The organism is Microbispora sp. CA-102843, from assembly GCF_050936215.1.
Classification (GTDB): Bacteria; Actinomycetota; Actinomycetes; order Streptosporangiales; family Streptosporangiaceae; genus Microbispora.
In genome coordinates, this window is the sequence record NZ_JBNJNF010000001.1 from 9,208,664 (window position 1) to 9,264,879 (window position 56,216).

General features: G+C 71.2%; 51 protein-coding genes and 1 pseudogene (2 of these 52 running past the window's edge). 23 read left to right on the forward strand and 29 right to left on the reverse strand.

All coding sequences use genetic code 11. The features are described 5' to 3' along the window. Nucleotides 1–633, reverse strand: the beginning of a protein-coding gene (locus ACQEVJ_RS42930; protein ID WP_433110928.1) for a hypothetical protein. Its footprint begins 801 nt before the window's first position; the window shows 633 of its 1,434 coding nt (coding positions 1–633); its start codon is at nt 631–633; the stop codon falls past the left edge of the window. After that, nucleotides 633–1,136, reverse strand: coding sequence for a hypothetical protein (locus ACQEVJ_RS42935; protein ID WP_433110930.1), 504 nt, complete (start codon nt 1,134–1,136; stop codon nt 633–635). Before ACQEVJ_RS42935 ends, ACQEVJ_RS42930 begins: the two co-directional genes overlap by 1 nt. 227 nt (nt 1,137–1,363) lie before the next feature. Between ACQEVJ_RS42935 and ACQEVJ_RS42940 the strand changes: the two genes are divergently transcribed. After that, nucleotides 1,364–2,464: a HesA/MoeB/ThiF family protein gene (locus ACQEVJ_RS42940; RefSeq protein WP_433110932.1), complete on the forward strand. Its 1,101-nt coding sequence runs from the start codon at nt 1,364–1,366 to the stop codon at nt 2,462–2,464. Nucleotides 2,465–2,489: 25 nt separating this feature from the next. Here ACQEVJ_RS42940 and ACQEVJ_RS42945 read toward each other — a convergent pair whose 3' ends face one another. From ACQEVJ_RS42945 to ACQEVJ_RS42985, 9 genes are all read right to left on the reverse strand, one after another. Further along, nucleotides 2,490–2,948, reverse strand: coding sequence for a nuclear transport factor 2 family protein (locus tag ACQEVJ_RS42945; RefSeq protein WP_433110934.1), 459 nt, complete (start codon nt 2,946–2,948; stop codon nt 2,490–2,492). Nucleotides 2,949–3,075: 127 nt separating this feature from the next. Continuing rightward, nucleotides 3,076–4,395 (reverse strand): sensor histidine kinase, encoded by a 1,320-nt coding sequence (locus ACQEVJ_RS42950; RefSeq protein WP_433110936.1) that lies wholly within the window; start codon nt 4,393–4,395, stop codon nt 3,076–3,078. After that, the gene (locus ACQEVJ_RS42955; protein WP_433110938.1) at nt 4,392–5,081 is read right to left on the reverse strand and encodes a response regulator transcription factor; all 690 of its coding nucleotides are present in this window, start codon (nt 5,079–5,081) and stop codon (nt 4,392–4,394) included. Before ACQEVJ_RS42955 ends, ACQEVJ_RS42950 begins: the two co-directional genes overlap by 4 nt. Nucleotides 5,082–5,173: 92 nt before the next feature. Beyond that, nucleotides 5,174–6,532 carry a cation:proton antiporter domain-containing protein gene (locus tag ACQEVJ_RS42960; protein ID WP_433110940.1) on the reverse strand — a complete coding sequence of 453 codons (1,359 nt, stop codon included), beginning with the start codon at nt 6,530–6,532 and terminating at the stop codon, nt 5,174–5,176. A gap of 46 nt (nt 6,533–6,578) precedes the next feature. Continuing rightward, the gene (locus ACQEVJ_RS42965; protein ID WP_433110942.1) at nt 6,579–7,922 is read right to left on the reverse strand and encodes a cytochrome P450; all 1,344 of its coding nucleotides are present in this window, start codon (nt 7,920–7,922) and stop codon (nt 6,579–6,581) included. Beyond that, nucleotides 7,916–8,968, reverse strand: coding sequence for an alpha-hydroxy acid oxidase (locus ACQEVJ_RS42970; protein WP_433110944.1), 1,053 nt, complete (start codon nt 8,966–8,968; stop codon nt 7,916–7,918). The genes ACQEVJ_RS42965 and ACQEVJ_RS42970 overlap by 7 nt, the downstream gene beginning before the upstream one ends. Continuing rightward, a complete protein-coding gene (locus ACQEVJ_RS42975) occupies nt 8,965–10,533 on the reverse strand; it encodes an NAD(P)-binding domain-containing protein (protein ID WP_433110946.1) in 1,569 nt (522 codons plus the stop codon). The genes ACQEVJ_RS42970 and ACQEVJ_RS42975 overlap by 4 nt, the downstream gene beginning before the upstream one ends. A gap of 65 nt (nt 10,534–10,598) precedes the next feature. Continuing rightward, nucleotides 10,599–12,137, reverse strand: coding sequence for a class I adenylate-forming enzyme family protein (locus ACQEVJ_RS42980; RefSeq protein ID WP_433110948.1), 1,539 nt, complete (start codon nt 12,135–12,137; stop codon nt 10,599–10,601). Nucleotides 12,138–12,298: 161 nt separating this feature from the next. Next, nucleotides 12,299–13,159, reverse strand: a complete 861-nt coding sequence (locus ACQEVJ_RS42985) for a GNAT family N-acetyltransferase (protein WP_433110950.1) — start codon at nt 13,157–13,159, stop codon at nt 12,299–12,301. A gap of 145 nt (nt 13,160–13,304) precedes the next feature. Between ACQEVJ_RS42985 and ACQEVJ_RS42990 the strand changes: the two are divergent. Beyond that, a pseudogene (locus ACQEVJ_RS42990) lies at nt 13,305–13,454 on the forward strand (GNAT family N-acetyltransferase); the annotation flags it as partial. Between the two features lie 66 nt (nt 13,455–13,520). Here the strand turns inward: ACQEVJ_RS42990 and ACQEVJ_RS42995 are convergent. Further along, a complete protein-coding gene (locus tag ACQEVJ_RS42995; protein ID WP_433113266.1) occupies nt 13,521–13,931 on the reverse strand; it encodes a DUF2000 family protein in 411 nt (136 codons plus the stop codon). Nucleotides 13,932–14,003: 72 nt separating this feature from the next. Between ACQEVJ_RS42995 and ACQEVJ_RS43000 the strand changes: the two genes are divergently transcribed. After that, nucleotides 14,004–14,831: an AraC family transcriptional regulator gene (locus ACQEVJ_RS43000; protein ID WP_433113269.1), complete on the forward strand. Its 828-nt coding sequence runs from the start codon at nt 14,004–14,006 to the stop codon at nt 14,829–14,831. Nucleotide 14,832: 1 nt separating this feature from the next. Here ACQEVJ_RS43000 and ACQEVJ_RS43005 read toward each other — a convergent pair whose 3' ends face one another. The 3 genes from ACQEVJ_RS43005 to ACQEVJ_RS43015 all read right to left on the reverse strand — a co-directional run bounded on the left by ACQEVJ_RS43005 (nt 14,833) and on the right by ACQEVJ_RS43015 (nt 17,559). After that, a complete protein-coding gene (locus ACQEVJ_RS43005) occupies nt 14,833–15,999 on the reverse strand; it encodes an MFS transporter (RefSeq protein WP_433110952.1) in 1,167 nt (388 codons plus the stop codon). Between the two features lie 21 nt (nt 16,000–16,020). Next, nucleotides 16,021–16,482: a PPOX class F420-dependent oxidoreductase gene (locus ACQEVJ_RS43010; protein WP_433110954.1), complete on the reverse strand. Its 462-nt coding sequence runs from the start codon at nt 16,480–16,482 to the stop codon at nt 16,021–16,023. 63 nt (nt 16,483–16,545) lie between these two features. Next, nucleotides 16,546–17,559, reverse strand: coding sequence for a GntR family transcriptional regulator (locus tag ACQEVJ_RS43015; protein WP_433110956.1), 1,014 nt, complete (start codon nt 17,557–17,559; stop codon nt 16,546–16,548). A gap of 135 nt (nt 17,560–17,694) precedes the next feature. On the opposite strand from ACQEVJ_RS43015, the gene ACQEVJ_RS43020 reads away from it, so the two are divergent. From ACQEVJ_RS43020 to ACQEVJ_RS43030, 3 genes are all read left to right on the forward strand, one after another. Continuing rightward, nucleotides 17,695–18,798, forward strand: coding sequence for an FAD-dependent monooxygenase (locus ACQEVJ_RS43020; RefSeq protein WP_433110958.1), 1,104 nt, complete (start codon nt 17,695–17,697; stop codon nt 18,796–18,798). 164 nt (nt 18,799–18,962) lie between these two features. Beyond that, complete coding sequence (locus tag ACQEVJ_RS43025) at nt 18,963–19,154, forward strand: DUF5999 family protein (RefSeq protein ID WP_433110960.1); 192 nt, start codon at nt 18,963–18,965, stop codon at nt 19,152–19,154. Beyond that, the gene (locus ACQEVJ_RS43030; protein WP_433110962.1) at nt 19,151–19,696 is read left to right on the forward strand and encodes an ATP-binding protein; all 546 of its coding nucleotides are present in this window, start codon (nt 19,151–19,153) and stop codon (nt 19,694–19,696) included. The genes ACQEVJ_RS43025 and ACQEVJ_RS43030 overlap by 4 nt, the downstream gene beginning before the upstream one ends. Here ACQEVJ_RS43030 and ACQEVJ_RS43035 read toward each other — a convergent pair. The 3 genes from ACQEVJ_RS43035 to ACQEVJ_RS43045 all read right to left on the reverse strand — a co-directional run bounded on the left by ACQEVJ_RS43035 (nt 19,662) and on the right by ACQEVJ_RS43045 (nt 22,940). Then, entirely contained in the window at nt 19,662–22,061 is a 2,400-nt protein-coding gene (locus ACQEVJ_RS43035) for an ATP-binding protein (protein ID WP_433110964.1), read from the reverse strand. The two genes, ACQEVJ_RS43030 and ACQEVJ_RS43035, sit on opposite strands and share 35 nt — an antisense overlap. A gap of 107 nt (nt 22,062–22,168) precedes the next feature. Further along, nucleotides 22,169–22,393, reverse strand: a complete 225-nt coding sequence (locus ACQEVJ_RS43040; protein WP_433110966.1) for a hypothetical protein — start codon at nt 22,391–22,393, stop codon at nt 22,169–22,171. 73 nt (nt 22,394–22,466) lie between these two features. Further along, entirely contained in the window at nt 22,467–22,940 is a 474-nt protein-coding gene (locus ACQEVJ_RS43045) for an NUDIX domain-containing protein (protein ID WP_433110968.1), read from the reverse strand. Between the two features lie 160 nt (nt 22,941–23,100). Between ACQEVJ_RS43045 and ACQEVJ_RS43050 the strand changes: the two genes are divergently transcribed. Together ACQEVJ_RS43050 and ACQEVJ_RS43055 are read left to right on the forward strand one after the other, a co-directional pair. Beyond that, nucleotides 23,101–25,344, forward strand: a complete 2,244-nt coding sequence (locus ACQEVJ_RS43050) for an MMPL family transporter (RefSeq protein ID WP_433110970.1) — start codon at nt 23,101–23,103, stop codon at nt 25,342–25,344. A gap of 102 nt (nt 25,345–25,446) precedes the next feature. Continuing rightward, nucleotides 25,447–26,676, forward strand: a complete 1,230-nt coding sequence (locus ACQEVJ_RS43055) for an MFS transporter (protein WP_433110972.1) — start codon at nt 25,447–25,449, stop codon at nt 26,674–26,676. 34 nt (nt 26,677–26,710) lie between these two features. Here ACQEVJ_RS43055 and ACQEVJ_RS43060 read toward each other — a convergent pair whose 3' ends face one another. The 4 genes from ACQEVJ_RS43060 to ACQEVJ_RS43075 form a co-directional block, all read right to left on the reverse strand. After that, nucleotides 26,711–27,295: an N-acetyltransferase family protein gene (locus ACQEVJ_RS43060; RefSeq protein WP_433110974.1), complete on the reverse strand. Its 585-nt coding sequence runs from the start codon at nt 27,293–27,295 to the stop codon at nt 26,711–26,713. Continuing rightward, complete coding sequence (locus tag ACQEVJ_RS43065) at nt 27,292–27,567, reverse strand: DUF1778 domain-containing protein (protein ID WP_433110976.1); 276 nt, start codon at nt 27,565–27,567, stop codon at nt 27,292–27,294. Before ACQEVJ_RS43065 ends, ACQEVJ_RS43060 begins: the two co-directional genes overlap by 4 nt. Before the next feature lie 74 nt (nt 27,568–27,641). Further along, nucleotides 27,642–28,304 (reverse strand): MBL fold metallo-hydrolase, encoded by a 663-nt coding sequence (locus tag ACQEVJ_RS43070; RefSeq protein ID WP_433110978.1) that lies wholly within the window; start codon nt 28,302–28,304, stop codon nt 27,642–27,644. Between the two features lie 109 nt (nt 28,305–28,413). Then, a complete protein-coding gene (locus ACQEVJ_RS43075; RefSeq protein ID WP_433110980.1) occupies nt 28,414–28,557 on the reverse strand; it encodes a hypothetical protein in 144 nt (47 codons plus the stop codon). A gap of 118 nt (nt 28,558–28,675) precedes the next feature. Between ACQEVJ_RS43075 and ACQEVJ_RS43080 the strand changes: the two genes are divergently transcribed. Continuing rightward, nucleotides 28,676–29,491, forward strand: a complete 816-nt coding sequence (locus ACQEVJ_RS43080) for a putative RNA methyltransferase (RefSeq protein WP_433110982.1) — start codon at nt 28,676–28,678, stop codon at nt 29,489–29,491. Between the two features lie 43 nt (nt 29,492–29,534). On the opposite strand, the gene ACQEVJ_RS43085 is transcribed toward ACQEVJ_RS43080, so the two are convergent. Then, nucleotides 29,535–29,720: an FtsX-like permease family protein gene (locus ACQEVJ_RS43085; RefSeq protein WP_433110984.1), complete on the reverse strand. Its 186-nt coding sequence runs from the start codon at nt 29,718–29,720 to the stop codon at nt 29,535–29,537. A 108-nt stretch (nt 29,721–29,828) separates the two neighbouring features. Between ACQEVJ_RS43085 and ACQEVJ_RS43090 the strand changes: the two genes are divergently transcribed. Together ACQEVJ_RS43090 and ACQEVJ_RS43095 are read left to right on the forward strand one after the other, a co-directional pair. Next, entirely contained in the window at nt 29,829–30,002 is a 174-nt protein-coding gene (locus ACQEVJ_RS43090; RefSeq protein WP_433113272.1) for a helix-turn-helix domain-containing protein, read from the forward strand. 109 nt (nt 30,003–30,111) lie between these two features. Continuing rightward, a complete protein-coding gene (locus ACQEVJ_RS43095) occupies nt 30,112–31,902 on the forward strand; it encodes a prolyl oligopeptidase family serine peptidase (RefSeq protein WP_433110986.1) in 1,791 nt (596 codons plus the stop codon). Nucleotides 31,903–31,904: 2 nt separating this feature from the next. Here ACQEVJ_RS43095 and ACQEVJ_RS43100 read toward each other — a convergent pair whose 3' ends face one another. Then, nucleotides 31,905–33,443 (reverse strand): PP2C family protein-serine/threonine phosphatase, encoded by a 1,539-nt coding sequence (locus ACQEVJ_RS43100; protein ID WP_433110988.1) that lies wholly within the window; start codon nt 33,441–33,443, stop codon nt 31,905–31,907. Between the two features lie 153 nt (nt 33,444–33,596). Here ACQEVJ_RS43100 and ACQEVJ_RS43105 point away from each other — a divergent pair, with 153 nt between their 5' ends. Next, nucleotides 33,597–37,808: a HAMP domain-containing protein gene (locus ACQEVJ_RS43105; RefSeq protein WP_433110990.1), complete on the forward strand. Its 4,212-nt coding sequence runs from the start codon at nt 33,597–33,599 to the stop codon at nt 37,806–37,808. A 3-nt stretch (nt 37,809–37,811) separates the two neighbouring features. After that, entirely contained in the window at nt 37,812–38,438 is a 627-nt protein-coding gene (locus ACQEVJ_RS43110; protein WP_433110992.1) for a response regulator, read from the forward strand. Nucleotides 38,439–38,666: 228 nt separating this feature from the next. Here the strand turns inward: ACQEVJ_RS43110 and ACQEVJ_RS43115 are convergent, their stop codons facing one another. Together ACQEVJ_RS43115 and ACQEVJ_RS43120 are read right to left on the reverse strand one after the other, a co-directional pair. Then, nucleotides 38,667–40,229 carry an NYN domain-containing protein gene (locus ACQEVJ_RS43115; protein WP_433110994.1) on the reverse strand — a complete coding sequence of 521 codons (1,563 nt, stop codon included), beginning with the start codon at nt 40,227–40,229 and terminating at the stop codon, nt 38,667–38,669. Nucleotides 40,230–40,454: 225 nt separating this feature from the next. Next, nucleotides 40,455–43,958, reverse strand: coding sequence for a sigma factor (locus tag ACQEVJ_RS43120; protein WP_433110996.1), 3,504 nt, complete (start codon nt 43,956–43,958; stop codon nt 40,455–40,457). A gap of 161 nt (nt 43,959–44,119) precedes the next feature. Here ACQEVJ_RS43120 and ACQEVJ_RS43125 point away from each other — a divergent pair, with 161 nt between their 5' ends. Beyond that, nucleotides 44,120–44,677 (forward strand): orotate phosphoribosyltransferase, encoded by a 558-nt coding sequence (locus ACQEVJ_RS43125; protein WP_433110998.1) that lies wholly within the window; start codon nt 44,120–44,122, stop codon nt 44,675–44,677. Here ACQEVJ_RS43125 and ACQEVJ_RS43130 read toward each other — a convergent pair. Further along, nucleotides 44,634–45,098 carry a hypothetical protein gene (locus ACQEVJ_RS43130; RefSeq protein WP_433111000.1) on the reverse strand — a complete coding sequence of 155 codons (465 nt, stop codon included), beginning with the start codon at nt 45,096–45,098 and terminating at the stop codon, nt 44,634–44,636. The genes ACQEVJ_RS43125 and ACQEVJ_RS43130 overlap by 44 nt on opposite strands. Before the next feature lie 134 nt (nt 45,099–45,232). Beyond that, a complete protein-coding gene (locus ACQEVJ_RS43135; protein WP_433111002.1) occupies nt 45,233–45,910 on the reverse strand; it encodes a DedA family protein in 678 nt (225 codons plus the stop codon). 176 nt (nt 45,911–46,086) lie between these two features. Here ACQEVJ_RS43135 and fbaA point away from each other — a divergent pair, with 176 nt between their 5' ends. Together fbaA and ACQEVJ_RS43145 are read left to right on the forward strand one after the other, a co-directional pair. Further along, entirely contained in the window at nt 46,087–47,109 is a 1,023-nt protein-coding gene (gene fbaA, locus ACQEVJ_RS43140) for a class II fructose-bisphosphate aldolase (RefSeq protein ID WP_433111004.1), read from the forward strand. Nucleotides 47,110–47,214: 105 nt separating this feature from the next. Then, nucleotides 47,215–47,634: a DUF3151 domain-containing protein gene (locus tag ACQEVJ_RS43145; RefSeq protein WP_433111006.1), complete on the forward strand. Its 420-nt coding sequence runs from the start codon at nt 47,215–47,217 to the stop codon at nt 47,632–47,634. 211 nt (nt 47,635–47,845) lie between these two features. On the opposite strand, the gene ACQEVJ_RS43150 is transcribed toward ACQEVJ_RS43145, so the two are convergent. Then, nucleotides 47,846–48,493 carry a TetR/AcrR family transcriptional regulator gene (locus tag ACQEVJ_RS43150; protein ID WP_433111008.1) on the reverse strand — a complete coding sequence of 216 codons (648 nt, stop codon included), beginning with the start codon at nt 48,491–48,493 and terminating at the stop codon, nt 47,846–47,848. A 142-nt stretch (nt 48,494–48,635) separates the two neighbouring features. On the opposite strand from ACQEVJ_RS43150, the gene ACQEVJ_RS43155 reads away from it, so the two are divergent. The 7 genes in view from ACQEVJ_RS43155 to ACQEVJ_RS43185 are tightly spaced (at most 38 nt apart) and all read left to right on the forward strand, a layout consistent with a single transcriptional unit that may run on beyond the window. Next, nucleotides 48,636–50,384 carry a class I adenylate-forming enzyme family protein gene (locus ACQEVJ_RS43155; protein WP_433111010.1) on the forward strand — a complete coding sequence of 583 codons (1,749 nt, stop codon included), beginning with the start codon at nt 48,636–48,638 and terminating at the stop codon, nt 50,382–50,384. Nucleotides 50,385–50,391: 7 nt separating this feature from the next. Further along, nucleotides 50,392–51,552 carry a M24 family metallopeptidase gene (locus ACQEVJ_RS43160; protein WP_433111012.1) on the forward strand — a complete coding sequence of 387 codons (1,161 nt, stop codon included), beginning with the start codon at nt 50,392–50,394 and terminating at the stop codon, nt 51,550–51,552. Between the two features lie 38 nt (nt 51,553–51,590). Beyond that, a complete protein-coding gene (locus ACQEVJ_RS43165) occupies nt 51,591–52,346 on the forward strand; it encodes an ABC transporter ATP-binding protein (protein ID WP_433113275.1) in 756 nt (251 codons plus the stop codon). Further along, entirely contained in the window at nt 52,343–53,059 is a 717-nt protein-coding gene (locus tag ACQEVJ_RS43170; RefSeq protein WP_433111014.1) for an ABC transporter ATP-binding protein, read from the forward strand. Before ACQEVJ_RS43165 ends, ACQEVJ_RS43170 begins: the two co-directional genes overlap by 4 nt. 1 nt (nt 53,060) lies before the next feature. Continuing rightward, complete coding sequence (locus ACQEVJ_RS43175) at nt 53,061–53,942, forward strand: branched-chain amino acid ABC transporter permease (RefSeq protein WP_433111016.1); 882 nt, start codon at nt 53,061–53,063, stop codon at nt 53,940–53,942. Then, nucleotides 53,939–54,955: a branched-chain amino acid ABC transporter permease gene (locus tag ACQEVJ_RS43180; RefSeq protein WP_433111018.1), complete on the forward strand. Its 1,017-nt coding sequence runs from the start codon at nt 53,939–53,941 to the stop codon at nt 54,953–54,955. The genes ACQEVJ_RS43175 and ACQEVJ_RS43180 overlap by 4 nt, the downstream gene beginning before the upstream one ends. 13 nt (nt 54,956–54,968) lie before the next feature. Continuing rightward, a protein-coding gene (locus ACQEVJ_RS43185; RefSeq protein WP_433111020.1) for an ABC transporter substrate-binding protein crosses the window boundary here: on the forward strand, nt 54,969–56,216 show its 5' portion. It continues 12 nt past the right edge of the window; only the first 1,248 of its 1,260 coding nucleotides appear in the window; its start codon is at nt 54,969–54,971; its stop codon lies off the right edge, out of view.

The window sequence follows — 56,216 nt, forward strand, 5'->3', positions numbered from 1 at the left end:
CAGATCGGCCCAGCGCCGCACCGGCAGGTGCTCCGCCGAACCGACCGGGCAGGAGGCGCGCAGCTCGGCGGCGAAGCCGTCGAGCAGCACCGCGAGCCTGCGCAGATCCGGTACGGCGAGCAGTGCCTCGATGACCTGGTCCGCCGCGGAGACGAGATCGTGGTCGACGCCGCGCCAGCCGGTGATGGCCAGCTCGCGCAGCCAGGAGCGGACGCCGCCGAGCACGTTCCCAGCCGGCTGAGCGCCGGCGCCGCCCGCCACCCCCACGCCACTGGGCGCCGCCGGCCATTCCGCGCGCTCCCGTCCCAGTGCCGTGTCGAGGCTTCCGAGCAGGGAGTCGTGCACGGCGCCGTACAACGCGACCCGGCCGCCCGCCAGGGCCGTCAGATGCTCCTGCGTGATCGAACCGGACACGACCGCGTCGGCGGCCTCCGCCAGCCGATCGCCGAGGGGGGTGGCCGCGAACGCCGCGGCCAGCGCGGTCACCGCGTCGGCGCGCTCGTCGGCGAGCCGGGCGAGGCCGTGCACCAGGGCGTCGTCGAAGCCGTCGAGCAGCGCGAGCGCCTCCTCGGCCCCCTCACCGGCGTTTCCCGAGTCGCCGCCGAGCAGGGCGGCGAGCTGTACGGCCAGCATCAGCCCACCGTCCCCGTGGCCGGGAACCAGTGCAGCTCCGGGATCGGCAGGGTCGTGTCGGGCACCTCCAGGTAGGCCAGGTGGCGCAGGAACCGGCTGAACACGACCGCGGCCGGGGCGGGCTCGTGGACGCCGCCCAGGCAGTCGGCCAGTTCCGCACCCTCGGGGACCTCGACCCGCAGGTAACGGGACACGCGGTCGGCGCCGTACTGCACGACGGCCTCGGCGACCAGGGCCCGCAGGTGCTTGCACGGCGAACCGTACAGGCCGCCGCAGGGGCGGTTGTTGTTGGTGCTGCAGTTGTAGTTGTGGGTGCCGGCGGCGACGGAGGAGACGTAGACCCGGCCGATGTCCGAGCCGCTCGACACCACGCCCTGCAGCCGGCCGTCCGCCAGCTCGACGAAGGGGACCTTCGCCAGCTTGCGCGGCTGGACCGGCGGCACCACGCGCAGCCTGCTGTGTCGCGCCCACACGATCGCGCCGTTGGGGGAACGGTCTGTCATGATCCGGAAAGTAGCCGAGCCGTACGACAAAACCGCCGCGTCGATCACGCCGTCCCGGCTACCGGTTCGAGCGCGGGAGGAGACCGTCACGGCACTGGCCGCCGCCGCATCCAGGGATGATGCTGCTTCGGCATTCGCCTTGACATAAGTGGACACTTCCAGAAAGATCCACCTGTCGATTATTGTCCCGCCCGCGATGCCAAGAGGTCGCCTTGCGGTTGCCCCGCGTGAAAGCCCAGCACCGCCCCCACAGGTACGGCAACGACCGGATCTGGATAGGCGGGTCCGTCCACGGCGTGGCGGAGATCAGCGATCCGGACGGCCACGCCTGGGCGGCCCTGAACGCCATGGACGGCACGAGGACCCCGCAGGAGGTCGTCGCCCGACTGCTCCGCGCGTTCCCTCGGCTGACCGAGACCGAGGCGGCCCGCGTCGTCGATCTCCTGCTCGGCTCGGGATACGTGGAGGACGCCGCCGGCCCGCGGCCCGAGGAGCTCAGCCTGCGGGAACTCGAACGCTACTCACGCAACGCGGCGTTCTTCCGCGGCGTCGACCTCGCACCGCGCGAGCACGGCTGGGAGGCGCAGGTCCGCCTCAAACGCTCGCGCGTGCTCGTCCTCGGGCTGGGCGGCACCGGCAGCCACACGGCCTGGGCGCTCGCCGCGTGCGGCGTCGGCGAGATCCACTGCGTGGACCGCGACCTGGTCGAGCTGTCCAACCTGACGCGGCAGGCCCTCTATCGGGAGGCCGACATCGGCAGTCCCAAGGTGGAGGTGGCCGCCGCCCGGCTCGCCGAGGTCAACTCCTCCGTCCGCGTCACCGGGGAGACCCGGGTGATCGAGTGCGAGGAGGACATGCGCGACCTCGTACGCGGGTTCGACGCGGTGGCGATGTGCGCCGACGAACCGGCCGGACGGGGCGGCATCCGCATCTGGGCCAACCGGGCCTGCCTGTCGGAGAAGATCCCGTGGGCGCTCGGCGGTTACAACGGCCCGCTGGTGAGCGTCGCGGCGTTCACTCCCGGCGGCCCCTGCTACGAGTGCCTGACCGCGAGCGTCGACGCCCCTCTCGCGCCCGGGATCCCCGTCGACCTCGGCGGGCCGGACGTCATCGCGCCCTCCGCCGGAGTGTCGGGCCACCTGACCGCCCAGGCGGTCATCGCGTTCCTGACCGGGATTCCCGCGACCTCGGGCAGCTACGTCACCGGGATCAACCTCGTCGCCCCGGACCAGCACGTCTACACGCGACATCCGGCGGCGCCCGACTGCCCCGCCTGCGCGCCGGACGCGCTCCACGCCGAGTCTCTCGGCAGGAGCATGGCCGGGTGACACGGCACCAGGCGGCCGCCGCCGGTCAGGCGAGCGGGAGGCCGGCCCCGCGTTCGGACTCGGGGCGCGGGCCGCGGATGCGCCGCTCGCTCTCCTCGATCGGCACGTCGTTGATGCTCGCCTCCCTGCGGCTCATCAGGCCGTCGGCGGTGAACTCCCACAGCTCGTTGCCGTAGCTGCGCCACCACCGGCCCTCGGCGTCGTGGCACTCGTACTGGAACCGTACGGCGATGCGGTCGCCGCCGAACGTCCACAGCTCCTTGCGCAGGGCGTAGTCCTGCTCGCGCTCCCACTTGCGGCGCAGGAAGGCCACGATCTCCTCCCGTCCGGTCAGGAACTCCGAGCGGTTACGCCACACCGAGTCCTCGGTGTACGCGAGCGCGACGCGTTCGGGGTCTCTGGTGTTCCAGGCGTCCTCGGCGGCCTGCACCTTCTGCCTCGCGGTCTCCTCGGTGAACGGCGGAAGCGGTGGACGTGTGCTCATCTGCTCTCCTTCCCGAACGAGAGAACGATCGCTCTCCATACGTCGCCGCCATGGGTATGGCCCGGATCATGCCCTCACCTCGCACCGGCAACCGCGGGCGCGAGCACGCTCCGCCGTCCCCGGAGGACTACAGGGACGCGTCGCCGGGGCCGGAGGCGGTCGCCTCCGGCGTTCTGTTCGTCTCGCTCCGGGCCTGCGGAGGCAGGAAGATCCGAGACAGGCGCGGAGCGGGGTCCGGCGTGGCCCGTGGGAGACGGATGGTGAAGGTGGCCCCGGCTCCCGGCCGCCCGTCCACGTCGATCGTGCCGCCGTGGGCGTCCATCACCTCGCTCACGAGAGCCAGGCCGATGCCGAGACCCGCGGTGTGGGGCGCGCCGACATGTCTGGCGAACAAGCGCTCGCCGTCACGCGGGTCCAGCCCCACGCCGTCGTCCCGCACGCTGAGCTGAACGGTCTCCGGACCCGAACACACGGTCACCCAGATGTGGCCGCCCGCGGAGGTGTGGCGGAGCGCGTTGTCGAGGAGCGCGGAGATCACCCGGCGCAGCGCGGACGGCGCCCCGCACACGACGTGATCGCCCGGACCCCGGCGCAGGTCGATGGTCACTCCGCGCTGCCCCGCGCGGGCCGCCTCGGCGTCGGCCGATTCCTCCGCCAGCGCGGCCAGGTCCGCGGGACCGGACGGCCGGCGGCGCTGCCTGAGCTGTGTCGACAGCAACAGGTCCTCGATCACCTCGCCCAGTTGCCCGATGCCGGTGACCAGCCGGTCGACGTCGCCCGCGACGAGAAGGGGGTCGGGATCCCGCCGCAGGCGCCGGGCGGCGAGCTGCGCGCGGACGTGCAGACGGGTCAGCGGACTGCGCAGTTCGTGGCTGACGTCGGCGGTGAACCGGCGCTGCCGGTCGAGGGCCTCGCCCAGCGGCGCGATCGCCCGGCGGGCGAGGACCTGACCGATCAGCAACGCCGCCAGCAGGGCCGCGACCTCGGCCGCGCACAGCGTGCGCAGCAGCCGCTGCCGCTCGGTGATGGGGTAGTACAGGTCCATCACCGCCTGCAGGGGCACGTCGCCGCGCCGCTGCGTACGGACCAGGTACGTATGACCACCGACCTCCGCGACGTCGACCCGGGTCCGGCCGTCGGCGGCGACCCGGTCGAGCGTCTCGCGCACCGGCAGGCTCTCCGGCGCCCCCGGGGAGCTCCGCACGGTGTTCGCCCGGAGTTCGAACAGCCATACGCAGGGCGGCGGGTGGTCCATCGGGGCCGACATCGCGGCCACGGCCAAATCGCGCCGGGCGGTGGCATCCTGCTCGTCCACCACGACGCAGTAGACCAGCGCGCCGAGGAGGGCGATCGCCAGCGAGAACACAGCCGCCACCTGCGCGGTGATCCGGCGGCGGGTCCGGATCAGCAGGCGCCGCTCCGGGTCGAAGGGCCGTGACGTCGTCACAGCTCACCCAGGCGATACCCCACGCCCCGCACGGTACGGACGACGCCCGGCCCCAGCTTGTTGCGCAGGTAGTAGACGTAGGTGTCCACGATCGACTCGGTCCTGGCGCCGTCGAAGATCCGCTGCCGGAGCGAGGTGCGCGTGTGCACCTGCCTGGGTCGGGCCGCCAGCGCGTGGAGCAGCCGGCACTCCTGGCCGGACAGCGTCACCTGCTCGCCGGACGGCAGCCGTACGGTGCTGGACGCGGAGTCGAGCCAGCCGGCGCCGAGCGGCAGCAGCGCGGCCTGGTCCAGGTTCCTGCGGTGCAGGGCGCGCACCCTGGCCAGTAGTTCGTCGATCTCGAACGGCTTGACCAGGTAGTCCTCGGCGCCCGCGTCGAGTCCGGTGACGCGATCGGCGAGGGCGCCGAAGGCGGTGAGCATCAGCACCGGCACGGTGACCGCCTGCCCGCGCAGCCGGCGCAGCAGATCGAGCCCGTCGACCACGGGCAGCCCGCGATCGATGATCATCGCGTCGTAAGCGCGGCTCAGCCCCAGGTGCAGGCCCCGCTGACCCTCCAGCGCCAGGTCGACCGTGTATCCCTGGTCGGTGAACACCTCGACCAGCATGTCTCCCAGCTCGCGGTCGTCCTCCACGAGCAGCAGGCGCAAGGAGCGCGGTTCGGATGTCCCCGATATCCGTGCCACCGGACAACCGTGGCACCGATATCAGGAAATATCCAGACTCCGGAATTACGCTCCGGGGACCCCGCCCCATATTCTGCGAATGCCCCGAACCCTCATGTGAAATTAGATGAAACCGGTTTCTCCCGCCCTCGACGCATCGAGGCCGCGCTTTCCGCATCCCCGGGCTCGTGGCGCTCGGGCAGCGCCAGTTTGTACAGCGGCAGGGCCGTCGCGGTGGTGAGAACGGCGACGAGGACGAGCATCGCGAAGAGCTCCTGCGTGATCATGCCCTGCGCCAGGCCGATGTTGATGAAGATGAGGATCATCAGTCCACGGGCGTTCATCATCGCGCCCATGGCCCAGGATTCTCGCCAGCCGAATCCCAGCGCCCGCGTCGCCAGCGAGCAGCCGAAGTACTTCCCGCAGAAGGCCAGGGTCAGGATCAGCGCGAACGCCAGGAGCGCGAAACCGCCGGCGATGCCGCCGAGATGGGTGTTCAGCCCCGAGAACGCGAAGAAGACGGGCAGCAGCAGGGTCGATACGAGATCCATCATCCGGCCGTGCAGAGCGGCGCGGAACGCCGGCTGGCGCGGCATGGACAACCCGGCGACGAAGCCGCCGAACACCGAGTAGACGCCGATCGCGTCGGTGATCCACCCGGCCGCGAGCGGCACCAGCACGATCACATACACGGCGCCGGTGCCGAGCCGCCCGGTCTCCGCGACGCGGCGGCCCAAGGGGCGCAGCAGCGGAGCCACCACCCCGAGCATCACCGCCGCGAACACCCCCGCCAGGGCGATGGTGCGCAGGGTGTCACCGGGACCGCCGCCCAGATGCACCGCCGACAGCGCCGCGAGCAGGCACCAGGCCACGGCGTCGTCGATGGAGGCGGCCAGCAGGGCGATCCGGCCGACGCGGGTGTTCTGCAACCCGCGTTCGTACAGGATCCGGGCGAGCATGGGGAACGCGGTCAGCGACAGCGCTCCCCCGAGGAACAGGGCGAACTCCACCCGGCCGACGTCCGGGCGGGAGAGGCGGTCCCACAGGACGAGACCGGCTGCGCCGCCGAGCACCAGCGGGGAGACGATTCCCGACGCCGCCAGCACGCTCGCCTTGCGCAGCTCGCCCGGCGCCCGGGCGTCGTGGTCCATCCCGGCCCCGACCAGGAACATGTACAGCGTCAGGCCGAGGGTGCTGAGCACGTACAGGACCGGCCTGACCTGGGCGGGGAACAGGGCCGCCTGGGCGTCGGGGAACACCGCGCCGAGCAGCGTCGGCCCGAGCAGGACGCCGGCGACCATCTCGCCGACGACGCGCGGCTGCATCACCAGGAGCGCCAGCCTGCCGCACAGCGCCGCGGTCAGCAGGATGACGGCCAGGGCCGGCAGCACCCTGAGGGCCAGCTGCAGGTTGGGATCGGCGGCGTGCGCCTCCGCTGAAAGAAGGACGGGGAGAAGGGCCGGAACGGCCATGGCATGTGCCTCCGCTCGTGGTCGGGACCTGACGTCGGCCGGTCGTCTACGTGCCCTCGGGACGGGCGTCGCCGGAGAAGTGGCGCTCGCACAGCCGCAGCCGGCGCGCGTCCCACACCATGTAGGTGCCGAGGACGAGCTGCACCAGACTGCGCCAGACGTCCTCCCAGCCGTCCCTGAGCCGCATGGACAGCAGCGTCAGGCGCCGTCCCGGCCCGCGCCGCGCGGCCGGCGGGGTGAGGAGGCACGGTCCCCGGTTGGGCAGCGACCGGGTATGCGCGGCGGTGGAGTCGAGCTCGTACGCACGCAGGGTCTCCCGCACCGCGACCCGCATGGCGAGCGGTGCGAGCCGCCACGCCGGACAGGGACGGTTCGCCGGCATGCCGAACGGGATGTGGTTGAGCTCCCTGACCGGGGCGTGCCCGGGGGCGAAGCGTTCGGGATCGAAGCGCTCGGGCTCGGGGAAACCCGCGCGGTGGAAGGCGGGGTAGTCGAAGCACAGCACCGAGCCGGCCGGGATGGCGACGCCCTCGCCGAGGGGGATGTCGCCGATGGTGACGCGGTGGGCGATGCCGAACAGCGGGTAGAGCCGCAGCGTCTCCGCGATCACCTGGTCGAGGAACCGGTCGTCTCCGGCACGCGCTCTGTCCTGCACGTCCGGGTGCTGGGCGAGAGCCATCAGCACGTGGGCCGTGGCCTCCGACATCTGCACGACGGCGGTGTTGAAGAAGGCGCCCTGGAGATACAGCGCCTGCTCCCGGGCCGTCAGGCCCGCCGGGAGCTCGTGGCCCACCCTGGGCAGCGACTCGACGAGATAGGCCGTCAGCCGGTCGCGCCGGTCCATGTGCCGCAGGCCACAGCACTTCAGCGCGGTCACGACGTCGTCGGCGTTGCCGACGACGAGGTCACGCGCGTACGGCGGGCACGGCTCGCCGAAGACCAGCTCGTAGGAGAACTCGGCCCAGGCCGGCATCATCAGGTCGCGCAGCCGGACCAGCCCGCGCCTGCCCTCCAGTGCCCGGTTGACGCACCGGCGGGTGAGCTCCTCCACCTGTGCCCGCGGCTGGGACAGGACGCGGCGGGTGGCCAGGGCGACAGCGTCGTACCGCTCCCCCGCCTCCAGGTGCTCCTGGTGCATCTCGGGCCCCGGCGACAGCCAATACCAGAACAGGTCGGACAGGACGGCGCCTTCGCTCCGGCCGGAGGCCGCCGGATGGGAGTAGACCTCCCTGAACCGGTCCACGCCGACCAGGTCACCGGGCACCGGGATGCTCTCCTCGCCGTTGATCCTCGTGAACACCCACCCGCGCAGCGCGACGACGCGCCCGGGGAGCCACCGGGGCAGGCTGATCACGACGATGGCCGCGGCCACCCACACCGCCGTCAGCATCGCCGCACCAGGCCCGGTTCGAGGTCGTGCAGCGAGGCGAGGCCACACAGGGTGAGCGTGTGCTCGACCTCGTCCCGCAGCAGCCCGAGCACGCTTGCCACGCCGCGCTCGCCGTCCGCCGCCAGGCCCCAGATCACCGGACGGCCGACCGCGACGGCGGACGCGCCCAGCGCCATCGCCTTGACCACGTCGGTGCCGCGCCGGATCCCTCCGTCCACCAGCACCGGTACGGCCCCGCCGACGGCGGCCACGATCTCCGGCAGCAGATCGACGGTGGCCGGGACGGTGTCGAGCTGCCGCCCACCGTGGTTGGAGACGTACAGCGCCGACACGCCGTGGTCCAGCGCGAGGCGCGCGTCGGCGGGATGCGTGACGCCCTTGAGCACGATCGGCAGCCGCGTCATCCGCCTCAGCAGATCGACGTGCTCCCAGGTGATCGCGGGCGACATGACGATCGGCCGCACAGTGTCGGGGTCGCCGTCGCGCAGGTTCTCGCAGCGCACGCCCTCGGGCAGGTCGTCGAAGCCGTTGCGCACATCCTGGTCCCGACGTCCCCGGGTGGGGGAGTCCACGGTGACGACCAGCGCCGCGCACCCTGCCGTCTCGGCACGCCGGACGATCGCCTCGGTGAAGGCCATGTCGGGCTGGACGTAGAGCTGGAACCACAGGGTGGCGCCCGGCGCCGCGGCCACGACGTCCTCCACGGCGACGGTGGCGGCCATGCTCACGATCATGATGGTCTCCGCGGCGGCCGCCGCACGGGCCGTGGCCTTCTCCCCCTCGGGGTCAGCGAGCCGGTGGAACGCGGTCGGCGCCACCAGCACCGGCGTCGCCACGCGGCTGCCCAGCAGGGTGACCCCGATCCGTGGGCTCCCCGTGCCGCGCAGGACCCGCGGCAGCAGCGCGAGCCGGGCGAACGCCGCCTCGTTGGCCTTCACCGTGATCTCGTCGCCGGCCCCGCCGGCGAAGTAGTCGTAGTGAGCGGGGTCCAGCCGGTCGCGGGCCGCCGCCTCGAACTCCCGGATGGTCGGCAGCACGGCCGTCACACCGAGACCGGAAGGCTCTGGCGCTGGAAGAAGTCCCGGAGCGGCCGGTGGTGCACCTCTTCCGAGGTCCAGTCGTTCTCCAGGTTCTCGGTGACGTGGTGGACGGCCTCCACCACACCTCCCCGGTAATGGCGTACGACCGGGTGGAGGTAGTGACCCTCGTGGGCGCGCTCCGCGTCACTCTGGCTGATCCGTCCCACCGAGAGGTCGAAGGGATCGATCTGGTCGTGGCGTGGGCCGTACTCCAGGGTGATCGCGAAGTGGCCCCCGTCACCGATCGGCGGACCCTGCAGGTCGACCGGCAGCTCCTCCAGATAGCGCGCGCCGCCACGCCCGTCCGGGACGATGACGTCGGCCAGCACCCCGAACTGCTGCCACAGCCCGGAGCTGCGGTTGACCCGTTCGAGCACGGCCGCCGCGAGCGCGTCCGGGTCGGCGGGGAGCGCGCATCCGGGCCACGGTACGCCGTGGTGCCTGGCCTCCAGCATGCGGTGCAGGGCGCGCACGCCGTACCGGAAGCCGTGGATGAACCCGTTGGTGCCGCGCTTGAAGTCGAGCGACTGGGTGATCGTCCCGGCGAAGTGGAGGCCGGGCACGTTGACCGACTCGTAGGCCGGGGTCAGCGCGGGGAACCTGTCCCCGATCGTCAGCTCGGGACGGCACTCGGGAGAGAAGACGGAGGCGTCGAACCGGAATCCGGTGCAGACGATCACCCGGTCGTACGGGATGTCCTTGGTGACCTCGTCGGCCCGGACGAAGGCCACCGTCACCAGGTAGGAACCGTCGGCCCGGCGCTCGATGCGCCTGACGTCGCCGTCCAGCACGGCGTTCTGCAACTTGAGCTGGTAGGTGTCGAGGAAGTTGTTGTTGACCGCGCGCAGGTGCCCGACGAAGTGGGTCCGCCAGGCCAGGCGCACCGAGTGCGGTCCGGCCACGTGGACCACCGCGGCCGTCTCGATGAGGTTGTCGGCGGTCTCGAAGGCCGAGTTGGCCTTGCCGATGACGAGCACCCGCATGTCCGTGTAGTCCGCGGGGTCGGTGGAGTGGGTGCTGTACTGTTCGGCGGTCTCGATGCCGGGGATGGGCGGGACGTTGGGCCGGGAGACCCCCGTCGCGACGATCACCCGCCGTGCCCGGTAGGTCCGGCCGTACTCGTCGGTCACCAGGAACGGGCCTTCGGCGTCCGGGCGGGCGACCTCGGCGACCCGCGCGTCGTACGTGACGTGCAGGCCCTGGACGGCCGCGAAGTCCTCCAGGTAGCGGACGAAGTCGTCGGCGGCGGGGAAGTAACGGTCGCTGTAGCGGGTGAACAGGAGACGGGGGTCGTCCGACAGCAGCGAGTTCCAGTCCATCCGGAGGTTGAGCTCCGGGTCGTCCCATCCGGTGTGCTTCTTGTTGATGGAGATGAGCTTGCGATGGCGGGGAAAGGTCCGGAAGAACGCGCCGGGCTCGGGCGTCGCCTCGAGAATCCGGTAGCTGCGCCCCGCCCGGTGCAGGAAGTGGCCCATCTGCAGGCCCGCCGGTCCGGCACCGATCACCAGGTAGTCCAGGATGTCGTCCGGCATTGACGCCTCCCTCACTGCGGTGGTTGAAGTTTCACCAGTGTTGGCGGGCGATTCTCAGAGATCGATCAGAGCGCCGAGGACAGATGCCGCTCCAGCAGGGCACGCTTGTCCGGTTTGCCGCTCGGCGCGACCGGTACGGAAGACACCGTCGTGATCGTCCGAGGGACGTTGTCCGCGCCGAGCTCGGCGCGGACCAGCTCCGCCAGGGCAGTGACGTCGGGGGTGCGGCCGGGGGCGGGGACGACGAACGCGTGGACGGCCTCCCCTGTCCGCTCGTCCGGCGCGCCGGTCACGTACGCCTCGGCCACGTCCGGATGCCCGGCCAGCGCCCGCTCGATGGGACCGGCGTAGACGACGATCGCGTTGACCATGATCACGTCCCTGGTCCGGCCGGCCAGGTACAGCAGGCCGATCTCGTCGAGGTGACCGAGATCGCGGGTGCGCAGCCAGCCGTCCCGCAGCACGTCGCGGGTCTCCTCCGGCTGGCCCCAGTAGCCCGCCATCAGGAAGGGGCTGCGCACGTGGATCTCGCCGGTCCGTCCCGTCGCGACCGGGCGGCCCTCCTCGTCGCGCACGCTGATCTCGACGCTGGGGTGCGGGCGGCCGACCGAGGCGGGCGCGTGGTCCGACTCGCCGGGAGTGAGCATGGAGATGACGCCGGCCTCGGTCGCGCCGTACCCCACGTAGACGACGGGGCCCAGCCGGTGCACCGCCTCGAGCAGCCGATGCGGGCTGACGGGCGATCCGGAGACCGTCAGCGCGCGCAGGCTGCCGACGTCGACCGGCTCCTCGCGGAGCAGGTCGAGCATCTGGCACAGCCGGGGCACGGTCACGATCGCGCCGGTGATCCGGTGCCGCTCGATCGCGTACGGGAACAGCGGCCGGCCGTCCTCATCGGGGATCACCGCGGTGCCGCCGCCGAGCAGGCACGACGCCAGGAAGTCCTGCACCACCAGGCTCGACAGGGTGCCGAACAGCATGTAGCGGTGGAAGGACTCGTCGAAGCCGGGCGCGATCGACGACCAGCCGCGATGGCTGGACCAGTGCGCGGCGAGAGCCCGATAGGTGAGCACGCAGCCCTTCGGCCGGCCCGTGCTGCCGCTGGTGAAGGTCAGCAGGGCCACGTCGTCCGGGCGCGCCGTGACGGCGGGGAAGCGGTCGTCGCCGGGATGGGACAGGAGGTCGACCGCCCCGGCCGCACCGGGGGCGGGCCCCAGCGACAGCACCGCGGCGGACCCGGCGGCGTGGAGCAGTTCCGGTGTCGCCGTCGACCGGTCGAGGACCACGGCGTCGACTCCCACGCCGAGCACGTCGGCGAGCTGGCGGGACGTGTACCCGGGCCGTACGCTCACGACGCGGCAGCCCAGCACGTGCGCGGCCATCTGGACGGCGAACGCCTCCGGCGAGAGGCCGGTGCGGACGGCGACGCCCTTGCCGGGGCCGAGTCCCGCGTCGCGCATCGCGCCGGCCATGCCCCCGATGAGCTCCAGCAACTCTCCCCGGGAGACGATCCTGGTGCCCTGTTCGAAGGCGGCAGTGCCGGGCGAGCCGCGCAAGGTTTCCAGCAGCAGGTGCGGGAACGCGTGGGTGGCGGGATCGTGCATGTCCGGCTCCTTCGTCTCGCGAGGCACCCGCCCCGCAGCGACGACACGACCGGCCGCGGCGCGGGCGCCGGTGTCCCACCGGCTGTCGCGACGGTAGACGGCGCAGATCAGAGCCGGATCAGAACGAGCCCGTCAGCCGGGATGCCCCGTGAGTCGGGGGTTCAGCCCATTGCGAGCATCATCGGGGCGAACATGCGGGTCCGGTCGCCCGGGAGCGGCCTGCCGCCGTGGACCATGAAGGACGTCGAGAACGCCGGTGACACGCCCCGCTCGCCGAGCCAGTCCAGCAGGCCCGGCCGGGCGCGCTCGACCTCGATCCGCACCAGGCCCTCGGCGTTCCGCGCGAGGTCGGTGACGAGCGCGCGGGCGACCGCTTCATCACCGGCGACCACCGGCCCGATGAACAGGGTGTCCATGCTGCGCCACGACACGGCGTAGCCGGTCAGCCCCGTCTCGTCCTCGGCGACCCTGACCTCCTTGGCGAAGGCGAACAGCCGTGCGAGCAGCCCGGCCCGGTCGGCGCCGAAGACCTCGCCGTCGAGCGCGAGCAGGGCGTCGAGATCGGCGTCGAGGTCGGCCGGCCTCGACAGGACGGGGTCGTCCCCGGCGCGCAGGCGCCCCACGCGCGCCTCCGTCACGCCCAGCGTCTCGAACCCGAGCTTCTCGTACAGCGGCCGGCCGAGCTCGGTGGCCCAGAGGAAGACGGTCGCGTCACCGGCCGTGTCGAGCACGTGCGTCATCAGCCGCCGGGCCAGCCCGCGTCCGCCATACCGGGCGGCGACGAGCATCATGCCGATGCCCGCCGCGGTCGTGCCGTACCGGGTCAGCGTGACCGTGCCCGCAAGCTCTCCCGAAGGGGCGTCGATCGCGTAGACCTCGGCGTTCTCCAGGAGGAACAGCCACTTGCGCTCCTCCCGGGCCCAGGCCCTGTCCTCGCTGAGGGCGAGGCATCGATCCAGGTCCTCGGGTCCGAGCCGGCGTACGGGAAGCTCGGCGGCCGGCGTGGTGAGCGGGTCGGGCATGCGTGCTGTCCTTGTCCGCGCCGGTTCACGGCACCGGCACTCATGGCGGCATCCGAGGCTAACCGCATCCCGATCCGGCGGAAACCGGTTTTCCACCGGTGTTAATCCGCGTGCGGCGGACCGCCGATCTCGTCAGGATCGTGCCATGCGACACTGGCCGCTCTTCGCGCTGCGACTGACGACCCCCCGGCTGGAACTGCGCCTGCCCGGCCCGGACGACCTGGACGCGCTCGCCGACCGGGCGGCCGAGGGTGTCCACGACCCCGGCGAGATGCCGTTCGGCGAGCCGTGGACGACCCCCGACGGTTCGGGATCCACGGCCTCGAACCCTGCCTCCCCCTGTTCGGAGCCTCGGAGGGGATCACGGATGCAGGGCGAGCCCCTTGACCACTTTGTCCACGGCGTTCCTGGGGCCGTACACGGCCAGCCCGACGAGCGGCATCTCCTCGGCCGTTACGGCCCGTACGGCGGCCCGGTTGTCCACGTCGTTGCCGGTCTTGAACATCTCCTCGATGTAGACGGCCACGTCGAGCCCTCGTTCGACGGCGCGGGCGCGCACCCGGGCCAGCCCGGCGGGGTCCGCGGCGTAGACGAGCACGGGCTGGCGGAACATCGGCAGGTAGGAGGTGCCCGAGCCGTCCTCGTACCGTTCCCCGATCGCCTCGGGGACTCCCCCCGCGACCGCGCTCGCCAGGAACGCCGTCACGTTCAGCTTCTGCCACACGGCCAGGTCCTCCCGGACCACGATGCCGATCTTGGTGTCGAAACGCATGCGCACCAGCCTGCCTCCGCGTGCACGGGCCGTCTTGTACGCTCGTGCGCCGCGACGGAGCACAATGGCGTTGTGGCACAGGACTGGTCCCGCTACTGGCGCTCCCCCGACCGGTCGCTGGAGGCGATGCACGCCCACTTCGCCCGGCACGTCTATCACCGGCACAGCCACGAGACGTACTCCTTCGGCGTCACCGAGGAGGGCAACCAGGCGTTCACCTGCCGCGGGGCCGCCCACACGAGCGTGACGGGCATGGTCATGGCGTTCAACCCGGACGACCCGCACGACGGGCACGCCGCCGACGCCCTGGGGTTCACCTACCGGATCGTGCACATCGGCCCTGAGCTGGTCACCGACGTGCTGGGCGACCTGGCCGGACGGGAGACGGGACCGCCCCTGTTTCCCCACCCCGTCGTCCACGACGCGACGCTCGCGGCCGGGCTCAGGGCGCTGCACAAGGCCCTGCTCGGGGGCGCAGGGGCCCTCCGGAGGGACGAGTTGCTGGCCGCCGTCGTCTCCTCGATCGTCCGGCGGGCCGCCACCCGCCCGGTGCGGGCGCGGGAGGCCACCTCCGCCGACGCCCGCCGCATCGCCGAGCGGGTGCGCGGCCGCCTTCAGGACGCCCCCCTCGCGGAGGTCACCGCCGACGACCTCGCCGCCGTGACCGGGCGCAGCAGGTTCGCGGTCTATCGCGCGTTCCGTGCCGTGTACGGCATGGCGCCCAGCGACTACCAGCGCCTGCTCCGGTTGCGTACGGCCCGGCGGCTGATCGCGCAGGGCCGTTCACTGAGCGAGGCGGCGGCCGAGGCGGGGTTCACTGACCAGAGCCACCTCACCCGGTGGTTCGTCCGCTGTTACGGCATAAGCCCGGGGGATTACCGGACGGCAGCGCCGGCCTGATTCAGGCCGCCCACCGCCCGCGCCTGCCCGCGTACGCGGCGGCCCCCACGAGCAGCCCGCCGAGCAGCAGGTAACCCGAGGTCAGGGACAGCGCGGTCGCGACCGCCCCGACAAGGAGCGGGCCGCCCGCGTCGCCGATCTCTCGGCCCACCTCGGCGCTTCCCATGGTCTGGCCCATGCGCTCGGGAGGTGTGGCCCCGGCCAGAACGGCGAACCCGAGCGGGGTCACCAGCCCGATCCCCGCGCCCGCCGTCGCCGCCGCGAGGACGAGCGGGACCACGCCCGGGACGGCCGCGAGCGCGAAGGCCGTCGCGCAGAGCAGTAGCCCGGTGGCCAGGCCGTGGACCGGGCTGATCCTCCTCGCGTCGAGCGCCCGGCCCGCGAGTGGCTGGGCGACGGCGGCGCACGCGGCCAGCACGGAGACGACCGCACCCGTCGTGATCGGCCCAAGCCCGTCCGCGCGGCCGGACACCGGCAGGAAGCCGACCCCCACCGACAGCGCCGCCGTCCCCGCCGCGAGGGCCGTCACCGGCCGCAGGAACCCGGGATCGGCGAGACGCCGGGCGAGGTCGCCCACGGTCTGCCTGGCGCGCGGCAGCGGCGGCACCCGGGGCACCGTGAGGGCCGCCCAGCAGGCCACTGCGGCGGCCAGCACGGCCATGACCGCGAACAGCGAGCGCAGGCCGCCTGCCGCGACGACCGCCCCGCCGAGGAAGGGGCCGAGGGTGTAGCCGATGCTCTTGTAGAAGCCGTATGAGCCGAAGGCCCGGCCGCGCGCGGTCTCCGGTGTCAGCCGCGCGACCAGCGCGGACGCCGCGGGCGAGAACGCCGAGGCCGCCGCGCCCTGCCCCAGCCTCGCCGCCAGGAGCCACCGGGCGTCCGGGAGACCATGGGGCCAGGCCGCCACCACGTAAACGCCCGAGGCGAGGACGAACGCGACGAGGCCGCCCACGAGCACCGGGCGCGGTCCGATCCGGTCGGCCAGCGTGCCGAACGCCGGTTTGAGCACGACCTCGGCACCGTCGTACAGGGCGAGCAGCAGGCCGAGCCGGAGCAGGGACGCTCCCGCGCCGTCGCCGGCCACGCCGAGGTTGGCCGCGATGCCGTGTGCGCCGAAGGCGGTGGTGAACCCGGCGGCGTACAACGGCCACAGGCGCGCGCGGCTCACGGCCGGTTCGGGGCCGGCGCGTCACGCCAGGCGGGGCGGGAACCCGCCGGTGGCCACGGGTCCCCAGGACTCCGGGGTGATCCGCACCAGCGACTTGCCCTGGCGGACCATGGCCGCGCGGTATTCCTCCCAGTCGGGGTGCTCCCCGGAGATCGAGCGGTAGTAGTCGACCAGCGGCTCCAGGGCCTCCGGCAGGTCGAGCACCTCGGCGGTGCCGTCCACCTGCACCCACGGCCCGTCGAAGTCGTCCGACAGCACGACCACGCTCGCCCTCGGGTCACGGCGGGCGTTGCGGGTCTTGGCGCGTTCGGGGTAGGTCGACACGACGATGCGGCCCTCGGCGTCGACTCCGCAGCTCACCGGGGACGCCTGGGGGCCGCCGTCACGTCTCGTCGTGATCAGGATCGCCCGGTGGCGATCACGGATGAAGTCGAGCAGCTGCTCGCGGGAGACGGTCTCGGCGGTCGCGATCCTGGGGCTCATGCCTTCTCCTCGCCGCCGGCTCGGAGGTGTCCACTGATTCGCTCGCTCATGCCGCCACTTTAATCACCGTCCGGAGGCGCGGGTCCGCTCCACCAGGCAGGTGACGCCGTCGAGCAGGAGCCGCATGCCGAGCTCGAACACGTCGTCGACACGGAAGTCGTACCCGTCCCCGCCCAGCGCGCCGATGACCTTGGCGAAGGCCGGGTAGCGCCCCGATTCCGCGATGGCGCTCAGCGCCGGACCCTGGACGTCCATCCACTGTTCCTCCGACAGGCCTGTCGCCGCCGCGATCTGCGCCTCGCGCTCCAGGTCGATCGCGAGGCCCTGCACATGGCTGTAGAGCAGGATGTGGACGTCGAGCACGGTCGCGGAATCGAGGCCGAGGCCGTCGAGGGCGGCCAGCGCCCAGTCGGCGTGCACGGTCAGTCCGGGTAGCGCCAGCGGCCTGCCGAGCGGGCTGAGCTGCGCCAGCCACGGATGCCGCCGGAAGATCGCCCACAGCGTACGGCCCGCGACCTCCAGCCGTTCCCGCCAGCCCTCGGGGGGATCGCCGGGATAGCCCAGTTCGCCGAACGCCGCGTCCGCCATGAGCAGGATCAGATCGTCTTTGCTTCCCACGTACCGGTACGGCGACATGGCCGCGACCCCGAGCCGGGCCGCCACACCGCGCATCGACAGCGCCGGCAGCCCCTCGGCGTCGGCGATCTCGATGGCCGCCCGCACGACGCGCTCGCGGGTCAGCTCGCGTTCGGCCCCCGTGCCCGGCCGCCGCCGCGCCGCCTCGGCGGCACGTGGGGCCGGTGCCGCCGCGCGTGTCCGATCTCCCGGCGGTGCGGCGGTTCCCGGCGCGGGCGGGAGGGCCGGGGGTGGCTCCGCGACGACCGTGCCGACGCGAGGTTCCGCGCGGACGAGCCCCTCCTGGCGCAGCTCGGCGAGCGCCCTCGTCGCGGTGGCGAGCGCGACCCCCCACTGCGCGGCCACCTGCCGGGTCGAGGGCACCCGGTCGCCGGGCGCCAGCTCGCCCTCGGCGATCCTGCGCCTGAGTTCGGCGGCGATCCTCGCGTACGGCGGCGTCACGTCGATCTCCTCTCTGTACTAGGACAGAGACTACCTGTCCTAGTACACAAACTCGCCATAGTTGCAGGTTGAACGATGGGCGCTTACACCGTACATTCGCCGTGCATACAACATCCACACCCCCTGGGAGCTTCGATGACCAACGTGCTCGTCTCCGGCGCCGGTGTCGCGGGGATCACGCTCGCCTACTGGCTGCGCCGCCACGGCTTCGCCCCGACCGTGGTGGAGCGCGCTCCCGGCCTCCGCGCCGGAGGGCAGGCGATCGACATACGCGGCGTCGCGCTGGAGGTCGCCGGCCGCACCGGCGTCCTCGACGAGGCGCGGCGCCTGCGCACCGGGCATCGCGGCATGTCGGTGTACGACGGCGAGGGCAACGAGATCATGCGCTCGGAGGAGATGACCTACAGCAGCGGCCGCCTCGACAACGACGACATCGAGCTGCTGCGCGAGGACCTCACCCACCTGCTGTACGAGCGGGCGCGCGGAGAGGTCACGTTCCTGTTCGGCGACTCGATCACGGAGCTGGAGCAGGACGAGCGGGGCGTCGTGGCCCGGTTCGAGCACGCCGAACCGCGCCGGTACGACCTCGTGGTGGGCGCGGACGGACTGCACTCCACGGTCCGGCGGCTGACCTTCGGGCCGGAGCAGGAGTTCGCCCACCACCTGGGGATCTACCTGGCCGTGTTCAGCGTGGACAACTTCCTCGGACTGGAGGACTGGCAGGTCTGGATGCAGGACGGGGAGCGCGGATACGGGATCTTCCCTGTCAGAGGGAACAGCGAGCTGCGGGTCACCATCGGCTTCCAGTCCGAGCCGCTCGACCACCGGGACCCCGCCCGGCTGCGCGCGGCCCTGGCCGAGGCGTTCGCAGGTGCGGGCGGGGAGACGCCGAGGCTGCTGAAGGGCATGGAGGAGGCGAGCGACTTCTACTGCGACTCGATGGCCCAGGTCCACATGGACCGGTGGTCGTCGGGACGGATCGGGCTCGTCGGCGACGCGGCCTACTGCCCGTCCCCTCTGTCGGGCCAGGGCACGAGCCTCGCCCTCGTGGGCGCGTACGTGCTGGCCGCCGAGCTGGCGGCGGCGGGAGGCGCGCACGAGGCCGCCTTCGCCCGCTACGAGCGGCGGATGCGGCCCTTCGTGGCGCTCAACCAGGCGCTGGCCACGGAGAATCCGGGCCGTGGGGCTTCCGAGGAGTCGGTCGATCGAGCCAAGGACGCGATCTCCCTGGACGGGTGAGGGCCGGGCAGCGTTTTTGCCCGCCGCCGACCCTGCTAGCACCCACTACGTACGTATGCCTCGAACAGGTATCGATACGGGTGTTTTCCCCCTCCCCACCCCAAGACGCGAGAAGGCAGTCTGAAAACGTCTCAAAGAGTGCATGAGAGCCAGGGGGACCGATCATGTGCCAGCACCACCCGCAGTGCCCGTCGGCGGACGCACCCGACCGCGACGCGGCCTGTCTGATCGCCTTCCACCCGGAGCAGGGATGGGGACTGCTCTGCAACGGCGTGGTGCTCTTCGACGACAGCGGTGAGCTCATGCCGGACGGCCGCAGCGTCCCTGCTCGCGTGTCTCTGGGGTGTGCCGCATGAGTTTGATCTACTGTCCCGTCCGAGACGAATCACCGTCATCCACCCGGGGTGGCGACGCGCCCGCCGCCCTGCCGCGCCGGCACTCCGCGGTCCGTCACCGCTGGGAGACGCTGCGGCAGCGGGTCGGCGACCTCACCATCCAGCTCGTGGACGATCCCGACGTCGAGGCGGCGTCCTGGCGGCTGCCCACCGACGCCACCTCCGCCGGGCGGGCCCGGCGGCTGGTCGGCGAGCGCCTGAGCGCCTGGGGCATGGAGAACCTGTCCGACGTGACGCGGCTGCTGGTGAGCGAGCTGGTCACGAACGTGCTGTGCCACACCTGCTGCGGCGACCTCGTCCTACGGCTGTCGGCCGTCGAGGGACTGCTGCGCTGCGAGGTGGAGGACTGCGACGGCGCGATGCCCGAGATGGCCCGGCCGGCCGCCTCCGACGAGAGCGGGCGCGGACTGCGGCTGCTGGACTCGCTGGCCTGTTGCTGGGGCGCGGAGCGCACCCGCCAGGGCAAGATCATGTGGTTCGAGCTGCCGGCGTACGCCCGCTGACCGTGCCGCTTGGGCCGTTCGCGTCGTCCGCGGCCGGGCCCACCGGGCGCTCGCTCAGCCGCTCCTTCACCCAGGCGGCGACCTGGGCGCGCGACTTGAACCCGAGCTTGTCGAGAATGTGCTCGATGTGGCCTTCCGCGGTGCGCTGAGAGATGACCAGTCTGCCGGCGATGTCCTTGTTGCTCAGTCCCTCGGCAACGAGCTGCGCGATCTCCGTCTCCCTACGCGTCAGCGGAGCGATCCGGCCCTCGGACGGCGCGGGCCCGCGGGCGGCGGGCGTCCGTTCGAGCAGGGCGTACGCCAGCGCCTCTTCCCGCGTCAGGGCCGCGCCTTTGGACACCTGGGCCAGGAAGGCGCGCTCGTCCAACGCCTCGCGGGTGGCCGCCTCGCACTCGTCGTGACAGCGGCTCATGTAGCGGAACTCCGCCAGCCGCGCGCCGACGGCCTGCCAGAAGGTCCGTATGACGCCGAGCAGCCGGGCGGCCCGCTCGTACTTCTGCTCGCCGGCGGCGAACCAGGCATGGGCCTCCAGGTTCATGCCTATGCCGAGCTGGTCGCCCACCGCCGTGTTGTAGCGCAGGCTCTCGTTGTCGAACTCGCAGGCCGCGTGCATGTCGCCCCGGTGCCAGGCGTCGATCGCCAGCGCCAGCAGCGCGTACGCCCGGTGCCAGCCCTCGCCGTACAGGTCGCACAGGGCGACGCACTCCTCGGCGAGGTCGCGGGTGGCCGGGCGGCCGAGGAACGCGTTGGCCAGGGCGAGCCGGTTGAGGGCCAGCGCGAGGCCGATGGGGTTGCCCACGGCCCGGTGGGCGTCCGCCGCCTCCTCATACCGCCGCATGCCGCTTTCCAGGTCGCCCCCGCACACGGCCGCCATGCCGGACAGGAACGCGATGTAGCCGAGCGTCACCCGCAGCCCGAGCCGCTCGGCGATCGCGCTGGCCTCCTCCAGCCGAGCGAGCGTGGTGGCGCAGTCGTCCCTGAGCAGGGCGATCCAGGCGCCCGCCCACAGCGCGTGGGCGCGCACCTCGCCGGGTTCCGTCGCGGCGGCCAGGCTACGGTCGAACCAGCCGGCCCCCTCCGACAGGTGGTAGCCACTCCAGTGGTAGAGCAGTTCCGCGGTCATCGCCAGGCCCGTCTCGGCCTCTCCCGGCTCGCGCAGCGACCAGTCCAGGGCCTTGCGGAGGTTGGCGTGGTCGCGCTGCAGGCGTTCCACCCACGACTGCTGGGCGGCACTGAACAGCTCCGCCCAGGCCCGTGAGGAGATCTTCCGGTAGTAGTCGCGGTGCCGCCGGTGCAGCGTCGCCTCGTTCCCGGAGGCGGCCAGCAGCTCACGGCCGAACTGCCGCACCGTGTCGAGCACGCAGTAGCGGATCACCCCCTCGGACTCCCGGCGGAACAGGACCGACTTGTCGACCAGCCCGGCGACGAGTTCGAGCACGTCCTCGCGGGCGATGCCGTCGCCGGCGCACACCTGCTCGGCCGCCTCCAGGTCCAGACCCCCGACGAAGACCGAGACGCGCTGCCACAGCAGCCGCTCCTGCTCGTTGCACAGGTCGTAGCTCCACTCGAACAGCGCGCGCAGCGTACGCTGCCGGGGCAGCGCGGCCCGCGATCCCCCCGTGAGCAGCCGGAACCGGTCGCCCAGCCGCTCCAGCACCTGGCTCACCGAAAGGGCGCGCAGCCGTACGGCGGCCATCTCGATCGCCAGGGGCAGACCGTCGAGCCGGCGGCAGATCTCGGCCACCGCCTCCTCGTTCTCCGCGGTCACCTCGAACCCGGGGACGACCGAGGCGGCCCGCTCGGCGAACAGCCGGACCGCGTCCGACTCGGCGAGCGGCACCGCCGGATCACCGTCGACGGCGGGCATCGACAGCGGCGCCAGCTCGACGATCCGCTCGCCGTCGATGCCGAGCGCCTGCCTGCTGGTGGCGAGGACCCGAAGATCGGGCAGCGCGCGGACCAGCGCGTCCACGAGCACCGCGCACTCGGCGAGGACGTGCTCGCAGTTGTCGAGCACGATCAAGGTCTGCCGGCCCCGCAGGCGTTCGACCAGCGCGTCGAGCGGCGGCCGGGTCGAGTGATCGTTGACCGACAGCGCCTCGGCCACGGTCTGCACGAGCAGGGCGGGATCTTCGAGCGCGGCCAGCTCGACCAGCCGCACGCCGCCGGGGAAGCTCCTGCGGACCTCCTCGGCCGCCCGCAGCGCGAGGCGGGTCTTCCCCACCCCGCCCGCACCGATCACCGTGACCACGTGTGAGGTCCCCGGCAGGCGCTTGAGCTCGGCCAGCTCGTGCCGGCGTCCCACGAAGCTGGTCACCTCCGCGGGCAGCCCGGCCGGTTCCCCCCTGGCAACCCTCGTTCGCATCGCGGTCATGACGCCCACGCCGCCCCCGTCGTCCGGTACGCCACCACGTCGTGGCTCATACCAGCGTACAAACGCGGTTCCGCCCGACCGGGCACCCCGGGGCGGGCTCAGCCCTTCATCCGCCGCAGGATCTGCTCGCGGCGCAGTTGCAGGTCGTCGATCAGCGCCTCCTGCTGCTCGACGTTGGTCAGCAGGGTGGACCTCTCCGCCATGTCCGTGGGCGCGTCCCAGCTCTGCCCGATCTCCTCGCGTATCTCCGCGGTCTCCCTGCGCAGACGCTCGATCTGAACGTCAACCTCCTCGAGCTCCTTCTTGAGCTCCGGCTCGTCCATGCCTCACCGTCCCGTTACGTCACTCACGTTCGTCATGGCGTGTTCGTCCACCCCATTCCACGAGGACGGGAAACTATTCGGCGACGGCGGCAGGGAGGTAGACGGTTTCGCCGGTCGCGCGGGCCCGCTGGGCCGCCGTCAGCCGGGTCACCAGGTAGGCCGGCATGAGAGAGGCGGCCTGCTCCGCCGTGAAGAACCCGTAGTCGTCCAGCTCCTCCTCCTGCAGGACCACGCCCGTCCCGTCCTCGAACGTGCCGCAGTCGAACAGGAAGTGGACCAGCGGGATCGGCCGGTCGTCCCGCGGCGGCACCCACTGGACCACGAGCAGGCGGCCCACCGGCCGGGTGAGGCCCAGCTCCTCGGCCAGCTCCCGCCCGCAGGCCGCCTCTGGCGACTCACCCTCGTCGACGTGGCCGCCCGGCCACCCCCAGTGGTCGCGGTAGCCCGGCTTCACCAGCAGGACCCGCCCCGAGGAGTCGGTGAGGAAACCCGCCGCCGCGGCGGCCACCTTGAACAGCCCCGCGTAGAAGGCGTCCGCCGGGATCATCGCAGCTCCGATCTCATGCCCTGAGCCTAGTAAGGGATGTCCCCTAGATCGCGGGGAGGAGGACGTACGCCCCGGGCAGTACGCGCGATCTGGTCTGCTCGCCCGATGTCCCGCCCGTGATCGCTACCTACCGTCGAAGCGGACGTAAAAGGGGAGGGTCATGGGACGCCGCAGGAACATCGCCGCCACCGTGGGCGGCTGGAGCGCGCGCCATCGGTGGTGGGCGCTGCTCGTCTGGGTCGCCTTCGTCGCCGTCGCGACGGTCGCGGGCAACGCCGTGGGCACCGCGGAGATGCGCGGCTACGAGTCCGCGAACGGCGACTCGCGCCAGGCCGAGCAGATCCTCGACGGAGCGCGCTTCGCGAACGTCGCCGGTGAGGTCGTGCTGGTCCAGTCCCGTGAGGGGACGCTGACGGTGACGGACCCCGACTTCCGCCGGGCCGTCGAGGACGTCAAGAGGGCCGTCGAGGCCACCGGCCAGGTCGAGCACGTGCGCACGCCGTACGACAAGGAGCCCTCGCCGGTGACGCAGAACCGGCGCACGACGCTGGTCCAGTTCGACATGAAGGGCGACGGCGGCACGGCGGAGGAACGGATCCAGCCTGTCCTCGACGCGGTGGCCAGGGTGCAGGGGGCGCACCCCGGCCTTCGCGTGGAGGAGGCGGGCGCGGCCAGCTCGGGGAAGCTGATCGGCGAGGCGATCGACGAGGACTTCGTCCGCGCCGAGCAGCTGTCGCTGCCCATCACGCTCGGGATCCTGCTCGCCGCGTTCGGCGCGCTGCTGGCGGCGGTCGTCCCCGTCGCGCTGGCGATGACGGCGATCTTCGCGGCCACCGGCCTGCTGGCCTTCACCAGCCATCTCCTGCACGTCGACTCGGCCACCAGCAACGTCATGCTGCTGATCGGCCTGGCCGTGGGCGTCGATTACTCGCTCTTCTACATCATGAGAGCGAGGGAGGAGCGGGCCAAGGGCCGCGACAAGAAGCGGTCCATCGAGATCGCGGCGGCCACGTCGGGGCGCGCCGTGCTCATCTCCGGCATCACCGTCATCGTGGCCATGGCGGGCATGTTCCTCACCGGCAACGGGATCTTCATGGGCTTCGCCGAGGGCACGATCCTCGTGGTGCTCACGGCCGTCGTCGGCTCGCTGACCGTGCTGCCCGCGCTGCTCTCGCTGCTCGGCGACAAGCTCGACGCCCGCCTGATCCACGGCACGGCGCGCGTCCTCACCGGCGGCCGGGTCACCTGGCGGCGCGTCCTCGGCGTGCGCGGCGGCCAGAGCCGGATGTGGGGCGCGATCATGAAGCCGGTGCTGCGGCACCCGCTGATCTCGGTCGTCCTCGCCGGCGGCCTGCTCGCCGCCCTGGCCGTCCCGGCCTTCGGCCTGAAGACCGGCACCCAGACCATCGACGACCTCCAGGGCGACTACCAGATCGCCGAGACGTTCAAGCGGATCGACAAGGCGTTCCCGGGCGGCAACGAGCCGGCGGTGGTCGTGGTGAAGGCGGCCGACGTGACGACGCCGGCGTTCACCGCGAAGATCGAGGACTTCAGGCGGCGGGCGCTGGCCACGGGCGAGGCCAACGAGCCCTTCGCCGTCGCCGTCAACCCCGACAAGACGGTCGCGAAGATCAGCATCGGCATCAAGGGCACCGGCACGGACGAGGTCTCCGAGCACGCGATCCGCACCCTGCGGGAGGAGGTCGTCCCCGCCACGCTGCCCGGCGCCCACGTGACCGGCGCCACAGCGGACTCGATGGACTTCAACCAGCAGCTCATGCGCCGCATCCCGCTGGTGTTCGGGTTCGTGCTGCTGCTGGCGTTCGTGCTGCTGCTGGTCTCGTTCCGCTCACTCGTCGTGGCGGTCAAGGCCATCGTGCTCAACCTGCTGTCCGTCGCCGCCGCGTACGGCGTGCTCGTGCTGGTCTTCCAGAAGGGGTACGGCGAGAGCCTGCTGGGCTTCCACTCGACCGGGACGATCACCAACTGGCTGCCGCTGTTCCTGTTCGTGATCCTCTTCGGGCTGTCGATGGACTACCACGTCTTCATCCTCAGCCGGATCAGGGAGGCGTACGACAGGGGCATGAGCACCGAGGACGCCGTGGCGTTCGGGATCAGGAGCACGGCGGCCGTGGTGACGAGCGCCGCGCTCATCATGGTGGCGGTGTTCGCGACGTTCGCCACGCTGTCGCTGCTGACGTTCATGCAGCTCGGCATCGGCCTGGCGGCGGCCGTGCTGATCGACGCCACCATCGTCCGCGCGGTGCTGCTGCCCGCGACGATGAAGCTGCTCGGCGACTGGAACTGGTACCTGCCGCGCTGGCTGAACTGGCTGCCGCGGTTGTCGCACGGCGACGACGTGGCCGAGGAGGCCCCCGAAGAGCGGGTCCCCGCCCTCGTCTGACACTCCGCCCCGTGCCCCGGATCGGCGATCACGCCGGTCCGGGGCACGCGTGGCGGGGGTCACGCAAGGGGCAAGAAGCACATAACGGTAAAATTCGTCTACGTGGGGCATACGGGTGAGAACAGTCGCAAACCCCTGATCTACTGGACCGCCGGTGTGCTCGCGTACATGGTCGCGGTCTTCCACCGCCAGTCGCTCGGCGTGACGGGGATCGACGCGGCGACGAGGTTCGGGGTCGGGTCGGCGGCGCTGTCCACCCTCGCGATGCTGCAACTGCTCGTCTACGCGGCCATGCAGGTCCCCGTCGGCGTCCTGGTCGACCGCCTGGGCTCCAAGCGCATGCTGCTCATCGGCGCGGCGGTCATGACCCTCGGCCAGATTCTGTTCGCCGTCGCCACCGGGCTGGGGGCGGCCGTCGCCGGAAGGGTGCTGGTCGGCTGCGGCGACGCGATGACGTTCATCAGCGTGATCCGGATGGTCAACGTCTGGTTCCCGCCCCGCCGCAACCCGCTGATCGTCCAGCTCACCGGCATCCTCGGCCAGTTCGGCGCGGTCGTGTCCGCCGTGCCGCTGATCACCTCGATGCACGCGTACGGCTGGACGCCGACCTTCCTGTGGGCGGCGGGCCTCGGGGTGGTGGCGCTGGCCGCCGTCGGCCTCTTCCTGCGCGACCGGCGGCCGGAACGCGCGCCCGCGGCGCTCGGAGTGCGGGCGGCCTGGGCAGAGCCGGGCACCCGCCTCGGCATGTGGACCCACGCCGCCACCCAGTGCTCGGTCGCGGCGTTCACGATCCTGTGGGGCTATCCCTTCCTCGTGCAGGGCCAGGGCCTGTCCCCGCGTACGGCCGGCGTGCTGCTGACCACGCTGACGCTGCTCGCGATGGGCTGCGGGCCGCTGCTCGGCCACCTCGCCGGGCGCTTCCCGCTGCGCCGCTCGTGGATGGTGCTCACGGTCATCGGCGCCACGGCCGGCGCGTGGACGCTCGTCCTCCTGTGGCCCGGCCCCGCCCCGCTGTGGACGCTCGGGCTGCTCATGCTGGCCCTCGCCACCAACGGCCCCGGCTCGATGGTCGGCTTCGACTACGCCCGCACGTTCAACCCGGCCGAGCGCATCGGCGTCGCCACCGGCATCGTCAACGGCGGCGGCTTCGCCGCGTCGATGTCCCTGATCGCGCTCGTCGGGGTCGTCATGGACCTGCAGAACGACTTCCGCTGGGCGTTCGCCGTGCAGTATCCGATCTGGCTGCTCGGGGCCGTACAGGTGATCCGCTACCGCGCCCGCGCCCGGCGCCGGGCCACCCTTCGCCCCACCCCCGCCCCGGCCCCCGCCTGACCGCAACCCGCCTGCGTCAGAGCAGACTCACCGCCTACTTGTCGCGGCTGCTCTCCACGTCCACCGCTTCCGTGAAACCCGGAATCGTGCCGATCACACCGTCCCAAGCCCCACCCGGGAGGGCCCGCCGCAGGTCCTTCATCAGCAGCAGGAGGTGCAGAGGGTCGCTCGGGCTCTGCTCGAACGCGGCGAGCCGCAGATGAAAGGCCCGCGCCGCCTCGCTCTCACAGTGGATGAGCATGGCTCGAACACCGATCTGGTCGGCCACCCGCGCCACTCTCCGGAAGGCGTCCACCACGAGCGCCCGTCCCAGCCCGATGCCCTGCACGGCTCTGTCCACACCCAACCGGGCCAGGACGACGACGGGCTGATCGTGACGACCGGCCCCCTTGAGCAGCCGTGCGGGAGCCGCGGCCGGACCGACACTCCCGGCCGCGATCGCGTAGTAACCCACCACTCTGCCGGACTCGATGTCGCGCACGACGTACACACGACATCCTCCACTGGCATGCGCCTGCAGCGCATGGCGCGTCAGCCACTCGCTCTGGGCGGGGGAACCGCAGTCGAAGCCGTCGAGGTCGTCGCCCCTGGTGACGGGGGACACCGAAGACAGCTTCACGGGTTTTCGTCCAGGACCGTCGGGGTCCTCATGAGCTCGGCAAGCCCCGGCACGTCACGAGACTCCCGGGACAGGGCCGCATCGAAGGCCTGCCACTGCTCCTCGCCGAGCCGGAAAACCGTCCGGTCCGCCAGCAACTCGCGGGCGGCCATGGTCGCCGCACCGAGGACGAACGAGGAGACGGTGTCCCCGGCCACCTCGCTCGCGTTCTCCAGCAGCCGCTTGGTCTCCGTGTCCACGCGCAGGTTGATGCGCTCCTCTTTGACACCCACGACCAGAGCGTACGTACGTTGTGCACCCATGGCCAAGAGCTTAACAATGAGATGAGCGAAGAGCGACCGTTTGATTACTGCATGTGCACGAAGGGGTCGGGGAAGTGGGCGGGGGCGAGGACGGTCGCTCGGGCGAGGATGTCCTTGCGCGTCCGTACGGCGAGGTCGGGGTCCTCGTCGTACACGTAGCGGATCTCCGGGTCGGCCAGCTGGACGGGGTGGTGCAGGGCGTCGCCGCTCATGAGGACGTCTCCCGCCTCGACGCACTGGTGGCCGGGCGTATGGCCGGGCGCGTGCAGCACCCGGACCCCGGGCACGGGTTCGGCGTCGCCGTCGATGACGTCGAGCAGGTCACGCAGGGGATCGAGGATCAGTTCGCGCACCGGGTCGGCCGCCCACTCGACCTCCGCCCGCTGCACCACGTGGCGGGCGTTCGGGAAGGCGGGAGCGCCGTTCACGACCGCGCCGCCCATGTGGTCGCTGTGCAGGTGGGTCAGCACGACGACGTCCACGTCGGCCGGGGCGGCCCCGGCGGCGGCCAGTTCCTCGCCGAGGCGGCCGGGCAGGGGTGCCCAGGTCGCGAGCGAGTCGGCGCCGCCGATCCCGGCGTCCACCAGGACCGTACGGCCCGCCGCCCGCACCAGGAAGCAGTGGAAGTGCAGCACCCACTCATCGGCGGGTTCGAACGCCGCGCCGGCGAACATCTCGGGCAGCGGCTTGCGGATCGGTTCCTTCATCGGACCCACGGCATCACAAAGTGGGACGATCTCGACACCGGCCACGATTCTCGGCTTATGCGGCATCGCATCACGATAGAAGAAGCGCCCACGATAGAAGAAGCGCGGTTCAGCGGGCGGCGGGGACGGGCGCGTAGTCGACGTCGAGGTCGGCCGCGTAGACCGCGCGCTCGCAGTGGGCGCAGCGGTAGAGAATCGGGCCCTCGTCGAGTTCGGTACGGCAGCGCGGGCAGCGGCGGCGGGTGCGGGTCATCGTGGTCTCCCCCTTCGAAAAGTTCCTTGCGCGTCCATGGAACCTCCGCCGGCTTGCCGTACTCCTGCAGCCGACTTGTCGCCGGTTCGCAGTCCCGCGCGGGGTGGATGATGGACGGGTGCTCGCCGACGTCATCGACCACCTCGTCTGCCCGGCCTGCCGTGCGGCGGTCCATCTGGCCGACGGGTCGGTCAGGTGCGCGCACGGCCACTCCTTCGACGTGGCGCGGCAGGGATACGTGAACATGCTCACCCGCCCGGCCGGCACGGCCGACACGCCCGCCATGGTGGCCGCGAGGGCGCGCTTCCTGGAGGCGGGCCACTACGCCCCGCTGGCCCGCCGCCTCGCCCGGATGTGCGAGGGCGCCGCCGTGGTCGCCGACGCCGGCGCGGGCACCGGTTACTACCTGGCCGCGGCGCTCGGCGACGACGCGGTGGGCATCGCGATCGACGTGTCCAAGCACGCGCTGAAACGGGCCGCCCGCGCCCATCCCCGCATCGGCGCCGTGGTGGCGGACGTGTGGCGGCCGATCCCCGTCGGCGACGACCGCGTGGACGTGCTGCTCAACGTCTTCGCGCCGCGCAACGCTGAGGAGTTCGCCCGCGCGCTGCGACCCGGCGGCTCCCTGGTCGTCGTCACACCCGGCCCCGGCCACCTGAGCCCGCTCGTCGGACGGCTCGGCCTGCTGAGCGTGGACGAGGACAAGGACCGCCGCCTGGAGGACGCCCTGGCCGGCCGATTCGCCCGCATCGCGGAGGAGACCGAGGAGATCGCGCTCTCGCTCGGCCACGACGAGGTCGAGGCGGTGGTCGGCATGGGCCCGAGCGCCTGGCATACCCGCCCTGAGGAACTGGCCGCGAAGATCGCCGCGCTGCCCGACCCGGTGCCGGTGACCGCGTCCTTCCACATCACCCGCTGGACGGTGTTGTCCTGACCAGGCGAGCCTGGACCGCGACGACCTGACCACGCGGCGCGGATCACGAGCGCGGGATCGCCACGCCTCTGGTACGGATCGCTGGGGTGACCGCCGCGACCGCCCCCAGCAGGAAGCAGATCGCGATCACCGCCAGCGCCTCCGCCACGACATACCGCAGCACCTGCGCCCGCGTCGCTCCAAGCAGCCGCAGGCCGCCCCGCTCCGCCGCACGGTCGGAAGCCGCCATCAGGGCACACGAGGACTTCGGCGCCGCCGTACGGCTCCACGCCGGCAGCGGCCGTCCCTGGGAGGTGACACCAGCTCCCCCGCCGCGCCTGCGGAAGCGCTGTCCGCGCTGTCCCCGCAGGAGCTGCAGACCGTACGGCTGGCCGCCAGGGGCCTGACCAACCGGGAGATCGGCGCGCAGTTGTTCCTCAGCCCGAAGACCGTCAGCTACCACCTCTATCGGGCGTTTCCGAAGCTCAACGTGGCCAGCCGCGCCCAGCTCGCCGGCCTGGATCTCTCCTGACCGGCGCGCCGCCCGAACTCGCGACCCGACATCGCCCGTTTGTGGGGCATTGTCGCGTCTGGCGGGACATACTGAACCCGACCCCGTAGGAGCGCAGGGGAGGGCCGGCATGAAGGCCGAGGAACGCTGGCAGGCCAGGTTCCGGGCACCGCGGGTGACCCTGCCGACGTGGGCGCGCCAGGCGCCGCAGCGCGCCGTCTACCGCGGCAACGCCTCAGGCTCCTGGGAGATCTACGCCTGGGACCGGTCGAGCGGCCAGACCCGCCAGGTCACCGACCGCCCTCAGGGCACCCGCTATGGCGCGATCGACCCCACCGGCCAATGGATCTGGTGGTTCGGCGACATACGCGGCGACACGGACGGCGACGGGCACGGTGTGTGGTCGCGCCAGCCGTTCCACGGCGGCCCGGACGTGCCCCTGGTCATGCCGCCCGGCCACCCCTGCGGGCTCGCGCTCGCCTCGGACGGCGCCGCGGCCGTCGGCCGCTCCTCCCGGGACGGCTTCGAGATCCTGCTGGCCCGGCCCGGAAACGAGCCGGTCACGTTGTATCGCCACGACGAGTACGCCGCGGTCGCGGACATGTCACTCGACGGCTCGCTCATCGCCGTCAACCACAGCGATCACGGCGACGTCCTGCACCCGGCCGTACGGGTCATCAGGGCGAACGGCTCGACGGTCGCCGAGCTGAACGACGGACCTGGCAGGGGCGTGACCGGCGGCAGGTTCGCCCCCGTCCCCGGCGACCGGCGCCTGCTCGTCCTGCACGAGCGCAGGGGCCGCCGCGAACCGCTCGTGTGGGACCCGGTGACCGGCGAACAGCGGGAGATCTGGCTGCGCGTGCGCGGCGAGATCTCCGCGGACTGGTACGACGACGGCCGGGCGCTGCTCATCATCCACAACCAGCGGGGACGCACGGAACTGCTGCGCTACGACCTCGCCGGAGGCGGCCTCACCCCGATCGAGAGCCCGCACGGGGTGATCGAGGCGGCGGCGCCGCGCCCCGACGGCACCGTCGAGTACGCCTGGTCGAGCGCCGCCCACCCGCCGGTCGTCAAGTCGAGCAACGGCCACGTGCTCCTCAGCCCCGGGCGCACGCCACCGCCGTCCGTGCCGCTCGAGGACATCGACGTGGAGGGCCCCGGCGGGCGCATCCACGCCCTCGTCTCCCGGCCGGAGCGGGTGGCCGCGCCGTACCCCACGGTGTTCCTCCTGCGCAGCGATCTGCCGGGGTTCGGCGACGGCAAGGAAGGCCAGGACGACGACTCGTTCCAACCGCAGGTCGCGGCGTGGGTCGACAGCGGCTTCGCGGTGATCAGGGTGAACCACCGGGGCTCGGCCGGGTATGGCTCGGCCTGGCGCGACGCCCTGCGCGGCGAGGTCGGCCACATCGAGCTGGCCGACGTGGCGGCGGTGCGCGAGTGGGCGGTGGAGCGCGGCATCGCCGACCCCGACCGCCTCGTGCTCGCCGGCACGGCGTGGGGCGGTTACCTGACCCTGCTGGCGCTCGGCACCCAGCCGAAGTCGTGGGCGGCGGGGATCGCCGCCGTCCCCATCGCCGACCACGCGGCGGCGTACGAGGACGAGGCAGAAAGCCTGCGCGCGGCGCACCGGGCGCTGCTGGGCGGTTCCCCGGCCGAGGTGCCCGAGCGGTACGCCGCGTCCTCCCCGATCACCTACGCCGACATGGTGGAGGCGCCGCTGCTGATCCTCACGGGGGCGAACGACCCGCGCTGCCCGGCGCGGCAGGTCGAGCACTACGTGCGGGCCCTGGCGGACCACGGCAGGGAGCCGTCGGTCTACCGGTACGACGCCGGACCGGGCACGCCGATGGTGGAGGAGCGGGTGCACCAGATGGCCGCGTCCATCGACTTCGCCGTCCGCGTGATTGGGAGAGTCTAGGTCTAGGGCGCGCGCAGCACGAGGATGGCCAGGTCGTCGGCGCTCGGCGCGGGCGCGAAGTCCTGCACGGCGCGGCGGATGCGCTCGGCCACCGCGCGGGCGGACAGGTCGGCGCACTCCGCCAGCAGCTTGGCCAGGCCGCCGTCGTCGTCGAGCAGCCGGTCGCCCGACCGCCGCTCGGTCACCCCGTCGGTCACGCCCAGCAGCACGTCACCGGGGGTGAGCCGCAGGCTGTCCTCCTGGAACTTCGCCTCGGGGAACACCCCGAGCAGCGACTGCGGCGACGCGACGACCTCGACGAGGCCGTTCGGCCGCAGCCGCAGGGCCTCCGGATGCCCGGCCGAGACGAGGCGGATGTCGAGCCCCTCCGGCACGACCGTGATCTGGCCGTGCAGCAGCGTCAGGAAACGGGCGCGCTCCCCCTCTTCCAGGATCGCCTGGTTGAGTCGGCCCACGACGGCGGCCACGCCGTACCCCTCGCGGGCGAGCAGCCGGAGGGTGTGACGGGCCAGCCCGGTGACCGCGGCGGCCTCGGGCCCGGTGCCGCAGACGTCGCCGATCGCGAAGCGCCAGACCCCGTCCGCGATCGGGAACAGGTCGTAGAAGTCGCCGCCGACCTCGTTGGTCTCCCCGGCCGGCTCGTAGATGACGTGGAAGTCGAGTCCGGGGGTCGTGGGCTCGTCGGGCGGCAGGAGGCTGCGCTGGAGCGCCCGGTTGGCCGCCGCCTGCTGCGCGTACAGGCGGGCGTTGTCGAGCGCGAGCGCCGCGCGCCGGCTGAGGTCCTCGGCGATCTGCATGGCCTCGTCGGGGAAGCGGTCGCGCCGGCCCAGGCACATCACGCCGAGCCGCCGCCCCCGCGCGGTCAACGGGTAGGCCAGCGCCTGCCAGTCGGCCATCGGCAGCACGGCGGGGTCGTCGTCCGCCGGCAGCGCGATCTCCTCCAGCTCGTCGCGCATGGCGTCGATCTGGGTCTCGTCCGCGTGCCAGAGGTAGGCGGGCCGCAACTCCCCCAGCCCGTCCTGGTCGGTGTAGACGGCGCACCAGCTCGCCAGGCGCGGCACCACGATCTGCGCGATGATCGCCGGGACCATATCCGGGTTGAGCGTGCCCGCGAGCAGATCGCTCGCGTCCGCGAGGAAGCCCAGCCAGCCCGGGCCGTGCGCGGCCTCCAGCAGCCACTCGTCGCTCTGCACCGGCTCCCCGCCCGGCAGTTCGAGGCGGGCCCAGCGGGTGCGCAGCGACGAGGTGAACGTGACGCCCCACGTGATGGCGTCGGCCGGCGGCCCGAAGTCCTGGCCGTCCGTCTTCTCCCGCACCTCCACCTGGATGGATTCGCCGTGGTGGAGCCACACGACCTCGAAGGGCGCACCGGCCGTCTCAGCGACCAGTTCGCCCACCAGGCGCTCGGCCTCGGGGAACACGGACATCGCGGCCCACGCCGTCATCACCTCGCGCGTGAACCGCTTCACTTCGGGTACGGCCGTCTCGCCCGGCGTGAAGGACGCCGCCAGGACGGCTCGTGGGGTAGTTGTCACCACCATTGTGCTTACCACACTTCCGCCTGACCTCGGGTCAAGCAAGGGGGCCCCGCACCCCACGGAACGTGACAGACTGGCATGGAGTCCGCGGCTGGACAGGCCGTACGAGGCCCTACGCCTTGGTCGCGTCAGCCCCGTCGGGGTAAAGGAGGCTAAATGTCGCCCGCCAACGCCGAGCTGGCCGGGACCGAACGGGTCTACCGCGAATCCGATCTCGTCCCCTTCTTGGAGACGCTTATCACATGGCGCGACGGCGACTTCCGCCGCCGAGTCTCCCACGCCCCGCCGGGAATCCTCAGCGAGATCCGGCTGCTGCTCAACGAGGTGGCGGACCGGCGCGAACACCTGGCCAACGAGCTGGCCCGGGTGCGCCGCGAGATCGTCAAGGAGGGCCGTTTCACCGAACGGCTGAGCCCCGGGCCGGGCGTCGGCGCGTGGGCCGAGAGCGTGGGCTCGGTCAACGACCTCATCGACGCCATCGTCACGCCGGTCAGCGGCGCCGCGGACGTCATCGACGCGGTGGCCAAGGGCGACCTGTCCCGCCGGATCGACGTGGACCGCGCGGCCCGGGGTGAGGTACGCCGGCTGGGTAAGGCCATCAACGGCATGGTCGACCAGCTCTCGCTGTTCACCTCGGAAGTGACGCGGGTCACCCGCGACCTCGGCACCGAGGGCAAGCTGGGCGGCCGGGCCAACCTGCGCGGCATGTCGGGAAGCTGGCGCGACCTCACCGAGGCCGTCAACACGATGTCCGACCGCGTCTCCGCGCAGGTCCGCGACATCGCCGAGGTGACGACCGGGGTCGCCCGCGGCGACCTGAGCCGCAAGGTCACCGTCGACGCCGTCGGCGAGATGCTGGAGCTGAAGCACACCGTCAACACGATGGTCGACCAGCTCTCCGCGTTCGCCGAGGAGGTCACCCGGGTGGCCCGCGAGGTCGGCACCGAGGGCAAGCTGGGCGGCCAGGCGCAGGTGCGCGGCGTGTCGGGCGTCTGGAAGGACCTCACCGACAACGTCAACTTCATGGCCAACAACCTGACCTCACAGGTGCGGCAGATCGCCGTCGTCTCCACCGCCGTGGCCAAGGGCGACCTGTCCAGGAAGATCACGGTGGACGCCCAGGGCGAGATCCTGGAGCTCAAGGAGACCCTCAACACGATGGTCGACCAGCTCTCGGCGTTCGCCGACGAGGTGACCCGGGTGGCCCGCGAGGTGGGCACGGAGGGCCAGCTGGGCGGGCGCGCCGAGGTGAAGGGCGTGTCGGGCGTCTGGAAGGACCTCACCGACAACGTCAACTCGATGGCCAACAACCTGACCTACCAGGTGCGCAACATCGCCCAGGTCACCACCGCCGTCGCCAACGGCGACTTCACCCGCAAGATCGACGTCGACGCCCAGGGCGAGATGCTCGAACTCAAGAGCACCATGAACACCATGGTCGACCAGCTGTCGTCCTTCGCCTCCGAGGTGACCCGCGTCGCCCGCGAGGTCGGCACCGAGGGACGGCTGGGCGGCCAGGCGCAGGTGCGCGGGGTGTCGGGCATCTGGAAGGACCTCACCGACAACGTCAACTTCATGGCGAACAACCTGACGTCGCAGATCCGTCAGATCGCCGTCGTCTCCACCGCCGTCGCGCAGGGCAACCTGTCCAAGAAGATCACCGTGGACGCCCAGGGCGAGATCCTGGAGCTCAAGGACACGATGAACACCATGGTGGACCAGCTGTCCGCCTTCGCCGACGAGGTGACCCGCGTCGCCCGCGAGGTCGGCACAGAGGGACGGCTGGGCGGCCAGGCGCGCGTCCCCGGCGTTTCGGGCGTCTGGAAGGACCTCACCGACAACGTCAACTCGATGGCGAACAACTTCACCTACCAGGTGCGCAACATCGCCCAGGTCACCACCGCCGTCGCCAACGGCGACCTGACCCGCAAGATCGACGTCGACGCCCAGGGCGAGATCCTCGAACTCAAGAGCACCATGAACACCATGGTCGACCAGCTGTCGTCCTTCGCCTCCGAGGTGACCCGCGTCGCCCGCGAGGTCGGCTCGGAGGGCCAGCTCGGCGGCCAGGCCCGTGTCGAGGGCGTCGAGGGCACCTGGAAGCGGCTCACCGAGAGCGTGAACGAGCTGGCCGGCAACCTGACCACCCAGGTGCGCGCGATCGCCGAGGTGACCAGCGCGGTCGCCAGGGGCGATCTCACCCGGTCGATCACCGTGGAGGCGCCGGGCGAGCTGGCCCAGCTGAAGGACAACATCAACACGATGGTCGCCACCCTGCGCGAGACGACCAGGACCAACCAGGAGCAGGACTGGCTCAAGTCCAACCTGGCCAGGATCTCGCGCCTGATGCAGGGCCACCGCGACCTGATGGAGGTGGCGCGGCTGATCATGAGCGAGCTCACCCCGCTCGTCTCGGCCAGCCACGGCGCCTGCTACCTCTACGACGGCGGCCGGCTCAACCTCATCGCCGGGTACGGCATCCAGCCGGGCTCGTCCCCCAAGCCGAGCTTCGAGCTGGGCGAGGGGATCATCGGCCAGGCCGCGCTGGAGGCCGAGCAGATCATCCTGGAGGACGTGCCGGTCGACTCGATCACGGTCGAGACGGGGCTCAGCCGGTCGAATCCGGCGCAGATCGTCGTCATGCCGATCCTGTTCGAGAACAAGGTGCTCGGCGTCCTGGAGATGGCCTCGTTCAGGCAGTTCAGCGAGGTGCACCTGGCGTTCCTCACCCAGCTCGTGGAGACCATCGGCGTCACGATCAACACGATCATGGCCAACTCCCGGACCGAGGACCTGCTCACCGAGTCGCAGCGGCTCGCGATCGAGCTGCAGGAGCGCTCCGACGAGCTCCAGCGCCAGCAGGAGGAGCTGCGCCGGTCCAACGCCGAACTTGAGGACAAGGCGGCGCTGCTGGCCAAGCAGAACCGTGCCATCGAGATCCAGAACTTCCAGATCGAGCAGGCCCGGCGGACGCTGGAGGAGCGGGCCGAGCAGCTCGCGGTGTCCTCGCGCTACAAGTCCGAGTTCCTGGCGAACATGTCCCACGAGCTGCGCACCCCACTGAACAGCCTGCTCGTGCTCGCCAAGCTGCTGACGGAGAACACCGAGGGCAACCTGACCTCGCAACAGGTCGAGTTCGCCCGGACGATCCACGACGCCGGATCGGCGCTGCTCCAGCTGATCAACGACATCCTCGACCTGACCAAGGTCGAGGCGGGCCGCATGGACATCCACCCGCAGACGATGTCGCTGTCCGCGCTGGTCGACTATATGGAGGCCACCTTCGCACCGCTCGCGCAGGACAAGGGCCTGTCGTTCGCGGTCGAGGTCGATCCCTCAGTGCCCAACGACCTGCGCAGCGACGAGCAGCGGCTCCAGCAGGTGCTGCGCAACCTGCTGTCCAACGCGGTGAAGTTCACCCACGAGGGCGAGGTCAGGCTGGAAGTCACGCGCGCGCCCGCCGACGTGCCGTACGTGGACGAGAAGCTGCAGGGCTCGCAGGAGGACATGCTGGCCTTCAGGGTCGTGGACACCGGCATCGGCATCGCGCCGGACAAGCTCGAAGTGATCTTCGAGCAGTTCCGTCAGGCCGACGGCACGACCAGCCGCAAGTACGGCGGCACCGGCCTCGGCCTGTCGATCTGCCGGGAGATCGCCCGCCTCCTCGGCGGTGAGATCCACGTCCAGAGCGCGCCCGGAGAGGGCAGCACCTTCACGCTGTATCTGCCCCTGGACTACTCGGGGCCGCTCGCCGCCCCCGACGGCGGCGCGATCGCGACGCCCGTGGAGCCGGAGGGCCGCGACAGCGAGGTGCCCGACCTGCACATCAAGGACATCCTCCCGGAGATCCCTCTCCCGACCGACCTGCCCGTCCCCCAGTACGCGCCGCTGGTGGACGGCCGTGACTGGCAGGGGGACGACCCGCTGTCCGGAGCCAAGATCCTCATCGTGGACGACGACATCCGCAACGTCTTCGCGCTGACCAGCGTGCTGGAGCGGCACGGCTCGACCGTCGTGTACGCCGAGAACGGCCGCGAGGGGATCGAGCAGCTCGAACGCAACGAGGACGTGGCGCTCGTGCTGATGGACATCATGATGCCCGAGATGGACGGCTGGGCCACGACCTCGGCGATCCGCACGATGCCGCAGTTCGCCGACCTGCCGATCATCGCGTTGACGGCGAAGGTCATGCGGGGAGACCGCGAGAGGAGCATCTCGTCGGGTGCCTCCGATTACGTGCCCAAGCCGGTCGACGTCGACCGGCTGCTCGAACGGCTGCGCGGATGGCTCATGCGCGGCCGCAGCGGGAGCACAGAACGAACGAGGGGCGTGCCGTCCCCCGAGTCCCGAGACTCCCAGGAGGCCTGATCGATGCATGACCGCGCCAGGGTCCTGCTGGTCGACGACCGCGAGGAGAACCTGATCGCCCTGGAGGCGATCCTCAGCTCTCTGGACGTCGCGCCCGTGCGGGCCCGGTCCGGAGAGGAGGCACTGAAGGCCCTCCTGTCGACCGACTTCGCTCTGATCCTGCTCGACGTGCGCATGCCGGGCATGGACGGCTTCGAGACAGCCGCGCACATCAAACGAAGAGAGCGCACCAGGAACATCCCGATCATCTTCCTGACCGTGGTCGACAGCGCCCCCGACTACGCCTTCCGGGGGTACGCCGCCGGGGCCGTGGACTACCTCACAAAACCGTTCGACCCCTGGGTGCTGCGCGCCAAGGTCGCCGTGTTCGTGGAGCTCTACACGATGAACCGGCGGCTCACCGAGCAGGCGGTGCTGCTGCGCGAACGCCTGTCGAACGAGCTGCCGGGCGGCGGCGACCACACCTCCGTGCTGGCCGAACTGGCCGGCCGCGTCACCGCTATCGAGGACGAGCTGCGGCGGGTGCGGGAACTGTCGGACAAGTCCGGGGATCCGCCCTTGAACGGCGCCGTCGCCGAGCTGAGCGAGCGCGTCGCCCACCTGCGGGCCGGTTTCGACGCCCTCGGCTGACACCGCGCCCGCGGCCCGTTCAGACGTGGCCGGGTTGGGGCCGATTGCGGGCCGTGTGACGTCACTGCCCGCAACAGAACTGTGCGGCGCGGCACGTATCGGTGGGACGTCGCTGCGCCGGGCGGAAGCTCCGGTTCTCGCGAAGCCCGCTCCGCTGGGCTTCGCTGCGGTCCTCCCGCCCGCTCCGCTCCTCCCCGCCTTACCCCGGTCGGAGCACGGACGGCCGGGTCAGCGGCGGGCGCGCTCCAGGGCGTCCCAGAAGCCGCGGCGCAGGGCGTGCCGGACCTCGTCGTGCAGCAGGAAGTCGATCGGCAGCGAGGACCCCTGCAGCAGGCGGGCCTCGAGATCGGACGGCATCCGGGGCTTGCGGGCGAGCACGGCTTCCAGCCACAGCGCGGGGGCGTCCCTGGCGACCGACTCGCCGAAGTCGTGGCCCTCCTTGTGCGCCGCCTTCACCGCCTCGGCGAGCGTCGTGGTGCCTCCCGTCTGGACCGGCACCGGCGCGGGCTGCGGACCCGTGTACGGCCCCAGCTGGGAGGGCGAGTAGCCGGTGGGGCCGGAGCCGTACTGGCTCTGCGCCGGGCTGCTCGGCGGCGTCTGGACTCCCGAGGGCGGCGACGGCGGTGACGGTGGCGACGGCGGCGGGGTGGACGCCGGTGGAGCCGGCAGCGGAGGGCTCACGGGCGGCTGCGCCTGGCGCTGCTGCTGGGACGGCTGGCCGGGCGGCTGCTGTGACTCCGGCGAGTAGCCGTTGTAGACCGGCGGGGACGGCTGCGCGGGAAGGGCCGGACGCGCGTGGGCGGCGGACGACCGCCCGCCGCTGTGTGCCCCAGTGCCGTGCGAGCCAGTGCCGTGCGAGCCCGTGCCGTGCGAGCCCGTGCCGGGGGTGCCGCTTCCGGGGGTGCCGCTTCCAGGGCTGCCGGCGCCGTGCGATCCGTCGCTGTGGGTGCCCGTGCCGGGTGTCCCCGTGGCGTGCGGTTGGGTGACGTTCGACGTCGCTCCGGAAGCACCCAGGTCGTGCGGCGCGCCCTGCGACGGGGTGCCGTGCGATCCCGTCGCCGGGGTCGCCCCACCATGGAGGCCGGTGGCGTGGCTCCCCTGCGACTGGGCGCCGTTCTGCTGCATCCCGTTCTGCTGGGAGCCGTTCTGCTGGGAGCCGTTGAGGTGGGTCCCGTTGGACAGCGAACCGTTTCCGTGGGGGACGAGGCTGTTGCTGTGGGCCTGGCCGTTGCCGAGGCCGGGGCCCGGGTCCGTCCCGGTGAGCATCGTGACGTACGGCCGGAGATGGCCGCTCGCCATCTCGACGAGGTCGTCGCACTCCTGCCGCAGGGTGCGCGCCGCCGCCCAGGTGGCGTCGGTGGCGATCTGCATCACGGTCACGCGGATGCCGAGGTCCTGCGCGTCGCTCACCACCTGGGTGAGGTCCTCGTCGCCGCTGACCACGACCGCGTCGCAGACCGCGTTGTTGCGCGCCAGGGTCATGAGGTCGCGGTGGACCTGGGCGTCCACGCCCTCCCGTCGGCCCGGCCGGATCCGGCCGAGACGGAGCTTGAGCCCGGGGATGTCCGCCAGCACGTCGTGCTCCGGCGTACGGCGGCCCTCGATGGTCGCCTCGTACCAGTAGCACCGCAGAAGCGGCAGGCCCGTCCGCTCTCGTGACAGGTTTGTCAGGAACTGCAGCAGGCCCGGATAGTCCCAGGAGACGGCCTCGCGATGGCGGGTCCCATGGACGGCCATCGCGCCGTCTGCCAGCAAGTAGCCGGCGTCAACGAACAGCGCGCAGCGATCCACGCGACACCGCCCTTCCTACGTGGCTCTCTCAGGGTAGTCAAGCGTGTCTTCCCGCGAGGGTGATTCCCGGCGATTCAGCCCTCGCCCGCCTGGTGGGGGGCATCGGGACACCCACAACCCTGGGATCGGAAGCGTTCACGCCGACCGTACCAGTTTGTCCAGGTATCGCCCCCAACCAATTTGTTATAGAAAACATGCGAGGGAGACATCCACGAGGGGAGGATGTCAAGACCAGGTTCTTGCGCTCACGACCGCGACGCCGAAGAAGACGGGATCGCGCCGGGTGGCGAGCTGGAGTGCGGGGTGGGGTCCCAGGAGGGCGTGGAGCGTGTCGACCGCGACGCCTCCGGCGTCTCCTCGGTCCAGGGCACCCGCCTGGCTCCGGTCCCCCCGGTCCCCGTCAGCGCGATCACTCATGGTGACGACGCCCGCCCTGACCCCCTCGCCGTTCCACACCATCAGGTCGATCCGCGCGGGCGCGCCGTCCGGGGCGAGGCCGTCGAGGGGGAGCCGCAGCGCCTTGTCCTCGCTCCCGACGACCGCCGCGGCGTCCAGGACCACGGCCCGCGTATACGGCTGCCGCTCGTCCTCGGCCATCACCACCAGGCCCCAGGCCGCGTGCCGGACCGTTCCCGTACGCGCCGGGGCGCCCGCGACCCACCAGCGGCCCCCGCCCGCCTTACGGACGAGAGAGGTCACATCGGTGAACGCCTGATAACCGGACCCGCTGGGCAGATTCCGCCGGGCGACCTCGGCGGCGTGGAGGGTCGTGTATCCCGGCGTCCCCGGAGCGCGCACCCGGATGTCCTCCGCGGGAACTATCCCCCGGCCGCCTCCCGACCAGTAGAGGCCCGCCCACAGCACCTGGCCTCCGGCGGGCAGGTCGAGATCGGCGCAGCTGGACGTACGCGTCGAGGGGTCCCCGTCGAGGTCGACCGGCACGCTCACGCCCGAGTCCCGGTCCCGGCCGCCCTCGGCGGCTCCGCAGGGAGCGGCCGGCGCGGCGGAGCTCACGAGCGCGTTGCCGACGACCCGGGCGGCGAGGCGGCCGTCCGCCGCGAAGCGGGCCGCCGCACCCGAGGCGCGCACCCCCACGGTCGATTCGGCGGTGGTCTCCAGCCGCCCCGACCGAACCCGTACGGTGAAGGCCCGTCCCGTGGGCGCGTCCGCGGCCACGGCCACCTTCAGGAAGATCGCCGTCACCTCACCGGCGGCGAGCGGTCCCCTGACGCACCGCACCAGACGGCCCGACGCCTCACACGACCAGCCGTCGCCCGCGCCGCTTCCCCTCCGCGCGCGTTCCGCACGCCCGCCCGTCGCACGCCCCTGACCGGCGCCGTCGCTCCCCTCGCGGTCCTCCCGCACGGCACCGTTCTGCCCCACGATGCCCGGCTTCGCCTCGTGGCCCTGCCGCGTACCGCCGCCCGCCGCGCGGCCCCGGCCTCCGCGCCCGTCCTGGTCCAGGTAGCGGACGCCGGGCGGGAGGGTCACCGTCGCGGCGACTTCTCCGGTGGCCGCGTCGCCCGCGTTGCGCAGCCGTACGGCGACGAGCCCGGACTGGCCGCGCAGCAGGGCGCCGAGCGGATCGACGGCGGCGGCGAGCGCCTCCTTCGCCTTCCTCCCGCTCCCCAGGGCCTTCTGGGCTCCGGTGTCGCTCCGGCCCGATCGGGCATGCTCACGGGCCTCACGGCCGCGCCCCTGGGCCTGCGGGCGGCCCTGCTCACCGCCCGGCCGCACAAGTGGGGCGCGATCGGTGGCCGGCCGACCGGCCTGCGCGCCGCCCTGGACGATGCCGTGAACGCCGCCCTGTGTGCGGGCCTGGGCGCGGGCCTGAGCGCGACGGTCCTGGTAGGGGTGCGGGGAGAGCCGGCCTCGCACCCGTTGCCGCTCTGGAGCCGAGGCCCCTGAGGCGTCCGCGTGGAGGGAGTCCTGACCGCGACCGGCGAGGACGGTAGTCGTATCCGGCTCGCTCATCGGACGCCTGCCCGCCTGTCCTCCGCCGTCCTGCCCGGCACCCGTGAGACGGCCGCGCTCGCGGCCGGCACCCGTGCGCTCTCCGCCTTCACGGCTCTGGGCACCGGAGGCCACGGCTCGTCCCTCGTGGCGACGGGGGGCCGGACGGTCATCCCCCGCCCGGCCGGCGCCGGGCAGCGCTCCCGTGGCTTCCTGTGCCGTGGCTTCCTCTGCCCTGGACTCCTCCCGAGGCGACTGCCGATCGGCACCAGGCGTGACCCTGCCGGCGATCTCGGGCATGCCGAGCGCGATGCCCGCGCTCGGGGCGTCGTCACGGCTCCCGGCCGCCGAATCGTCCGCGGTCTCCGGCGTCGGGGTGCTCACGGCCGTCCGGGATGTCTGGGCGCTCGGCCTCGGCGGGTCGTACGGCGGCGGGGTTCCCGCCGGTCCGCCGTGGCCGGCGGCGGCCCGCGAACGCGAGGCGGCGCTGTCCGTGGGCCGCGGGCCGTCCAGGGCCCGCGTCCCGTCCTGTCCTCCCGAGCTGCCGGTGAAGAGCACGCCCGTCGGCTGGGCGACGAGCAGGAAGGCGGCCGTCGCGAGGCCGGCCACGGCGATGCCTCCCAGCACCGCGCGATGCGGCGTCGGCACGCTCCGCAGCAGTGCGGACAGCCGCGCCAGCGCCGCCCGCGCCCGGGCGAACGCCGCCCGCGGCACCGCACCCACCTTCGCGCACGCGCGCCGGGTCGTCGTCCGGGCCCTGCCGTACGCCCCGCGCAGCAGCGCGTCCGCCCGTCCGCGCGCACGCCCCGCCGGGCCCGTCCCGCCCTGGGCGGCCCGAACGGCCCCCCGCACGCGGCGGTCCGCGCGGCTCGTCAACGCCCCCATGTGATGGCGTACGGCTGCCAGCCGCGCCCGCGCCCCGCCGCCCACTCTGCCGCCTACCCTGCCACCCGTCCGGCCGTTCGGTCCGCGGCCGCTCGTGCCGCTCGTCCTGCCGCCGCCGTACGGCCGTGAGCCCGTGGCGGTCGTGGTGGCGAGGTCGGCGAGGTAGTCGTCCACGGCCGGCCCGGCGACGAGCTGGCCGACGACGGCCCGCAGTTCCTGCGTGAGATCGACCATCTGGAGGAAGACCGACCGGCAGTCGATGCACTCGGCCACGTGGGCGTCGACCGCGCCGGCCTCCTGCTTGGGCAGGCCGTTCTCGACATAACGAAGGATCATGGACAGGATCGGCCGGCACTCGGCACGGGGGCCGTTCTCCAGGTGCAGCCGCAGGTGCGCCTCCCGCAGCCCCTGGCGGGCCCTCCGAGTGAGATAGGCCGCGGCCCTGCCCGGCAGGCCGAGCAGCGGGGCCGCGTCGGCGGGCCTGCCGCCCTCGATCTCCACGTGCCACAGCAGCATGCGCCAGCGTTCCGGCAGCGAGCGGTATGCCCGGGCGAGCGGCGAGCGCTCCAGCCCCGCGAGTTCGGGGTCCACGTAGAGGGAGTCTCCGTCGGCCAGATCGACCACCCCGGCGGCGGCGTAGCGGCGCAGCGACGCGAGGAGATAGGGCCGGAACGCGGAGGAGGGGCCGCCGCCTCGCCGCACCGCCTCGAGCACTCTCGCGAAGGTCTCGACGAGGAGGTCCTCGACCGCGTCCTCGCTCTGCACCACCTGCCGGGCCAGAGACCGCGCGGCGGCCGAGTGCCGCCGGTAGAGCGTCCCGAAGGCCGCCGTGTCGCCTCCCCGCACGGCCTCAAGCAGTTCCATGTCGGTGTGCCGGACTTCTCTACGCATTGCGACCTCGCGATTACGATGAGTTGCACGGCGATACATTCCGCAGTCCATGTCCTGGCTAAACCGCTGGAGCCTCTTTACTCTCAGTAGTCATCGCACGCCACGTCCGGTCGCCCGGCCCGTACGGCCCGCACCTCGTGACCGGCCGTACGCTGAGCCTCATGAGTGACCGCGAGAGACTGCTTGACGAGATCAAGAACAAGGGCATCGTGCACGGACGGGTGGTGCTGTCCTCCGGCAAGGAGGCCGACTGGTACGTGGACCTGCGCCGCATCACCCTGGACGGCGTGGCGGCGCCGCTGGTGGGCCGCGTGATGCTGGACCTCACCGAGGATCTGGGCTACGAGGCGGTCGGCGGTCTCACGCTGGGCGCCGACCCGGTGGCGACGTCGATGCTGCACGCCGCGGCGGCCCGCGGCCGAACGCTCGACGCGTTCGTGGTGCGCAAGGCGGGCAAGGCCCACGGCCTGCAGCGCAGGATCGAGGGTCCGGACGTCGCCGGACGCCGGGTGCTCGCGGTGGAGGACACCACTACGACGGGCGGGTCCGTGCTCACCGCCGTGGAGGCGTTGCGCGAGGCCGGCGCGCAGGTCGTGGGGATCGCGACGATCGTGCACCGGGGCGGCGACGAGGCGCTGGCCGCCACCGGCGTGCCGTACCGCTCCGCCTACTCGCTCACTGATCTGTCGCTTGCTGATCCGCGGATCGCTTCACACTGAACGCCTGCCGCTCACCGGCCGGCCCGGGGGACCTGGCGGTTCCGTTCTCGAAGACCTCCACCGTGCTCGCGTCGTCGAGGACGACGTCGAGTTCGGGCTGGAAGTAGGACGCCTGCTCGCCCCGGGCCAGGTCCCGGTCGATGAGCACGTCGCCGCCGGGCACCCGGACGAACACGGGACACAGGTCGGCCTGGCAGACCACGCGGACGGTGGGCACGCGGGGCGGGGAGGACTCGGCGGAAGGCTCGGCGGAGGACTGCGCCGACGGGGTGGAGGACGCGCCCGCGGCGGGCTCCTCCGAGCCGAACGTGGACAGCAGCGCTCTCGCGCCGACCACGATGACGGCGAGCAGCAGCACGACCACCAGACCGACCAGCGCCAGCCTGGCGATGCCGAGGGGATCAGACCTGTGGCGTCCCACAATCGGGAGAGTAGCGGGTGTGAGGCATATCTCAGTACTGACCGGTCACTTCTTGTACGTCAGCACTTTCCCGCAGGTCATCCGCCGACTCCCCCGTAGGCACTCGCCCACGGCCGGCGCGTCCCACCGGCGGCTTACCGGGGGGCGTGGTGGCGGCCCTTGGGGGCGGCGGTGGCCCGGCGGTTTTTCATGACCTCGCGAACGATCGGGATCACCGACAGAAGGACGACGACGAAGACCCCGGGAAGGATGTATTTGTCGATGCCCTCGACCTTGCTGCCGAGGAAATAGCCGAGCAGCAGCAGGGCCTCGACCCAGACGACACCGCCGAGGACGTTCCAGACGAAGAAGCGGCGCGCGTCCATCTCCAGCACGCCGGCGACCGGGTTCATGAAGGTGCGGACGATCGGCATGAACCGCGCGGCGACCACGGCCTTCGCCGGACCGAACTTCTCGAAGTAGAACTCCGCCTTCTCGACGTGCTCCCTCTTGAACAACCGGGAGTCCGGCTTGTCGAACATCTTCCTGCCGACCTTCGCCCCCAGCAGGTGGCCCAACTGCGCCCCCGCGATCGCCGCCAGCGGCGCTCCGATCAGCAGAGTGGGCAGTGACAGAGGCGCGATCCCGAATCCCTGTGCGGCGGCGGCGGTGCTGAAAATTCCAGCGGTCACCAACAGCGAGTCACCGGGCAGGAAGAACCCGACGAGCAGCCCCGTCTCGGCGAATACGATGGCGATGACGCCGATCGTCGCGAAGGCGCCGAGCATGCTCAGCCACCACTTCGGGTCAAGAAGGTCCAAGAGCACGTCCACGGGGCGAGCCTACCTGTCCCGGATGAGATGAGACTGAGAAGCGGCAGGGCTGTGGAAAACCGAGAATCGCGGAATGACCGCGGCTTTCCCGGCGCCCCGCATACCCGGCTTTCCCGATCGGCCCGGCCTTCGGGATACTTGCCACGCCGCATACCGTCAGAAGGAGATGACTTCGCATGCCTATCGCGACTCCAGAGGTCTACGCCGAGATGCTCGACCGCGCCAAAGCGGGCGGCTTCGCGTACCCGGCGATCAACGTGACCTCGTCGCAGACCCTGCACGCCGCGCTGCGCGGCTTCGCGGAGGCGGAAAGTGACGGGATCATCCAGGTGTCGACCGGTGGCGCGGAGTTCCTCTCCGGCACCACCGTGAAGGACATGGTCACCGGGTCGGTGGCGTTCGCCGAGTTCGCCCGTGTGGTCGCCGAGAAGTACCCGGTGACGGTGGCGCTGCACACCGACCACTGCCCGAAGGACAAGCTCGGCTCGTTCGTCCGCCCGCTGCTGGAGATCTCCGCCGAGCGCGTCGCGCGCGGCCAGGACCCGCTGTTCCAGTCGCACATGTGGGACGGCTCCGCCGTGCCGCTGGACGAGAACCTCCAGATCGCCAGCGAACTGCTCGACAAGACCGCCGCAGCCAAGGTCGTCCTCGAGATCGAGATCGGCGTGGTCGGCGGCGAGGAGGACGGCATCGTCGGCGAGATCAACGAGAAGCTCTACACGACGCCGGAGGACGCGCTGGCCGTCGCCGAGACCCTCGGCCTCGGCGAGCGTGGCCGCTACATCGTGGCCGCCACCTTCGGCAACGTCCACGGCGTGTACAAGCCGGGCCACGTCAAGCTGCGCCCGAGCGTGCTCAAGGAGATCCAGGACGCCGTCGGCGCCAAGTACGGCAAGGAGAAGCCGTTCTCGCTGGTCTTCCACGGCGGCTCCGGCTCCGCCCTGGAGGAGATCCACGAGTCGATCTCCTACGGCGTGGTGAAGATGAACATCGACACCGACACGCAGTACGCCTTCACCCGCCCGATCGTGGACCACATGTTCCGCAACTACGACGGCGTGCTGAAGATCGACGGCGAGGTCGGCAACAAGAAGGCCTACGACCCGCGCGCGTACGGCAAGTCGGCCGAGGCCGGCATGGCCGCGCGCGTGGCCGAGGCGTGCCAGCAGCTCAAGTCCGCGGGCACCAAGATCAAGTAAGGGAACGGCCCGGCGGGAAACCTGAAGATCCATTCTTGTATCGATCTTCGGTTCCCGCCGGGACGCCCATACCCCTGCGGCTCTTGGACAGGTAAGACTGTCCCCATGGAATCGCACGAGAACCTCCTTGCCGGCCCGCCGCCCACCTTGCTGCCCGAAACCCCCGAGGCGCGGCAGATGCTCGAGTCGGGCGCCAAGGCGGCAGACGTGGCCGCCCGCTTCCCCGCCTACTCGGCGGCCTGGGCCGCTCTCGCCGACGACTACTTCGCCGCGGGTCACGCCGTCACCTCGTACGCGTTCGCGCGCACCGGCTACCACCGGGGTCTCGACCAGCTGCGCCGGGCGGGCTGGAAGGGGCACGGGCCGATCCCGTGGGAGCACGGGCCGAACCAGGGGTTCCTGCGCTGCCTGAACGCTCTCGCCCGGGCCGCCCAGGCGATCGGTGAGAAGGACGAGGCCGAGCGCTGCTCCCAGTTCCTGCGCGACAGCAGCCCGGACGCCGCGGAGGCACTCGGCGGCAACTGATCACGGCACCGGATCAACCCGTGCCGACCGATCCTCTTCACCCCTGAACGTTCTGTTCATGGACGCCGGCGACGCGGCAGGGTGACCGGTGGAGCCGAACCGGTTGCATGGGTGAGGGCTTTCGCGGCTCGGTGTGCGGTGACCAAAACCACACTCCGACCAGAAAGCCCTCAATGCCCCACCGCAGCGCCCCGCCGACCGGCCCCGGTCGCTACGCGCCCGACTCCTTGATCGCCATGACGACGAGGCATTCCAGGACCTTCGCCGTGGTCTCGGTCGCCTGCTCGATGTCGTATTCGTAGTCGCCGGTGAGAATCTGCGTGGAAAAAGCGCTCATGTGAATTCCATATGCCGCGAACAGCCACTCCGGCGGCTCGCCGGCTCCGCCGTATATCTGCCAGCTGTTCATGAGAAACGTCCGGATGATGTCGCCCCGGGCCTGCGCGTTGAACAGGTTGTGCAGCCCCTCCGAGTCGTCGGAATCGACCGCGCTGGCCAGGTCCCACCACAGCCTTCCTATGTGGGAGTTCAGGCTGTGACTCGCGCGTACGGCACGGTATAACCATTCCCGGGGGGACTCTCCGACGGCGGGGGCGGGGATTCTCCTGGCGTATTCGGCGATGCCGTCCTCAAATGTCTGCCTGATGAGCTCCGTACGCGTTCCGAAATAGCGGAACAATGTGCGCCGGCTGACTCCGGCTGCCTCTGCGACATCCTCCATCCGCAGGTTCATGCCGCGCGAGGCCCCGACGGAGCGGGCGATCCGCAGGATGTGCTTGCGCACCGCGTTCTTCTGTTCCTCGGCCAAGGCGGTGTGCGGGTCGTCCTGCTTCGTCCGTTCGTCAGGGGTCGTAACCACTCTCGTCCTCCCAGGCGTTTCCCTTGGATCTTCTGCCTTTGCCGCGTCGTCCGAGCGGCGTCATGCCCACCCGCACAGACCCCGGCGGGGGTGGAGCCTTCGCGGGACCCGGCACCGCCGCCGCGCCGTCCTCCTCCACCTTGTGGTGGCATCCAACTGGGCGATCGGCGCTGTGGCAAGCCCTGCAGAACAGGCCTTTCCCCCGGGTCGGGACGCCGCGTCCGGCCGCAGGCGAAGCCTCTTGACGCGCTCAGAATACGCATGGCACGATGCGGTGCCAACCCTGGCACTCACAAGTGCCAAAGGCCGCAACAAGCGCAGTCTTCGCAAGTCACGCATCGCGCCAAGCTCTGAGGGAGAGGGAACCTTGATCACGATTGGCGAGTCGTTGAAGTCGTGGGCGGTGAAGGCCCCCGACGCCCTGTGCCTCGCCGATGCGTCGAACCGTCTGACGTACGCCCAGGTGAACACCAGGGTCAACCAGGCGGCCGCCGCACTCCTGGATCTCGGGGTGCGCCCCGGCGACGCCATCGCCGTCTGCGCCAGGAACTCCATCGAATACATGGAACTCCTGCATGCCGCCTCGAAACTCAACGTCCGCATCGTCACGTTGAATTTCTGGCTTCGCGCTGCGGAGCTACGACGGCTCGCGACCCACTCGGACGCCCGATGGCTGTTCGTGGACGCCGCCACCCTGCCGATAGTGGCGGACGACCTGAAGGGCGACGAACTGGACGGCCTGAAGGTCCTCACATTGCACGACGTTCCCGGATCGGATTTACCGGACTTCACCGGTCTCGCTGCCTCCGGCGACTCCGCCGAGCCGGATGTCCGGCCGAATCCCGATGCCCCCTTCTGGATGATGTACACCTCCGGCACCACGGGCAATGCAAAGGGCGTGGTGCGATCCCAGTACCGCACGTCGGCGTGCACTCTCTATGGAGTGGTGGAATTCGGATTCCATCGTGAGGACCGGTTCCTGGCGCTGTCGCCGTTCTTTCATGGAGTGACGTTCTACGCGCTGATGTGCCTGATGGCCGGCGGCGCGGTGTTCATTCGCCCGTCATTCGACGCCGGAGACGTTCTCGACGCCATCCGGGACGACGAACTCACCTGCTCGTTCATGGTGCCGACCATGCTCGGCATGCTCAACGAGCGGTTCGAGCAGACCGGTGCCACCCGGGGGCGCGTCCGCATGCTGCTCACCGGCGGGGCGCCGATGAGCACCAGCCTGAAGGAGCGGACGCTCGCGAACTTCGGCCCGGTCCTGTACGAGTTCTACGGGTCGACGGAGAGCGGATACATCACCGCGCTGCACCCTCGCGACCAACGGCGCAAGGAGCGCTGCTGCGGCCAGCCGGCGTTCGGGTCGGAAGTGGAGATCCGCGACCAGCACGGCCGCGCGCTGCCCGCCGGGGAGGTCGGCGAGGTCTTCACCAAGTGCGCCGGACGCTTCGACGAGTACTACAAGGACCCCGAACGCACCGCGCAGGCGCTGCACGGGGAGTGGTTCACCGCCGGCGACCTCGGCAGGGTCGACGAGGAGGGCTACGTCTACATCGTCGACCGCAAGACCGACATGATCATCAGTGGCGGCGAGAACATCTATCCCAGCGAGATAGAGGACTGCCTGCACGGACATCCGGAGATCCGGGACTGCGCGGTCATCGGCGTCCCCGACGACCTGTGGGGCGAGTCCGTCCAGGCGTGGATCGTTCCCGCACACCCCGGCCGGCACCCCTCCCCTGAGGATCTCCGGGCCTACTGCGCCCAGCGGATCGCCGGCTTCAAGTGCCCCAAGACCTTCGTGTTCACCGACGAGCTGCCCAGAAACGCCTCCGGAAAGATCTTGAAGACGGATCTCCGGCGGATCTCGCAGAAGAAAGACTGAGGATTTCATGCACGTTCAGATCGACTACGTCAGGCGCCTGGCCGAAGTGCAGGAGGCCATGGCCCGGGACGGCGTCGACGCCCTCGTCGCCACCCGGCTGAAGATGATCACGCATCTCGCCGGGGTCTTCGTTCCGTGGCGCAGCGCCATCGTGATCCCCGTGAAGGGCGAGCCGCAGCTCCTGACCGTGGGCATGGACACCGTGCGCATCCGCGAAGAGGGCTTCATGCCCAACGTGCGTCCCTACGGTCGCAAGTCGATGATGGAGTGCGCCGTCGAACGGCTGCGCGAACTCGGTCTCGACGCGGGGACCGTGGCCTTCGAGGGCGGATACTCCTGGTATCTGCCCGAGGGCAACATCACCTGGGAGGAGCACCAGATCCTGCGGGATCTGTGCCCGAAGGCCGAGCTGCTCAACTACACCGTGGAGATCGACCGGTGGTTCCTGAAGAAGGACCCCGCCCAGATCGAGCTCATGCGGCAGGCGTCTGCGATGTGCGACGCCGCCCAGGAGCTGCTGATGCGGGAGGTGCGCCCCGGTCTGAGCGAGATCGAGATCGCCGGCATCGCGGAGAAGGCCCTGCGCGACGCCGGCAGCGAGTTCGCCTGGACGTTCACGGGCGGGCAGGAGATCGCCTCGGGCCACCGGAGCTGGACCGGCGCGTGCACCCCGCCCACCCGTAAGATCACCCAGCGCGACGACTTCGTGGTCCTCGACGTGCACGGCATGTACGGCCTCATGCTCGGCGACGTCTCCCACAACGCGGTCCTCGGCGCGATCACCCCGGAGAAGCGGCAGCTCATCGACGCCTACGTACAGAGCTGCGAGTTCCTGCTGGCCGGCCTGAAGCCGGGGCGCACCATCGGCGAGGTGGCCAAGGAGACGAGGGACTTCACCGTGTCCAACGGGTGGAAGGACATCGTCCGCGGCTTCGGCCACGGCATCGGCCACTTCGGCAACGAGTGGTTCCCCTCGTTCACGGACGTGCGGATGCCGTACGTGAGCGATCCCGACATCGTCCTGGAGGAGGGCTTCATGGAGGTCATGGCCCTCACCTGCAACCTCCCCGGCGTGGGCGGCATGCGCTTCGAACGGCCCGTGGTCATCACCGCGGACGGGGCGGAGTGCCTCTCCAAGACTCCCATCGAGCCCTGGTCGCTGTCCTAGCGCCCCGGCCACCTGTACGCGGAAAGGCTTGCGTGCGCATGCCGCTACTGGAGATCGAAGATCTGAAGATCGTCCTTGGCGGGGTGAAGGCCCTGAACGGGGTCAGCTTCCAGGTCGAGCAGGGCAGCATCACCGGACTGATCGGGTCCAACGGATCCGGGAAGACCACGCTGTTCAACTGCATCAGCCGGATCTACCAGCCGACGTCGGGACACATCCGTTTCCTCGGCGACGACCTGCTCAAGGTCCCGGTCCACATGATCAGCCGCAAGGGGATCGCGCGGACGTTCCAGAACGTCGGGCTGTTCCCCGATCAAACCGTCCTGGAGAACGTCGTGACCGGCGCCCTGGTGCTGCTCGACAGCCCTGCGGGAGAGGCGGAGGGACGGCCGCGCCTGCGACGGCACGAACTGAAGGACTACTGCATGGGCCTGCTCGACGAGATCGACCTGGCCGGCATCGCCGAGGATCACGTCCCGAGCCTCCCCTACGGCACCCAGAAGCGGATCGAGATCGCTCGGGCGCTGGCGGCCAGGCCGCGGCTCCTTCTCATGGACGAGCCGGCCGGCGGGCTCAGTCACTCGGAAGTCGACGAACTGGGCGAGCTGATCACCCGGATCAGGGCCCGGCACGACCTGACCGTCCTGGTCGTCGAGCACCACATGCGGCTGGTCATGGGACTGGCCGAGCACATCGTCACGTTGAACTCGGGCCTGAAGATCGCCGACGGGACCCCCGCCGAGGTCCGCAGCGACCCCCAGGTGATCGCCGCCTATCTGGGCGGTGGGTCGTGACCTTCCTTTCCGTGGAGAACGTCAACGCCAAGTACGACAAGGTCCACGTCCTGCACGACCTGTCGGTCAGCGTACGGCAGAACGAGACGGTGATCATTCTGGGCGCCAACGGAGCCGGGAAGACCACCCTGCTGCGCTGCCTGACCGGGATGGTGCCCAAGGTCACTGGGAAGATCAGCCTGGACGGCCGGGACGTGACCGGGTGCAGGACCGAGGATATCGTGCGCCGCGGAGTGGCCCACGTGCCGCAGGGCCGCGGCACCTTCGCCGACTGCACCGTCGAGGAGAACCTCCGGCTGGGCGCGTACACGAGGAGGCTGTCGAAGGCCGGGCTGCGGGACGAGATGGACCGCGTGTACGAGCTGTTCCCCCGCCTGGGGGAGCGGCGCGGCCAGCAGGCGGGCGGCATGTCCGGCGGCGAGCTGCAGATGCTGGCGATCGGCCGCGCGCTCATGCTGCGGCCCCGGCTCCTGCTGCTGGACGAACCGTCCCTGGGCCTGGCGCCGGTGGTCATCGCCGAGTTGTTCGAGATCCTCGGCAGGCTGCGCGGCGACGAGACGACGATGCTCATCGTCGAGCAGAACGCCGACCAGGCCCTGCGCCTGGCCGACAAGGTCTACCTGCTGGAAACCGGGCGCGTGGTGTTCGAAGGGGACCCCGAGACGGTGAAGTCGGACGAATCCATCCGGCGCGTGTATCTGGGGGCGGAGTGACATGACGCTGTTCTTCCAGCAGTTGCTGGTCGGGCTCACCAACGGCGCCGTCTACGCCTCACTGGCCCTGGCGGTGGCGATCATCTACCGGGCCACGGGCGTGGTGAACCTGGCGCAGGGCGAGATCTCCATGTTCTCGACCTTCATCGCCTGGCAGCTCAACCACTGGGGGCTGAACATCTGGCTCTCGGTGCTGCTGTCCGTCGCGATCTCCTTCTTCCTGGGCATGGTGATCGAACGGGTCACGCTGCGCCCGCTCCAGGGCGCCTCGACGCTCTCGGTGGTCATCGTCACGATCGGGCTGATGCTGGTGTTCAACCAGCTCGCCGGGTGGATCTGGCAGTTCAACGTCAAGGACTTCCCGTCCCTGTTCCCCTCCGGCAACATCCGCCTGGGGGCGCTGGAGCTCCCCAAGGAGACCATCGGCATGCTCGTCGTGCTGGCCGTGGCGATGGTCGCGGTGTTCTGGTTCTTCCAGCGCACCAAGACCGGCCTGGCCATGCGCGCCGCCGCGAACAGCCGGGACTCGGCACGTCTGGTGGGCGTGCCGGTGAGCCGGATGCTCATGCTGGGGTGGGGCCTGGCGGCGGCGCTGGGCGCCCTGGCGGGTCCCATGGTCGCCTCCCAGGTGTTCCTGGAGCCGAACATGATGTCCGGCATCATGATCTACTCCTTCGCCGCCGCCGTGCTCGGCAGTCTCAACAGTGCGCCGGGCGCGGTCGTCGGCGGCATGATCGTGGGCCTCAGCGAGGTCCTGGGGTCGACCTACGTGCCCTTCATCGGCGGTGACCTGAAGATCCTCGTGCCCTTCGTGATCATCGTCGGCGTCCTGCTGGTCAAGCCAACGGGACTCTTCGGGAAGAAGGGCGTGGTACGCGTATGAACCCGACCAACACCGCGACCCGGTTCCGGGGCCCGGTCACCGTCAAGACCGTCGTCCAGGTCGTCGTCCTCGTCGCACTGATCGCATTCCCCTTCGTGTCCGCGCCGTTCCAGGTGCACCAGATGACGGAGGTGATCGTCTACGCCCTCATGGTCCTGTCGGTCAACGTGCTGACCGGATTCGCCGGGCCGATCTCGCTGGGGCAGAACTTCTTCGTCGCGATCGGCGCCTACACGGGCGCCCTGGTGATCAACACGGGGATACCCTTCGCCGTTCCCGTCGCGGGCGTCGTCGCCTTCGTGATCGCCGGTGTCGTCGGACTGCTCGTGGGCATATGCGCGCTGCGGCTGACCGACGTGTACCTGGTCCTGGTGACGGTCGCGCTCGGCGTGCTGACCCCGATCCTCATCAAGCGCTTCGACTTCACCGGAGGCTCCGAGGGCCTGGCGGTGAATCCGGGGCAGGCGCCCATGCTGGCCCAGGACCAGTGGACCTATCTGGTGTGCCTGGGCGTCGGCGTGGTCGTCTTCCTGGCCCTCGGATACGCGCTGCGCCGGCCGTGGCGGCTCAAGCTCACCGCCGTACGCGACAACGAACTCGCCGCGAGCGCCATCGGGATCAACGTGGCGCGGACCAAGGTCGGCGCGTTCGCCGTCAGCTCCGGCATCGCCGCGGTCGCCGGCGTGCTGTACGCCTACGTGGTCGGCCTCGTCGCGGCCGAGGCGTTCACGCTGCTGTTCGCCATCAACATCGTGGTGGGCTCGGTCATCGGCGGCTCCAAGACGCTGTGGGGCGCGCTCATCGGCGGTGCGTTCATCGTCTTCGTCCCGGAGTGGACGTCCAGCATCAACGAGGCCATGGGCGGCGTCGTCTACGGCGTGGCCGTCATCCTCGTCGTGATCTTGATACCCGGCGGATTCTCCGGGCTCGCGGCCAGGTTCCGCCGTTCCGGCGGGAACCCGTCCACGTCGCCGCACACGGCACCGTCTCCGACCAAACAGCCAATCAAGTAATAAGGAGTAGGGCATGCCCTCCTCACGGCGTGCGCTGCTGCGCACCCCCCTCGTCCTCGCCGTCATCCCCCTGCTGGCGACCGCCTGCGGTCGCGGCGACGCGGCCGCGGGCGCGGGCGACCCCGGAATCACCGACACCTCGGTGAAGTTCGGCACCACCACCTCCCTGTCCGGCCCGACCTCCTCCTACGCGCCGCTGCCCATGGGCATCCAGGCGTGCCTGGCCGAGGTCAACGACCAGGGCGGGGTGACGATGGGCGACGGCAAGAAGCGCAAGGTCGAGTTCACCATGCTGGACGACGCCTACCAGCCGTCGCGTGCCGTGCAGAACGTGAAGAAGCTGATCGAGCAGGACCAGGTCTTCGGTGTGCTGAACGCGATCGGCACCGCCGTCAACGGCGCCGTCTACCCCTACCTGAACCAGCAGAAGGTCCCCCAGGTCTTCATCTCCAGCGGCGCCACCAAGTGGGGGGCGACACCGGACAAGTGGCCGTGGACCATCGGCTACCAGCCCGCCTACGCCACCGAGACCGCGGTGTACGTCGAGCACATGAAGCAGGCCAAGCCGGACGCGAAGGTCGCGATCCTCTACCAGAACGACGACCTGGGCAAGGACTACCTGAAGGCCTTCAAGCAGCTGTCGCAGAACTCCAGCCTGCGGCTGGTCGGTGAGGAGAGCTACGAGACCTCGGACGCGTCCGTCGACTCCCAGGTCGTGAAGCTCCTGCAGAGCAAGCCCGACTTCCTGCTGGCCGCGACCACGCCGAAGTTCGGGGCTCAGGCCATCAAGAAGAAGGCCGACCTCGGCTCCGACGCCGTCATCTACCTCAACAACATCTCCGCCGGCGTCGAGTCGACGCTGCAGCCCGCGGGACTCGACGCGTCCAAGGGCGTGATCACCGCGGGCTACCTGAAGGACCCCACCGACCCGCGCTGGGCCGACGACGAGGGCATGAAGCACTACTTCGAGTCGGCCAAGAAGTACGGCAAGTTCGACACGACCAGCGTCTGGGGGGTCAACGGCTACGCGATCTGCGACACCTTGGTCAAGGTGCTGCAGCAGACCAAGACGCCCACCCGGCAGGGCTTCATGGACGCGGTGCGCTCCATGGACTTCGACAACCCCTACCTCGCCCCCGGCCTGCGAGTGAAGACCGGCGGCGACGACGCCTTCCCGATCGAGACGCTGCAGCTGCAGGAGTTCGACGGGAAGAACTGGCAGAGCATCGGCGACCCGATCAGCTACGAAGGAAAGACCCCG

What these genes read in the sequence shown, in the direction of transcription:
- ACQEVJ_RS42935 (WP_433110930.1), bottom strand. Translation starts at nt 1,136, where the DNA reads ATGACAGACCGTTCCCCCAACGGCGCGATCGTGTGGGCGCGACACAGC.
- ACQEVJ_RS42945 (WP_433110934.1), bottom strand. Translation starts at nt 2,948, where the DNA reads ATGAGCACACGTCCACCGCTTCCGCCGTTCACCGAGGAGACCGCGAGG.
- ACQEVJ_RS42960 (WP_433110940.1), bottom strand. Translation starts at nt 6,532, where the DNA reads ATGGCCGTTCCGGCCCTTCTCCCCGTCCTTCTTTCAGCGGAGGCGCAC.
- ACQEVJ_RS42965 (WP_433110942.1), bottom strand. Translation starts at nt 7,922, where the DNA reads ATGCTGACGGCGGTGTGGGTGGCCGCGGCCATCGTCGTGATCAGCCTG.
- ACQEVJ_RS42975 (WP_433110946.1), bottom strand. Translation starts at nt 10,533, where the DNA reads ATGCCGGACGACATCCTGGACTACCTGGTGATCGGTGCCGGACCGGCG.
- ACQEVJ_RS42980 (WP_433110948.1), bottom strand. Translation starts at nt 12,137, where the DNA reads ATGCACGATCCCGCCACCCACGCGTTCCCGCACCTGCTGCTGGAAACC.
- ACQEVJ_RS42985 (WP_433110950.1), bottom strand. Translation starts at nt 13,159, where the DNA reads ATGCCCGACCCGCTCACCACGCCGGCCGCCGAGCTTCCCGTACGCCGG.
- ACQEVJ_RS42995 (WP_433113266.1), bottom strand. Translation starts at nt 13,931, where the DNA reads ATGCGTTTCGACACCAAGATCGGCATCGTGGTCCGGGAGGACCTGGCC.
- ACQEVJ_RS43010 (WP_433110954.1), bottom strand. Translation starts at nt 16,482, where the DNA reads ATGAGCCCCAGGATCGCGACCGCCGAGACCGTCTCCCGCGAGCAGCTG.
- ACQEVJ_RS43020 (WP_433110958.1), top strand. Translation starts at nt 17,695, where the DNA reads ATGACCAACGTGCTCGTCTCCGGCGCCGGTGTCGCGGGGATCACGCTC.
- ACQEVJ_RS43025 (WP_433110960.1), top strand. Translation starts at nt 18,963, where the DNA reads ATGTGCCAGCACCACCCGCAGTGCCCGTCGGCGGACGCACCCGACCGC.
- ACQEVJ_RS43030 (WP_433110962.1), top strand. Translation starts at nt 19,151, where the DNA reads ATGAGTTTGATCTACTGTCCCGTCCGAGACGAATCACCGTCATCCACC.
- ACQEVJ_RS43035 (WP_433110964.1), bottom strand. Translation starts at nt 22,061, where the DNA reads ATGCGAACGAGGGTTGCCAGGGGGGAACCGGCCGGGCTGCCCGCGGAG.
- ACQEVJ_RS43040 (WP_433110966.1), bottom strand. Translation starts at nt 22,393, where the DNA reads ATGGACGAGCCGGAGCTCAAGAAGGAGCTCGAGGAGGTTGACGTTCAG.
- ACQEVJ_RS43045 (WP_433110968.1), bottom strand. Translation starts at nt 22,940, where the DNA reads ATGATCCCGGCGGACGCCTTCTACGCGGGGCTGTTCAAGGTGGCCGCC.
- ACQEVJ_RS43050 (WP_433110970.1), top strand. Translation starts at nt 23,101, where the DNA reads ATGGGACGCCGCAGGAACATCGCCGCCACCGTGGGCGGCTGGAGCGCG.
- ACQEVJ_RS43070 (WP_433110978.1), bottom strand. Translation starts at nt 28,304, where the DNA reads ATGAAGGAACCGATCCGCAAGCCGCTGCCCGAGATGTTCGCCGGCGCG.
- ACQEVJ_RS43075 (WP_433110980.1), bottom strand. Translation starts at nt 28,557, where the DNA reads ATGACCCGCACCCGCCGCCGCTGCCCGCGCTGCCGTACCGAACTCGAC.
- ACQEVJ_RS43085 (WP_433110984.1), bottom strand. Translation starts at nt 29,720, where the DNA reads ATGGCGGCTTCCGACCGTGCGGCGGAGCGGGGCGGCCTGCGGCTGCTT.
- ACQEVJ_RS43095 (WP_433110986.1), top strand. Translation starts at nt 30,112, where the DNA reads ATGAAGGCCGAGGAACGCTGGCAGGCCAGGTTCCGGGCACCGCGGGTG.
- ACQEVJ_RS43100 (WP_433110988.1), bottom strand. Translation starts at nt 33,443, where the DNA reads ATGGTGGTGACAACTACCCCACGAGCCGTCCTGGCGGCGTCCTTCACG.
- ACQEVJ_RS43105 (WP_433110990.1), top strand. Translation starts at nt 33,597, where the DNA reads ATGTCGCCCGCCAACGCCGAGCTGGCCGGGACCGAACGGGTCTACCGC.
- ACQEVJ_RS43110 (WP_433110992.1), top strand. Translation starts at nt 37,812, where the DNA reads ATGCATGACCGCGCCAGGGTCCTGCTGGTCGACGACCGCGAGGAGAAC.
- ACQEVJ_RS43120 (WP_433110996.1), bottom strand. Translation starts at nt 43,958, where the DNA reads ATGCGTAGAGAAGTCCGGCACACCGACATGGAACTGCTTGAGGCCGTG.
- ACQEVJ_RS43125 (WP_433110998.1), top strand. Translation starts at nt 44,120, where the DNA reads ATGAGTGACCGCGAGAGACTGCTTGACGAGATCAAGAACAAGGGCATC.
- fbaA (WP_433111004.1), top strand. Translation starts at nt 46,087, where the DNA reads ATGCCTATCGCGACTCCAGAGGTCTACGCCGAGATGCTCGACCGCGCC.
- ACQEVJ_RS43145 (WP_433111006.1), top strand. Translation starts at nt 47,215, where the DNA reads ATGGAATCGCACGAGAACCTCCTTGCCGGCCCGCCGCCCACCTTGCTG.
- ACQEVJ_RS43160 (WP_433111012.1), top strand. Translation starts at nt 50,392, where the DNA reads ATGCACGTTCAGATCGACTACGTCAGGCGCCTGGCCGAAGTGCAGGAG.
- ACQEVJ_RS43165 (WP_433113275.1), top strand. Translation starts at nt 51,591, where the DNA reads ATGCCGCTACTGGAGATCGAAGATCTGAAGATCGTCCTTGGCGGGGTG.
- ACQEVJ_RS43175 (WP_433111016.1), top strand. Translation starts at nt 53,061, where the DNA reads ATGACGCTGTTCTTCCAGCAGTTGCTGGTCGGGCTCACCAACGGCGCC.
- ACQEVJ_RS43180 (WP_433111018.1), top strand. Translation starts at nt 53,939, where the DNA reads ATGAACCCGACCAACACCGCGACCCGGTTCCGGGGCCCGGTCACCGTC.